53 protein-coding genes, 1 tRNA gene and 1 pseudogene (1 of these 55 running past the window's edge) are annotated in these 54,904 nt (G+C 61.9%); 31 read left to right on the forward strand and 24 right to left on the reverse strand.

Annotated elements, in window-relative coordinates:
- Positions 1 to 14, reverse strand: the 5' portion of a protein-coding gene (gene folD, locus ACQ4MM_RS19215) for a bifunctional methylenetetrahydrofolate dehydrogenase/methenyltetrahydrofolate cyclohydrolase FolD (RefSeq protein ID WP_431478849.1). The gene continues 832 nt to the left of window position 1, outside the view; only the first 14 of its 846 coding nucleotides appear in the window; its start codon is at positions 12 to 14; its stop codon lies off the left edge, out of view.
- Positions 15 to 103: 89 nt separating this feature from the next.
- On the opposite strand from folD, the gene ACQ4MM_RS19220 reads away from it, so the two are divergent.
- Positions 104 to 871 (forward strand): AAA family ATPase, encoded by a 768-nt coding sequence (locus ACQ4MM_RS19220; protein WP_431478850.1) that lies wholly within the window; start codon positions 104 to 106, stop codon positions 869 to 871.
- On the opposite strand, the gene ACQ4MM_RS19225 is transcribed toward ACQ4MM_RS19220, so the two are convergent.
- Positions 837 to 1,661 (reverse strand): DUF2071 domain-containing protein, encoded by an 825-nt coding sequence (locus ACQ4MM_RS19225; RefSeq protein WP_431478851.1) that lies wholly within the window; start codon positions 1,659 to 1,661, stop codon positions 837 to 839. The genes ACQ4MM_RS19220 and ACQ4MM_RS19225 overlap by 35 nt on opposite strands.
- Before the next feature lie 19 nt (positions 1,662 to 1,680).
- On the opposite strand from ACQ4MM_RS19225, the gene ACQ4MM_RS19230 reads away from it, so the two are divergent.
- Positions 1,681 to 2,580 carry a hypothetical protein gene (locus ACQ4MM_RS19230; RefSeq protein ID WP_431478852.1) on the forward strand — a complete coding sequence of 300 codons (900 nt, stop codon included), beginning with the start codon at positions 1,681 to 1,683 and terminating at the stop codon, positions 2,578 to 2,580.
- Here ACQ4MM_RS19230 and ACQ4MM_RS19235 read toward each other — a convergent pair.
- Positions 2,549 to 4,375 (reverse strand): putative bifunctional diguanylate cyclase/phosphodiesterase, encoded by a 1,827-nt coding sequence (locus ACQ4MM_RS19235; RefSeq protein WP_431478853.1) that lies wholly within the window; start codon positions 4,373 to 4,375, stop codon positions 2,549 to 2,551. The two genes, ACQ4MM_RS19230 and ACQ4MM_RS19235, sit on opposite strands and share 32 nt — an antisense overlap.
- 221 nt (positions 4,376 to 4,596) lie before the next feature.
- Between ACQ4MM_RS19235 and aceE the strand changes: the two genes are divergently transcribed.
- The 3 genes from aceE to lpdA are packed head-to-tail and all read left to right on the forward strand — an operon-like array spanning position 4,597 to position 10,765.
- Positions 4,597 to 7,293, forward strand: a complete 2,697-nt coding sequence (aceE, locus tag ACQ4MM_RS19240; RefSeq protein ID WP_431478854.1) for a pyruvate dehydrogenase (acetyl-transferring), homodimeric type — start codon at positions 4,597 to 4,599, stop codon at positions 7,291 to 7,293.
- 21 nt (positions 7,294 to 7,314) lie between these two features.
- The gene (aceF, locus tag ACQ4MM_RS19245) at positions 7,315 to 8,967 is read left to right on the forward strand and encodes a dihydrolipoyllysine-residue acetyltransferase (protein WP_431478855.1); all 1,653 of its coding nucleotides are present in this window, start codon (positions 7,315 to 7,317) and stop codon (positions 8,965 to 8,967) included.
- A gap of 10 nt (positions 8,968 to 8,977) precedes the next feature.
- Positions 8,978 to 10,765, forward strand: a complete 1,788-nt coding sequence (gene lpdA / locus ACQ4MM_RS19250) for a dihydrolipoyl dehydrogenase (protein WP_431478856.1) — start codon at positions 8,978 to 8,980, stop codon at positions 10,763 to 10,765.
- A gap of 60 nt (positions 10,766 to 10,825) precedes the next feature.
- On the opposite strand, the gene ACQ4MM_RS19255 is transcribed toward lpdA, so the two are convergent.
- The 4 genes from ACQ4MM_RS19255 to ACQ4MM_RS19270 all read right to left on the reverse strand — a co-directional run bounded on the left by ACQ4MM_RS19255 (position 10,826) and on the right by ACQ4MM_RS19270 (position 13,009).
- The gene (locus tag ACQ4MM_RS19255; protein WP_431478857.1) at positions 10,826 to 11,554 is read right to left on the reverse strand and encodes a transposase; all 729 of its coding nucleotides are present in this window, start codon (positions 11,552 to 11,554) and stop codon (positions 10,826 to 10,828) included.
- A 111-nt stretch (positions 11,555 to 11,665) separates the two neighbouring features.
- The gene (locus ACQ4MM_RS19260) at positions 11,666 to 11,980 is read right to left on the reverse strand and encodes a DUF3144 domain-containing protein (protein WP_090441874.1); all 315 of its coding nucleotides are present in this window, start codon (positions 11,978 to 11,980) and stop codon (positions 11,666 to 11,668) included.
- Positions 11,981 to 12,073: 93 nt separating this feature from the next.
- Complete coding sequence (locus ACQ4MM_RS19265) at positions 12,074 to 12,256, reverse strand: hypothetical protein (protein WP_431478858.1); 183 nt, start codon at positions 12,254 to 12,256, stop codon at positions 12,074 to 12,076.
- 108 nt (positions 12,257 to 12,364) lie between these two features.
- Positions 12,365 to 13,009, reverse strand: coding sequence for a TetR/AcrR family transcriptional regulator (locus tag ACQ4MM_RS19270; RefSeq protein WP_431478859.1), 645 nt, complete (start codon positions 13,007 to 13,009; stop codon positions 12,365 to 12,367).
- 152 nt (positions 13,010 to 13,161) lie between these two features.
- Between ACQ4MM_RS19270 and ACQ4MM_RS19275 the strand changes: the two genes are divergently transcribed.
- The 3 genes from ACQ4MM_RS19275 to ACQ4MM_RS19285 are packed head-to-tail and all read left to right on the forward strand — an operon-like array spanning position 13,162 to position 17,301.
- Complete coding sequence (locus ACQ4MM_RS19275) at positions 13,162 to 14,292, forward strand: HlyD family efflux transporter periplasmic adaptor subunit (RefSeq protein WP_431478860.1); 1,131 nt, start codon at positions 13,162 to 13,164, stop codon at positions 14,290 to 14,292.
- Positions 14,289 to 15,863 (forward strand): DHA2 family efflux MFS transporter permease subunit, encoded by a 1,575-nt coding sequence (locus tag ACQ4MM_RS19280; protein WP_431478861.1) that lies wholly within the window; start codon positions 14,289 to 14,291, stop codon positions 15,861 to 15,863. Before ACQ4MM_RS19275 ends, ACQ4MM_RS19280 begins: the two co-directional genes overlap by 4 nt.
- A 19-nt stretch (positions 15,864 to 15,882) precedes the next feature.
- Positions 15,883 to 17,301 (forward strand): efflux transporter outer membrane subunit, encoded by a 1,419-nt coding sequence (locus ACQ4MM_RS19285; RefSeq protein ID WP_431478862.1) that lies wholly within the window; start codon positions 15,883 to 15,885, stop codon positions 17,299 to 17,301.
- A 69-nt stretch (positions 17,302 to 17,370) separates the two neighbouring features.
- On the opposite strand, the gene ACQ4MM_RS19290 is transcribed toward ACQ4MM_RS19285, so the two are convergent.
- Positions 17,371 to 18,258, reverse strand: coding sequence for a LysR family transcriptional regulator (locus tag ACQ4MM_RS19290; protein WP_431478863.1), 888 nt, complete (start codon positions 18,256 to 18,258; stop codon positions 17,371 to 17,373).
- Positions 18,259 to 18,358: 100 nt separating this feature from the next.
- On the opposite strand from ACQ4MM_RS19290, the gene ACQ4MM_RS19295 reads away from it, so the two are divergent.
- The 6 genes from ACQ4MM_RS19295 (at position 18,359) to ACQ4MM_RS19320 (ending at position 24,303) form a co-directional block, all read left to right on the forward strand.
- Positions 18,359 to 18,961 carry a short chain dehydrogenase gene (locus ACQ4MM_RS19295; RefSeq protein ID WP_431478864.1) on the forward strand — a complete coding sequence of 201 codons (603 nt, stop codon included), beginning with the start codon at positions 18,359 to 18,361 and terminating at the stop codon, positions 18,959 to 18,961.
- Entirely contained in the window at positions 18,961 to 19,563 is a 603-nt protein-coding gene (locus ACQ4MM_RS19300; RefSeq protein WP_431478865.1) for a short chain dehydrogenase, read from the forward strand. Before ACQ4MM_RS19295 ends, ACQ4MM_RS19300 begins: the two co-directional genes overlap by 1 nt.
- A 49-nt stretch (positions 19,564 to 19,612) precedes the next feature.
- Positions 19,613 to 21,313 carry a dipeptidyl-peptidase 3 family protein gene (locus tag ACQ4MM_RS19305; protein WP_431478866.1) on the forward strand — a complete coding sequence of 567 codons (1,701 nt, stop codon included), beginning with the start codon at positions 19,613 to 19,615 and terminating at the stop codon, positions 21,311 to 21,313.
- Positions 21,314 to 21,415: 102 nt separating this feature from the next.
- Complete coding sequence (locus tag ACQ4MM_RS19310; protein ID WP_431478867.1) at positions 21,416 to 22,102, forward strand: hypothetical protein; 687 nt, start codon at positions 21,416 to 21,418, stop codon at positions 22,100 to 22,102.
- An 83-nt stretch (positions 22,103 to 22,185) separates the two neighbouring features.
- Entirely contained in the window at positions 22,186 to 22,917 is a 732-nt protein-coding gene (locus ACQ4MM_RS19315) for a BON domain-containing protein (protein WP_431478868.1), read from the forward strand.
- An 87-nt stretch (positions 22,918 to 23,004) separates the two neighbouring features.
- Positions 23,005 to 24,303, forward strand: a complete 1,299-nt coding sequence (locus ACQ4MM_RS19320; protein ID WP_431478869.1) for an MFS transporter — start codon at positions 23,005 to 23,007, stop codon at positions 24,301 to 24,303.
- 16 nt (positions 24,304 to 24,319) lie between these two features.
- On the opposite strand, the gene ACQ4MM_RS19325 is transcribed toward ACQ4MM_RS19320, so the two are convergent.
- Together ACQ4MM_RS19325 and ACQ4MM_RS19330 are read right to left on the reverse strand one after the other, a co-directional pair.
- Positions 24,320 to 24,703 carry an MAPEG family protein gene (locus ACQ4MM_RS19325; RefSeq protein WP_431478870.1) on the reverse strand — a complete coding sequence of 128 codons (384 nt, stop codon included), beginning with the start codon at positions 24,701 to 24,703 and terminating at the stop codon, positions 24,320 to 24,322.
- 12 nt (positions 24,704 to 24,715) lie between these two features.
- Positions 24,716 to 26,833: a prolyl oligopeptidase family serine peptidase gene (locus tag ACQ4MM_RS19330; RefSeq protein ID WP_431478871.1), complete on the reverse strand. Its 2,118-nt coding sequence runs from the start codon at positions 26,831 to 26,833 to the stop codon at positions 24,716 to 24,718.
- A gap of 112 nt (positions 26,834 to 26,945) precedes the next feature.
- Between ACQ4MM_RS19330 and ACQ4MM_RS19335 the strand changes: the two genes are divergently transcribed.
- Both ACQ4MM_RS19335 and ACQ4MM_RS19340 read left to right on the forward strand, forming a co-directional pair.
- Complete coding sequence (locus ACQ4MM_RS19335; RefSeq protein WP_431478872.1) at positions 26,946 to 27,272, forward strand: hypothetical protein; 327 nt, start codon at positions 26,946 to 26,948, stop codon at positions 27,270 to 27,272.
- Entirely contained in the window at positions 27,259 to 27,735 is a 477-nt protein-coding gene (locus ACQ4MM_RS19340; protein WP_431478873.1) for a hypothetical protein, read from the forward strand. Before ACQ4MM_RS19335 ends, ACQ4MM_RS19340 begins: the two co-directional genes overlap by 14 nt.
- On the opposite strand, the gene ACQ4MM_RS19345 is transcribed toward ACQ4MM_RS19340, so the two are convergent.
- On the reverse strand, positions 27,686 to 29,140 hold the full coding sequence (locus tag ACQ4MM_RS19345) for a cytochrome P450 (RefSeq protein ID WP_431478874.1): 1,455 nt from the start codon (positions 29,138 to 29,140) through the stop codon (positions 27,686 to 27,688). The two genes, ACQ4MM_RS19340 and ACQ4MM_RS19345, sit on opposite strands and share 50 nt — an antisense overlap.
- 27 nt (positions 29,141 to 29,167) lie before the next feature.
- On the opposite strand from ACQ4MM_RS19345, the gene ACQ4MM_RS19350 reads away from it, so the two are divergent.
- Positions 29,168 to 30,007 (forward strand): helix-turn-helix domain-containing protein, encoded by an 840-nt coding sequence (locus tag ACQ4MM_RS19350; RefSeq protein ID WP_431478875.1) that lies wholly within the window; start codon positions 29,168 to 29,170, stop codon positions 30,005 to 30,007.
- 33 nt (positions 30,008 to 30,040) lie between these two features.
- Positions 30,041 to 31,972, forward strand: coding sequence for a helicase-related protein (locus ACQ4MM_RS19355; protein WP_431478876.1), 1,932 nt, complete (start codon positions 30,041 to 30,043; stop codon positions 31,970 to 31,972).
- On the opposite strand, the gene ACQ4MM_RS19360 is transcribed toward ACQ4MM_RS19355, so the two are convergent.
- On the reverse strand, positions 31,969 to 33,330 hold the full coding sequence (locus ACQ4MM_RS19360; protein WP_431478877.1) for a sensor histidine kinase: 1,362 nt from the start codon (positions 33,328 to 33,330) through the stop codon (positions 31,969 to 31,971). The two genes, ACQ4MM_RS19355 and ACQ4MM_RS19360, sit on opposite strands and share 4 nt — an antisense overlap.
- Positions 33,327 to 33,980, reverse strand: coding sequence for a response regulator (locus tag ACQ4MM_RS19365; protein WP_431478878.1), 654 nt, complete (start codon positions 33,978 to 33,980; stop codon positions 33,327 to 33,329). Before ACQ4MM_RS19365 ends, ACQ4MM_RS19360 begins: the two co-directional genes overlap by 4 nt.
- 103 nt (positions 33,981 to 34,083) lie before the next feature.
- Between ACQ4MM_RS19365 and ACQ4MM_RS19370 the strand changes: the two genes are divergently transcribed.
- A complete protein-coding gene (locus ACQ4MM_RS19370) occupies positions 34,084 to 35,334 on the forward strand; it encodes a PQQ-binding-like beta-propeller repeat protein (protein WP_431478879.1) in 1,251 nt (416 codons plus the stop codon).
- 47 nt (positions 35,335 to 35,381) lie between these two features.
- Here the strand turns inward: ACQ4MM_RS19370 and ACQ4MM_RS19375 are convergent.
- The 4 genes and pseudogenes from ACQ4MM_RS19375 to ACQ4MM_RS19390 all read right to left on the reverse strand — a co-directional run bounded on the left by ACQ4MM_RS19375 (position 35,382) and on the right by ACQ4MM_RS19390 (position 38,690).
- A tRNA-Lys gene (locus ACQ4MM_RS19375) sits at positions 35,382 to 35,457 on the reverse strand.
- A gap of 58 nt (positions 35,458 to 35,515) precedes the next feature.
- A pseudogene (locus ACQ4MM_RS19380) lies at positions 35,516 to 37,278 on the reverse strand (GspE/PulE family protein).
- A gap of 8 nt (positions 37,279 to 37,286) precedes the next feature.
- The gene (locus ACQ4MM_RS19385) at positions 37,287 to 38,072 is read right to left on the reverse strand and encodes a spermidine synthase (RefSeq protein ID WP_431478880.1); all 786 of its coding nucleotides are present in this window, start codon (positions 38,070 to 38,072) and stop codon (positions 37,287 to 37,289) included.
- Between the two features lie 102 nt (positions 38,073 to 38,174).
- Positions 38,175 to 38,690: a glycine zipper 2TM domain-containing protein gene (locus ACQ4MM_RS19390; RefSeq protein ID WP_431478881.1), complete on the reverse strand. Its 516-nt coding sequence runs from the start codon at positions 38,688 to 38,690 to the stop codon at positions 38,175 to 38,177.
- A 308-nt stretch (positions 38,691 to 38,998) separates the two neighbouring features.
- Between ACQ4MM_RS19390 and ACQ4MM_RS19395 the strand changes: the two genes are divergently transcribed.
- From ACQ4MM_RS19395 to ACQ4MM_RS19420, 6 genes are all read left to right on the forward strand, one after another.
- Positions 38,999 to 39,397, forward strand: a complete 399-nt coding sequence (locus tag ACQ4MM_RS19395; protein ID WP_431478882.1) for a barstar family protein — start codon at positions 38,999 to 39,001, stop codon at positions 39,395 to 39,397.
- 80 nt (positions 39,398 to 39,477) lie between these two features.
- A complete protein-coding gene (gene purN, locus ACQ4MM_RS19400; protein ID WP_431479055.1) occupies positions 39,478 to 40,086 on the forward strand; it encodes a phosphoribosylglycinamide formyltransferase in 609 nt (202 codons plus the stop codon).
- A gap of 15 nt (positions 40,087 to 40,101) precedes the next feature.
- Positions 40,102 to 41,397 carry an RsmB/NOP family class I SAM-dependent RNA methyltransferase gene (locus ACQ4MM_RS19405; protein WP_431478883.1) on the forward strand — a complete coding sequence of 432 codons (1,296 nt, stop codon included), beginning with the start codon at positions 40,102 to 40,104 and terminating at the stop codon, positions 41,395 to 41,397.
- Between the two features lie 116 nt (positions 41,398 to 41,513).
- Entirely contained in the window at positions 41,514 to 42,779 is a 1,266-nt protein-coding gene (locus ACQ4MM_RS19410) for a mechanosensitive ion channel family protein (RefSeq protein ID WP_431478884.1), read from the forward strand.
- 92 nt (positions 42,780 to 42,871) lie between these two features.
- Positions 42,872 to 44,068, forward strand: coding sequence for a DesA family fatty acid desaturase (locus tag ACQ4MM_RS19415; RefSeq protein WP_431478885.1), 1,197 nt, complete (start codon positions 42,872 to 42,874; stop codon positions 44,066 to 44,068).
- A 182-nt stretch (positions 44,069 to 44,250) separates the two neighbouring features.
- Positions 44,251 to 44,733, forward strand: coding sequence for a hypothetical protein (locus tag ACQ4MM_RS19420; RefSeq protein ID WP_431478886.1), 483 nt, complete (start codon positions 44,251 to 44,253; stop codon positions 44,731 to 44,733).
- A gap of 45 nt (positions 44,734 to 44,778) precedes the next feature.
- On the opposite strand, the gene rpmG is transcribed toward ACQ4MM_RS19420, so the two are convergent.
- From rpmG to radC, 3 genes are all read right to left on the reverse strand, one after another.
- On the reverse strand, positions 44,779 to 44,949 hold the full coding sequence (rpmG, locus tag ACQ4MM_RS19425; RefSeq protein WP_028101815.1) for a 50S ribosomal protein L33: 171 nt from the start codon (positions 44,947 to 44,949) through the stop codon (positions 44,779 to 44,781).
- Positions 44,950 to 44,960: 11 nt separating this feature from the next.
- Positions 44,961 to 45,197 carry a 50S ribosomal protein L28 gene (gene rpmB / locus ACQ4MM_RS19430; protein WP_008451488.1) on the reverse strand — a complete coding sequence of 79 codons (237 nt, stop codon included), beginning with the start codon at positions 45,195 to 45,197 and terminating at the stop codon, positions 44,961 to 44,963.
- Between the two features lie 116 nt (positions 45,198 to 45,313).
- A complete protein-coding gene (gene radC / locus ACQ4MM_RS19435; RefSeq protein ID WP_431478887.1) occupies positions 45,314 to 45,988 on the reverse strand; it encodes a RadC family protein in 675 nt (224 codons plus the stop codon).
- 148 nt (positions 45,989 to 46,136) lie between these two features.
- On the opposite strand from radC, the gene ACQ4MM_RS19440 reads away from it, so the two are divergent.
- The 6 genes from ACQ4MM_RS19440 (at position 46,137) to ACQ4MM_RS19465 (ending at position 51,327) form a co-directional block, all read left to right on the forward strand.
- Positions 46,137 to 46,580, forward strand: coding sequence for an FKBP-type peptidyl-prolyl cis-trans isomerase (locus tag ACQ4MM_RS19440; protein ID WP_431478888.1), 444 nt, complete (start codon positions 46,137 to 46,139; stop codon positions 46,578 to 46,580).
- 5 nt (positions 46,581 to 46,585) lie between these two features.
- Positions 46,586 to 47,536 (forward strand): 4-hydroxy-3-methylbut-2-enyl diphosphate reductase, encoded by a 951-nt coding sequence (gene ispH, locus ACQ4MM_RS19445; RefSeq protein ID WP_431478889.1) that lies wholly within the window; start codon positions 46,586 to 46,588, stop codon positions 47,534 to 47,536.
- A gap of 132 nt (positions 47,537 to 47,668) precedes the next feature.
- Complete coding sequence (locus ACQ4MM_RS19450) at positions 47,669 to 48,598, forward strand: branched-chain amino acid ABC transporter permease (protein ID WP_431478890.1); 930 nt, start codon at positions 47,669 to 47,671, stop codon at positions 48,596 to 48,598.
- A 13-nt stretch (positions 48,599 to 48,611) separates the two neighbouring features.
- On the forward strand, positions 48,612 to 49,823 hold the full coding sequence (locus tag ACQ4MM_RS19455; RefSeq protein ID WP_431478891.1) for an ABC transporter permease subunit: 1,212 nt from the start codon (positions 48,612 to 48,614) through the stop codon (positions 49,821 to 49,823).
- An 11-nt stretch (positions 49,824 to 49,834) separates the two neighbouring features.
- Positions 49,835 to 50,605: an ABC transporter ATP-binding protein gene (locus tag ACQ4MM_RS19460; protein ID WP_431478892.1), complete on the forward strand. Its 771-nt coding sequence runs from the start codon at positions 49,835 to 49,837 to the stop codon at positions 50,603 to 50,605.
- The gene (locus tag ACQ4MM_RS19465; RefSeq protein ID WP_431478893.1) at positions 50,605 to 51,327 is read left to right on the forward strand and encodes an ABC transporter ATP-binding protein; all 723 of its coding nucleotides are present in this window, start codon (positions 50,605 to 50,607) and stop codon (positions 51,325 to 51,327) included. Before ACQ4MM_RS19460 ends, ACQ4MM_RS19465 begins: the two co-directional genes overlap by 1 nt.
- A 61-nt stretch (positions 51,328 to 51,388) precedes the next feature.
- On the opposite strand, the gene ACQ4MM_RS19470 is transcribed toward ACQ4MM_RS19465, so the two are convergent.
- From ACQ4MM_RS19470 to phaP, 4 genes are all read right to left on the reverse strand, one after another.
- A complete protein-coding gene (locus tag ACQ4MM_RS19470) occupies positions 51,389 to 52,342 on the reverse strand; it encodes a threo-3-hydroxy-L-aspartate ammonia-lyase (protein ID WP_431478894.1) in 954 nt (317 codons plus the stop codon).
- 12 nt (positions 52,343 to 52,354) lie between these two features.
- The gene (locus ACQ4MM_RS19475; protein WP_431478895.1) at positions 52,355 to 53,347 is read right to left on the reverse strand and encodes an ornithine cyclodeaminase family protein; all 993 of its coding nucleotides are present in this window, start codon (positions 53,345 to 53,347) and stop codon (positions 52,355 to 52,357) included.
- The gene (locus ACQ4MM_RS19480) at positions 53,337 to 53,969 is read right to left on the reverse strand and encodes a helix-turn-helix transcriptional regulator (RefSeq protein ID WP_431478896.1); all 633 of its coding nucleotides are present in this window, start codon (positions 53,967 to 53,969) and stop codon (positions 53,337 to 53,339) included. The genes ACQ4MM_RS19475 and ACQ4MM_RS19480 overlap by 11 nt, the downstream gene beginning before the upstream one ends.
- A gap of 169 nt (positions 53,970 to 54,138) precedes the next feature.
- Positions 54,139 to 54,696: a TIGR01841 family phasin gene (phaP, locus tag ACQ4MM_RS19485; RefSeq protein WP_431478897.1), complete on the reverse strand. Its 558-nt coding sequence runs from the start codon at positions 54,694 to 54,696 to the stop codon at positions 54,139 to 54,141.
- Positions 54,697 to 54,904: the final 208 nt, after the last annotated feature.

Below are 54,904 nucleotides of genomic sequence, written 5' to 3' on the forward strand. Positions count from 1 at the left end.
AGTTGTGCAGACATGATTGCATGGATTGGTGGAATGGAAAGTCGCCATTATAAATGGTGGCGGCCTTGTGCTGCACTGCACATGATTGTAAGCTTGCCAACAAATGATCTCTTACCAGTTCCTGCTTGATGTCCAGCTGCGTCCCGACAAGACGCCTGATTTCTCTGCCTACCCCTTCTGCCTGCCCGCCGTGCGTCACCTCGGCCGGCTCGAATTCGATCCGGCCGTGACCTTCATCGTCGGCGAAAACGGTTCGGGCAAGTCGACGTTGCTGGAGGGGCTGGCCGTTGCACTTGGCTTCAACGCAGAAGGCGGTAGCAAAAATTTCAACTTCAGCACCCGTGAGTCGCATTCGTGCTTGCACGAGTACTTGCGCGTCGCACGCGGCGTTCGCAAGCCGCGCGATGGCTATTTCCTCCGCGCGGAGAGCTACTTTAACCTCGCCACGGAAATTGAACGGCTGGATGAGGATGATTGTCAGATCAACTCGGATCCCATCATCAACTCCTACGGATACCGTTCGTTGCACGAACAGTCGCATGGCGAGTCCTTTCTCGCCCTGCTGGACAAGCGCTTCGGCGGCAAAGGCCTGTACATCCTCGACGAACCGGAAGCTGCGCTGTCGCCGCAACGCCAGTTGCGCGCCTTGAAACGCATCCACGAACTGGTGCAGGATGGCTCGCAATTCGTGATCGCGACCCATTCACCGGTCCTGATGGCCTACCCAGAGGCCTCAATCTTCGTCTGCACGCCCGACGGGCTGCGGCAGCGCGCCTATGAAGACACCGAACACTATGAAGTGATGTATGACTTCATGGCCAATCCGCGCGGCGCGATCAGGAAGCTGCTAGAGACTCCGAAAGAACCTTGAACCGGACGCGCGGCACGGCGAAGCAGAAGGGGGCACCTGTGCCATCACCCGCCATCGGGCAGGTTACCGATGCCGCTTCCAATGGCAGCACTTCATCGAGTGGAATAGGCAGGCTGATTTCGGATTCCGCCATGCGGCCCAGGCCCGGAACCTTGATCATGGCCATGTGCTGGCATGCGATGAAGGCGACCGCCTCGTCCCAATCAGCGAAGGCGTCCGCCAGGCTTGCTGGCAGCTCGCGCCGGGCGGATGCGCGGATACGTGCCTCCAGCAGCGGCGCGCTGCCTGCGCCGGGCTCGATGAGGGTGAGGTATTCCTCGCCATTGCGGGCGTGCACGAAGCGCCCCGGCAAATGGGTCGGCAGGATATCGCTGAAGATGCGCGTGCCGAGTGCGTGCAACGCGCTATCCATGATATTCCGCACGAAGTACACTTTGCCCGGCTCTTCCAGATAGAAGCGCCAGTTGCTTTGCAGCGGCGATGGCAGCAGCTTGCGCGCCGGTCCTGCCAGCGCCGGACCAAAATGCCCATGGCGATAGGTCAGGATGCTGAACGGCGTCAGGCCATTGCGCTGCCACAATCGCACTCCTGCCGGCACCATCGCCTGTGCGGTCGCCGCATCGATCATCCAGGTCAGGTAGACCACATCGCGCACATCGCTTTCCAGCGTCAGGAACGGCAGGCGGGAAAATACGGCGCGGCGGATGGAGGCGATGCGGCGAGAATTTGCAAGGCGAGCGAGCATGCGGCCGGCGAGGCCGGGTGTCGGATGGACATATTCGTTAGTCATATCGCGATATCATAGGCGAATGAAGATAAAGGAGACAATCACCCGCCTGGCCGCGCTGCTGCTCGCATGCGCCACGCTCGATGCGCGGGCGGTGGATGCCGTAATTTTCGACCGTGCCGCATCCTCCGCCGACCTGCGTCGCGAGTACTCAAAGGCACTGCTGCTGCAGGTAATGGAGCGCACAGTGCCTGAATTCGGGCCTTACACCATCGAATATGCCGACATCCACATGGAGCGTCCACGCTTGCTGGCGGCGCTCAAGGATGGAAAGCTGATCAACGTGACGGCCTATCCGGCCGACGCCAAATGGCTCAAGTCCCTGCGCGCGGTTCCGGTGCCGACCGATATGGGCCTGCAAAGCTGGCGCATCTCCCTGATTGACAGCAAGAACCAGGACCGCATGCGCAAACTGGTGCTGCCGGAAGGCCTCAAGGAAATGACTGCCGGTGTCGGCTCAGTGTGGGTCACACGCGCTTCGCTGCATGACAACGGTTTCCACTATGTCACCGGCAGCAATTACATCGGCCTGTTCGATATGCTGATTGCCGGCCGCTTCGACTATTTCCCGCGCGGGGTGAACGAAATCTTCCAGGAATACGACCTGCGCAAGCAAGCGTACCCGCAACTGGCGGTCGAAGACAGCGTCGTCCTGCACGACAATATCCCGTCGATGTTCTTTGTCTCGCCCAAGAATCCGCAGCTATATAAGCGTATCCGGGCCGGCATGGAAGCGCTGCTGAAGGACGGTACGCTGGAGCGCTTCGTGCTAGAACACCACCGCAGCTACCTGCAGCGCGCCAAGCTATGCAACCGTCGCCGTATCGACCTGCCGAACAAGGACATTGATCCTGCCATGCTGGCCCGCAAAGAGCTCTGGCTGGACCCGTTCAATCCGCGTCACGGATTTTGTCCGAAGTGAATGGCAGGGTGGGGCGGCGCAGCAGCATCTCGCGCGCCGCGGCTTCCGGTAAAGGACGGCTGAAGAAGTAGCCCTGGATTTCGTCGCAACCCTCGGCGACCAACAGCCGCAGCTGGTCCTCGCTCTCCACACCTTCTGCAATTGCCTTCAGGCCCAGGCTATGCGCCAGGCTGATGACGGCGGTGACGATGGCATGGTCTTCCGTATTGCTCGCCAGGCCCGAGGTAAAGCTCTTGTCGATTTTCAGCCGGTCGACCGGAAAGCGCTTCAGGTAGCTGAGATTGGAATAGCCGGTGCCAAAGTCGTCGATCGCCAAACTGATGCCGATTGCGCGCAAGCGCTGCATCAGGGCGATGGAGCCCATCGGGTCGCCCATCGACAGGCTTTCGGTCAGCTCCAGTTCCAGCAAACCCGGATCGATTCCGTGCCTGCCCAGGGCATCTGCCACGGTGGTGTCGAAGTCCTGCCGCGCAAATTGCGAGGCGGCGATATTGACCGCTACCGGCACCACCGGCACGCCCGCATCCTGCCATGCTCGCAAGGTGGCGCAAGTCTTTTCCAACACCCATTTGCCGATGTCGGCGATCAGGTTGCTTTCTTCCGCCACCGGGATGAATTCCATCGGCGGCACCAGGCCCAGTTCCGGCGACTGCCAGCGCAGCAATGCTTCCAGGCCGATAATGCCGCCGCTGCGCAGGTTCACCTGCGGCTGGAAGTGCAGTACGAATTCCTCGCGCTGCAGGGCGCGCAGCAAGCCTTGCTCGAGCGCCACCCGTGCGTCGAGCCGCCGCTGCATGTCCGGCGTGAAGAACTGCACGTTGCTGCAGCGCTGGCCTTTGCAGTGGTACATGGCGATATCGGCATGGCGCAGCAGTTCTTCAGCGTGCAAGCCATCGTCGGGATAGATGCTCAGGCCGATACTGCCGCTAATGATGTGCTGCTGGCCGGACAGCATGACCGGCTCCGCCAACTTATCGCTGATGCGCTCTGCCAGCACGGCCGGGGTCAACTGGCCCTGGGCGCTGTCCAGCAGCAGCACGAATTCGTCGCCGCCCAGGCGGGCCACGGTGTCGCTATCGCGCACGCAGGAGCGCAGCACGGAGGCGACGATGCGCAGCAATTCATCGCCGACCGCATGGCCGCGCGTGTCGTTGATCTGCTTGAACTTGTCCAGGTCGACGAAGGCCACCGCCAGCGAAGTACCGGCGCAGCGTGCCTGCTCGATCTCTTCGGCCAGGCGCTCGAGGAAATAGGCACGGTTGGCCAGCCCGGTCAGTTCGTCGTGCGTGGCGCGATGGCGGATCGCCACCTGCTGCAGGCGTTCGGTGACATCGTGCGCCGCGTGCATCACCGAATCGCGATTATTGAAGCGGATCGAACATCCAAAGAATTCCACGTCGACCGCTTTGCCGTCCAGCCGCAGCAGGCGCAGTTCGCTGCGCGGGCGCTGATGCACCTTGTCGAGCTCCATCGGGGTCCAGGCCTGGACGGCCGCGTGGAACTGCTCCGGCACGCGGTCCGCAGCCAGTGTGCCAAGCAATTGCTCGGGGCAGGTAGCACCGAACAGGCGCAAGGCGGCCTGGTTCAGGAAGGTGATGCGGCCTTCGCAATGAATCCAGATCGCATCGGGCGCCAACTCCACCAGGTTGCGGTAGCGCCGCTCGCTCTCCTGCAGGAACTGGTTTTTCTCATAGAGCTCACGGCTTTTCTGCTCGAGCAATGACTCCGCCTCCTTGCGCGCAGTGCGTTCACGCTGCAGGGTTCGGGCCGAAACGAGGTCAGGCGTGCTCTCCATGTTTTGAGTATATGTAGGAGATTTCCTGCCGACAATTAACCATTGAAACCATTTGTAGATCCGCAACGCATTTCGCAATATGAAATCAATTCCCGTAATTTGAAAAACACAGGATTCGCTGATAGAATCCTTCACACTTAGCCAAAGTCTTAGTAAATAATCACCAGCACCGTCCGGAGACATAAGGGTGGCGCGCCTTCAATCGATAGGAGACTAGTTACATGTCAGCTCAACTTGACCAGGTCACGGCACAAACCGCCAACGATCCTGATGCACAGGAAACCAAAGAATGGCTCGAGGCGTTGGAAGCCGTCCTGGAAAACGAAGGCCCTGAACGTGCCCACTACCTGATGGAGCGACTGGTCGACCTGGCCCGCCGCCGCGGCGCCGACATTCCGTTCTCCGCCAACACCGCCTACGTCAACACCATCCCCGCCCACAAAGAAGTCCACTGTCCAGGCAACCTGGAATACGAAGAGCGCCTGCGCTCGTGGATGCGCTGGAACGCGATGGCGATGGTGGTCAAGGCCAACCGCGCCGACGGCGACCTGGGTGGCCACCTGTCCTCGTTCGCCTCGCTGGCGAACATGCTGGGCATCGGCTTTAACCACTTCTGGAAAGCCGAGAGCGAAACCCACGGCGGCGACCTGCTGTACATCCAGGGCCACTCGTCCCCCGGCGTCTACGCGCGCGCCTTCCTGGAAGGCCGCCTGAGCGAAGAACAATTGCTGAATTTCCGTAAAGAGGTCGACGGCAAGGGCCTGTCGTCCTACCCGCACCCGAAGCTGATGCCGGAATTCTGGCAATTCCCGACCGTGTCGATGGGCCTGGGCCCGCTGATGGCGATCTACCAGGCGCGCTTCCTGAAGTACCTGCACGCACGCGGCATCGCCAATACCGAAGGCCGCAAGGTCTGGGCCTTCTGCGGCGACGGCGAGATGGACGAACCGGAATCGATGGGCGCGATCGGCATGGCTGCCCGCGAACAGCTGGACAACCTGAACATCGTGGTCAACTGTAACCTGCAGCGCCTGGACGGCCCGGTGCGCGGCAACGGCAAGATCATTCAAGAGCTGGAAGCGGACTTCCGCGGCGCCGGCTGGAATGTCATCAAAGTCATCTGGGGCCCGGGTTGGGACAACCTGCTGGCACAGGACAAGGACGGCATCCTGCAGAAGGTGATGATGGAAACCGTCGATGGCGAATACCAGAACTACAAGGCGAAAGACGGCGCCTATGTGCGCAAGCACTTCTTCGGCAAGCATCCGAAGCTGCTGGAAATGGTCGCCAACATGTCGGACGACGACATCTGGCGCCTGACCCGCGGTGGCCACGATCCGCACAAGATCTACGCTGCATTCAAACAGGCCAACGAATCGGTCGGCAAGCCAACCGTGCTGCTGGTGAAGACCGTCAAGGGCTTCGGCATGGGCAAGTCCGGCGAAGCGCGCAACACCGCGCACCAGACCAAGAAGCTGGACGACGAGGCAATCCGCGAAATGCGCGACCGCTTCAACATCCCGATCCCGGACGACCAGCTGAAGGACATCCCGTTCTTCAAGCCGTCCGACGACGCGCCTGAAATGAAATACCTGCACGAACGCCGCAAGGCGCTGGGCGGCTACCTGCCGTCGCGCCGCACCAAGGCCGACGAGCAACTGGTCGTGCCAAGCCTGGAAGCCTTCAAGGCAGTGACCGACCCGACCCCTGAAGGGCGCGAGATCTCCACCACCCAGGCCTATGTGCGTATCATCACCGCGCTGCTGCGCGACCAGTCGCTGGGCCAGCGCGTGGTGCCTATCCTGGTTGACGAGTCCCGTACCTTCGGTATGGAAGGCCTGTTCCGCCAGATCGGTATCTTCAACCAGCAAGGCCAGTTGTACGAGCCGGTCGACAAGGACCAGGTGATGTACTACCGCGAAGACAAGGCCGGCCAGATCCTGCAGGAAGGCATCAACGAAGCGGGCGGCATGAGCTCGTGGATCGCTGCGGCGACCTCGTATTCGAGCAACAACCGTGTGATGATCCCGTTCTTCACCTACTACTCGATGTTCGGCCTGCAGCGCGTTGGCGACCTGGCATGGGCAGCGGGCGATATGCGCGCACGCGGCTTCCTGATGGCCGGTACCGCCGGCCGCACCACGCTGAACGGCGAAGGCCTGCAGCACGAAGATGGCCACAGCCATATCGTTGCCGCCACCATCCCGAACTGCGTGCCGTACGACCCGACCTTCGGCCATGAACTGGCCGTGATCATCCAGGACGGCCTGCGCCGCATGGTGGGTGAGCAGGAAGACGTGTTCTACTACATCACCATCATGAACGAGAACTATGCCCACCCAGGCCTGAAGCCAGGCCAGGAAGAGGGCATCCTGAAGGGCATGTACCTGCTGCAAGAGGGCGACAAGTCCGCCAAGCAGCGCGTGCAGCTGGTCGGCTCGGGCACCATCCTGCGTGAATCCATCTTCGCGGCAGAACTGCTGAAGAACGACTGGAACATCGCCGCCGACGTGTGGTCCGCTCCTTCGCTGACCCTGGTAGCGCGCGATGGCGCCGATTGCGACCGCTGGAACATGGTCAACCCGACCAAGGAACAGCGCGTGCCTTACGTGACCGGCCTGCTGAAGGACACCACCGGCCCGATCGTCGCAACCACCGACTACATGCGTGCATTTGCCGACCAGATCCGTCCATATATGCCTGCCGGCCGCACCTACAAGGTGCTGGGCACCGATGGCTTTGGCCGTTCGGACAGCCGCGCCAAGCTGCGCGAGTTCTTCGAAGTGAACCGTTACTACATCACCGTGGCATCCCTGCGCGCCCTGGCGGACGAAGGCAAGATCGCGCTGTCGGTGGTGGAAGACGCCATCAAGAAGTACGGCATCAACCCGAACAAGCCAAATCCGGTGACCCAATAAATAGAAGACGGAGCAAACACTATGAGCATGGTTGAAGTGAAAGTCCCGGATATCGGCGACTTCAAGGAAGTCGAAGTCATCGAGCTGATGGTCAAGGTGGGCGACACGATCAAGGTTGATCAGTCGCTGGTGACCGTTGAATCGGACAAGGCATCGATGGAGATTCCTTCGTCGCAAGCCGGCGTCGTCAAGGAAATCAAAGTGAAGGTCGGCGACAAGGTTGCCGAAGGCTCGCTGCTGCTGGTCGTTGAAGCTTCCGGCGCTGCCGCTGCACCTGCAGCGGCACCTGCCTCAGCCGCTGCGCCGGCACCGGCCGCCCCAGCGCCTGCAGCTGCCGCCGCAGCGCCGGCGCCGGCCGCAGCCGCCGCCGGCCCGGTCGAGGTGAAGGTGCCGGACATCGGCGACTTCAAGGAAGTGGAAGTCATTGAAGTGCTGGTCAAGGTTGGCGACACCATCGCCAAGGACCAGTCCCTGGTGACCGTCGAATCCGACAAAGCCTCCATGGAAATCCCATCGTCGCACGCCGGCGTGGTGAAAGAAGTGAAGGTCAAGGTGGGTGACAAGGTTGCTGAAGGCTCCCTGGTGCTGATCGTCGACGCCGTCGGCGGGGCCGCAGCGTCCGCACCTGCTGCCGCCGCTCCGGCGCCGGCAACTGCTCCTGCCGCCGCTGCAGCCGCGGCCACTGCCGTCGCAGCGCCGGCAGCATCCTCCGCGCCATCCGCCCCTGCGGTGAACGGCAAACTGGCCCACGCCTCCCCATCCGTCCGCAAGTTCGCCCGCGAACTGGGCGTGGACGTGGCCCGCGTTGGCGGCACCGGCCCGAAAGGCCGCGTGACCCAGCAAGACGTGCAGAACTACGTTAAAGGCATCGTCTCCGGCGCAGTAGCATCGCCGGGCGCAGCACCCGCCGCCGCTGGTGGCGGTGCAGGCCTGAACCTGCTGGCGTGGCCATCGCTGGACTTCAGCAAATTCGGCGAAACCGAATTGTCCCCGCTGCCGCGCATCAAGAAGATCTCCGGCCCGAACCTGCACCGCAACTGGGTAATGATCCCGCATGTGACGCAGTTCGAAGACGCCGACATCACCGACCTGGAACAGTTCCGCGTCGACAGCAACAACGCCAACGCCAAGAACAAGGACGCCGTCAAGCTGACCATGCTGGCGTTCGTGATCAAGGCCTCCGTGACCGCGCTGAAGAAATTCCCGACCTTCAATTCGTCCCTGGACGAAAAGGGCGAGAACCTGATCCTGAAGAAGTACTACAACGTCGGCTTCGCCGCCGACACGCCGCAAGGCCTGGTGGTACCGGTGGTGAAGAACGCCGACCAGAAGTCCGTGACTCAGATCGCCAAGGAAATGGGCGAACTGTCGCTGGCAGCGCGCGAAGGCAAGCTGAAGCCGACCGACATGCAGGGCGCCTGCTTCACCATCTCCTCGCTGGGCGGCATCGGCGGCACTGCCTTCACCCCGATCGTGAACGCGCCGGAAGTGGCGATCCTTGGCCTCTCCAAATCCTCCATGAAGCCAGTATGGGACGGCAAGCAGTTCGTGCCGCGCCTGATGCTGCCGCTGTCGCTGTCCTACGACCACCGCGTGGTCGACGGCGCGTCCGGCGCGCGCTTCGCTGCATACCTGGCCGAAGTGCTGGCCGATATGCGCAAGATCCTGCTGTAAGGAGGCCGTGATGATCGAAGTTAAAGTACCGAACATCGGCGACTTCAAGGAAGTTGAAGTGATCGAACTGCTGGTCAAGGTTGGCGATACCGTCAAGGTCGACCAGTCCCTGGCCACCGTCGAATCCGACAAAGCCTCGATGGAAATTCCGTCGACCCATGCAGGCGTGATCAAGGAACTGAAGATCAAGGTTGGCGACAAGGTGAGCGAAGGATCCGCGCTGATGGTGGTCGAGGAAACCGCTGGCGCCGTTGCTGCTTCGCCGGCGGCTGTGGCTCCTGCCGCTGCCCCGGCGCCGGCCGCCGCTGCTCCTGCACCAGCAGCACCGCCGGTATCTGCGGTTGCGCCGCAAGCTGGCGGCTACGCCGGCCAGGTTGATATCACCTGCGACATGATGGTCCTGGGCGGCGGCCCTGGCGGCTACTCGGCGGCCTTCCGTTCCGCAGACCTGGGCATGAACACGGTCCTGATCGAGAAATACGCGACCCTGGGCGGCGTCTGCCTGAACGTCGGCTGCATCCCATCGAAAGCCCTGCTGCACCTGGCAGCGGTGGTGGACGAAACCAGCCACATGGCCAAGAACGGCGTCAGCTTTGCCAAGCCGACCATCGACATCGACCAGGTGCGCAGCTACAAGGACGGCGTCATCAAGAAGATGACCACCGGCCTTGCCGGCATGGCCAAGATGCGCAAGGTGAACGTAGTGCAGGGCGTAGGCCAGTTCCTGAGCCCAAACCACATCGAAGTCACCGCAGCCGACGGCAGCAAGAAAGTGGTCCAGTTCAAACAAGCCATCATCGCCGCAGGTTCCAGCGTGGTGAAGCTGCCATTCGTCCCTGAAGACAAACGCATCGTCGACAGCACCGGCGCGCTTGAACTGCGCTTCATGCCGAAGAAGATGCTGGTGATCGGCGGCGGCATCATCGGCCTGGAAATGGCCACCGTGTACAGCACCTTCGGCGCGCGCATCGACGTGGTCGAAATGATGGACGGCCTGATGCAAGGCGCCGACCGCGAAGCGGTCAAGGTCTGGCAGAAGTACAACGAAAAGCGCTTCGACCGCATCATGACCAAGACCAAGACCGTCGGCGTGGAAGCGCTGCCGGAAGGCATCAAGGTCTCCTTCGAAGCAGCCGAAGCCGGCGCCACCGCACCGGAGCCGCAGCTGTACGACATGGTGCTGGTAGCAGTCGGCCGCAGCCCGAACGGCAAGAAGCTTGCCGCCGACAAGGCCGGCGTGATCGTCACCGAGCGCGGTTTCATCAACGTCGACAACCAGATGCGCACCAACGTGCCGCACATCTTCGCCATCGGCGACATCGTCGGCCAGCCGATGCTCGCGCACAAAGCCGTGCACGAAGCGCACGTCGCAGCAGAAGCAGCCCACGGCGAGAAAGCCTACTTCGACGCCAAGATCATTCCATCGGTGGCCTACACCGATCCGGAAGTGGCATGGGCCGGCATTACCGAGGACGAAGCGAAAGCCAAGGGCATCAAGGTCGAGAAGGGCCACTTCCCATGGGCAGCCAGCGGCCGCGCCGTAGCAAACGGCCGGGACGAAGGCTTCACCAAGCTGCTGTTCGATGCTGAGACTCACCGCATCATCGGCGGCACCATCGTCGGCACCCACGCCGGCGACATGATTGGTGAAATTGCCCTGGCAATCGAAATGGGCGCCGACGGCATCGACATCGGCAAGACCATCCACCCGCACCCAACGTTAGGCGAATCGATCGGCATGGCCGCCGAAGCCTACGAAGGCGTCTGCACCGACCTGCCGCCGCCACGCAAGCGCTAAGCTTGCTCCAATAAAATGTCCACCTTGGGGTCAGGAACCAAGGTGGACATTTCCTCTTGTTCAACGCGCAGCTTCGGCTGCGCGGATTCTTTGTACCGTCTTCGTTGAAACCTTGAAGTGCTCTGCAATTTGAGTAGGGCTGTGCAGGCCTGCGCGCAAGGCTTCGGCGATGGCTTGCTGGCGCTCCGTTTTGTCATTCACGATAGGCAGGGGAGGTGGCTTCAATGGATTGTGCCCGCCGATCCCGGCGGATACGAAGTCACAGTAAGCCCGGATGCGCTCGGTAGCGGTTGTGCCGTGAAAACGTTCCCGTATGATTGACGTATCGAGCCAATCCGGCGCCGCAACCAGACCAGCCGTCGCCCGGTAGCTGCTCCAGCGCCAACGCGCTGCGTCAAGCACCAAGCCCGCCCGCACTGGATTCAATGCGATGTATCGAACCAGTTCCAGGAAATGTGACTCTTCTTCCAGTAGTACAGAATGGAAGCGGCCCTGAAACACATGCCCCGTTAGCCCGTGCAGCACGTTGAAGTTTTGCGAGTAGACGCAATTCAGGAAATGCATGCCTTCGGACAGGTTAGGCATCGGCGTTTCTAGCAGCAAATGGAAATGGTTCGGCATCTGGCAATAAGCATGGCAGATGAATCCGAAGCGGTCGGCGGTGCGGGCGACCAGGTCGTGCCAGGTCAGGTAGTCGTGATCGTCAAGATAGAATTTGGCCTTGCGATTGCCACGTGCGGTGACGTGGTAGAAGGCATCCGGGAGCAGGGGGCGTGGTGGTCGGCTCATTCACCGACGATAGCACCGCGACAATAAAGCGAACTGATTTAGATCAGGAGACGGCGGGGAGTTGGGGTGAAAGGAAAATGTCCACTTTCCTTCCTGACCCCAAGGTGGACATTACTTCTGGTTGCGGTACTGCTCGAAGTGCTGGCTGTAGTCGTTCCAGTTGTCGTCGAACATTTTGCTGAATTGGTCCATGAAGTAAGCCTTGGCTTCTTCTTTCTTGCCGTTGTAGGTTTCCAGGTCGCCTTGGGCGCGGGCTACCAGGAAGATGTTGTAGCGGGCGGCTGCGAACATCAGGCTGGCGCCGACCAGTTGTGGCGCGCCTTTGTTGCTGTTTTCGTGGGCGTTGGCCAGGGCAATGTAGGCGTCGATGTTCTCGAAGAATTTCTGGTCGTCGTTTTGCTGCTGTTGGGTTGCTTGTTCGCTCATGTTTACTACCAATAAGTTGATACTAGGGGTGGGCATCGTGACACAGGAAGCGCGTTGCTGCAATAAAAAACCGGGCTTTTGCCCGGTTTGTTGTTAGCTCGCTATGAAGCGCTCTGGGATTTCGATGCCGCCGCTATTGGCAGCTTCTGCATAGGCCTTTAGTTCATCGATCGCGGCATCCAGGTGCTCCTTGTTCGGGTTTGCCTGGAAACCCTTGATGCGCTCGTTAATCGTGGCGATTTGCCTGCTCCATTCGAGCCGGTTGACCTTGCTCATACAACCTCCCACCTTAATTATGTTCTTGAGGAGATCAGTATCCGGCAGCCAGCCGATGGCCCACCGTGCGCTAGCGCACATACGCTGTCGCGCACGCTTAAGCTGTACTTAACGCTTGACGACGCCGTGCAGGAACAGGTCGATGCCCTGCTCGATCTGCTCCGGCGTGGTGGCCACGCCGCAGCGCGACTCGAACAGGAAGCGGCGCAACTGGTCGCCCATCAGGCAGTTCATCAGGTGGATCGCCAGGCGCTCGGGCGTCGAATTCGTATCGAGTTGGGCCGCAATATCGGGGCGGGCGAAATAGCGCGCCAGCAGCTCGCGCGTCTGGCGCGGGCCGGCATCCCAGAAGGCTTCGGCCAGGTCCGGATTGGCGTGGGCTTCCGCCACCACGATCTGGTATAGCGCAGTCGCTTCCGGTGTGCTGACCAGGCGGTGGAACCGCAAGCCAAATTCCCGCAGCGTGTCGCGGATCGGGCGGTGCAGGGTTTCCATCCCGGCCGGGTCGAAGGCGCCGGCGCGGTAGCGCAGCAGGATGGCCTTCAGCAGGCCGGCCTTGCCACCGAATTTCACATAGATGGTGCGCACGGCAACCCGTGCTTCTTTGGCAATGGCTTCCAGGCTGACCTTGCCATAGCCCTTTTCGAGGATCAGCCGCGCGGCCGTATCCAGCAGGTCATTCAGGCGTGCTTCGGCCTCGGCGGCCTTGGGGCGGCCGGCTTTGACTGGCTCAGGAACTTGTTCAACAGACATGATTGGAAACCAAAAGTAAGGCCCGAAGGCTATCAGATAGCCCTCACTTTATGCCAATTAAAAATGAAATGCAATCGTTTCATTTCTTGACTTTGATCATTGATTGACGAATAATGCACACGACTCATTTCATTTTCAGGGAGCTTCCCACCATGTCCCAGCACAACCCAGCCGAACAAAAAGTGCTCAGCGCCGTACCAGAGGCCGCGCCTCCTGCCACTCCTGCCACTCCCGCAGCTACTCCGCCTAACCGTCGCGTGCTCGTGATCGCCGGCCTGATCGCCCTGGCAGCCCTGGCTGCTGGCGGTCGCATGTGGTACCGCAGCCATCATTACGTGGAAACGGAAAACGCCTACGTGGCAGGCCACGTGCACCCGGTTTCTTCCCGCATTTCGGGCGTGGTGACGAAAGTGCTGGTGGACGACAACCAGTTCGTGAAAGCCGGCGACGTGATCGCCGAACTCGATCCCTTCGACCAGCAGGTCAAGGTAGAACAGATCCACGCGCAGATCGCCAGCGTGCAGCAGCAGGTCCTGCAGGCCGACGCCCAGATCGCCCAGGTGAACGCGCAAGCCAGCGCCGCTTCCGCCCAGGTGGCGCAGGCACAAGCCAACCAGCTGCGCGCTTCGCAGGACGCCGAGCGTTACGGCCAGCTGTTCACCAGCCAGATGAAGGCCGTATCGAAAGCCGAACTGGATGCTGCCAACGCAGCCCGCGCCAGCGCTACTGCCGACGTGGCAGCACGCAAGGACAGCGCCGTGGCAGCGAAAGCGCAAATCGGATCCGCCACCTCGGCCCGTGAAGTGCTGAAGGCACAAGTCAAAGTACTGCAAGTGCAGCTGAAAGACGCGCAGCAGCAACTGGCATACAACCGCATCGTCGCTCCGGTCGAAGGCCGTGTCGGCAAGCGTTCCCTGGAAGTGGGCCAGCGCGTACAGCCTGGCCAGCAACTGGTGGCCCTGGTGCAGGACAATGTCTGGGTTACAGCCAACTTCAAGGAAACCCAACTCGCCGACATGCGTGTAGGCCAGGAAGTGAGCCTGAGCATCGACGCATTGCCAGGCAAGGAACTGGTTGGCCGTGTCGACTCCTTCTCGCCAGCCTCCGGCGCGCAGTTCGCACTGCTGCCGGCCGATAATGCCACCGGCAACTTCACCAAGATCGTGCAGCGCGTGCCGGTCAAGATCACCTTCAAGCCGGAAGACCTGAAAGCCTACGAAGGCCGCCTGGTGCCGGGCATGTCCGCCATCGCTGAAGTCAGCATCAAGTCGAACGCAAAATGAGTGCCCCAATGATGGTGCCGGAAGGTCCGGTATCCGGCCGCACCTGGATCGCCGTTGCTGCGGGCATGCTGGGCGCCTTCATGGCGGTGCTGGACATCCAGATCACCAACTCCTCGCTGCGCGACATCCTCGGTGCGCTGAACGCCACGCAGGAAGAGGGCTCCTGGATCTCGACCGCCTACCTGGTGGCCGAGATCATCGTGATCCCGTTGACGGCGCTGCTGACGCGTACCTTCGGCATGCGCGGCTACATGATGGGCACCACCGCGCTGTTCCTGGTGTTCTCGACCCTGTGCGGCGCGGCGTGGAACCTGCAAAGCATGATCCTGTTCCGCATGATGCAGGGCTTTACCGGCGGCGCGCTGATCCCGATGGCGATGACGCTGGTGATGGCCAAGCTGCCCGCCTCCAAGCGCGCGGCCGGCATGGCGATCTTCGGCTTGACCGCAACGCTGGCGCCTTCCATGGGTCCGACCCTGGGCGGCTACCTGAGCGAGCTGTATGGCTGGCCTTCGATCTTCTACATCAACTGGGTGCCCGGCCTGCTGCTGATCGCCGGCGTGGCATATGGCCTTGACCACGAAGAGCGCAAGCTCAGCGAGTTGTTCAACGCCGACTGGCTTGGTATTGCCTTCATGGCGATGGGCCTGGGCTGCCTGACCATCTTCCTGGAAGAGGGCAACAGCAAGGACTGGTTCGAATCGGGCTTCATCATTGCGTTTGCCGGCTTGTCGATCGTGGGTTTGCTGGGCTGGGTGTTGACCAGCGCGATGCGGCCGCAACCCTTCGTCAACCTGGGGCTGTTCGCGCAGCGGAATTTCCTTGTTGCGTCGGCGCTGGCCGCGGTGATGGGCATGGGCCTGTATGGCTCGTCCTTCCTGCTGCCGCTGTACCTGGGCCAGATCGCCGGCTATTCGCCGATGCAGATCGGCGAAGTGATCATGTGGGCCGGCTTGCCGCAGCTGTTCATCATGCCGTTTGCGGCCAAGCTGTCGATGAAGGTCGACAACCGTATCCTGTGCTCGATCGGCCTGGGACTGTTCGGCGTGTCCTGCATCATGAATGCCTACATGGACGCGACCACCGGCTACGACCAGCTGCTGCTGTCGCAGGTGGTGCGCGCACTGGGCCAGCCGTTTGTCATGCTGACGCTGTCGAACTTTGCGATGAATGGCATTGCGCCAAAAGACACTGCATCCGCATCGAGCCTGTTCAACATGATCCGTAACCTGGGCGGCTCGATCGGCATCGCCTTGCTGGCAACCCAGCTGACGCAGCGTGAACACTTCCACTCGGCCCGCCTGGGCGAGGCAGTGAACAGCTTCTCGGCCGCGACCCAGCTGCGCCTGGACCAGCTGACGCAATCGTTTATCGGCAAGGGCTTCGATCCGGTCACGGCATCGGACAAGGCGCTGAAGGCGGTGGACGGCATCGTGCGGCGCGAGTCCTTCGTGATGGCTTATAACGACGGCTTTTTGATCGTGGGCGCAATCCTGCTGTCCTGCATCCTGATCCTGTGGCTGTCCGACAAAGTGAAATCCCCTTCGGGTGGCGGCTCCGGCGCGCATTAAAAAGAATTGAGATAACAGTATGAACATCAAAATGATTGCAATGGCAGTTGGCGCAGCAGCGGTGCTGGCCGGTTGCGGCACCGTCGGCAGCGACTTCAAAGCGCCTGCCGGCATGCAAGAGCAGGCCTTCCGCCATGCGCCACAAGGCGCGAGCGGCGAAGCCCAACTGCCGGCGCAGTGGTGGACCGTGTTCAGCGACGACACGCTGAACCGGCTTGAACACCAGGCCCTGCGCGACAGCCCGACCGTCAAGGCGGCGGCGCAGCGCCTGTTCCAGGCCGAAGCGCAACTGGGGCTGGTGAAAGCCAGCCAGTTGCCATCCGTGACGCTCAGTACCGGCGTATCGAACTCGCGCACCTCGGCCAACACCTCGCAAGGTATCGCACTGGGCCACCGCTCTATCCACGGCAACAACTACTCGGTAGCGGCAGGCTTCTCGTATGAGCTGGACCTGTTTGGCCGCGTGCGCCGCGCCGTGGAGTCGGCCGACGCGCAAGCGCTGGCGGCCAGCCATGACCGCGACGGCGTGCTGTTGCTGCTGTCGTCGCAGATCGCCACCAGCTACTGGCAGTTGCGTGGCCTGGATGCCGAAATGGCGATCCTGCGCGGCGCACTTGCCACCCGCAAGGAGACCGAGGAACTGGTGAACGCCCGTTTCAACGCCGGCCTGTCGAACGAGTTGGACACCTCGCGTGCCCGCATCGAACGCGCCAACGCCGAAGCCGACCTGGAAGAAGTCCAACGCCAGCGCAACACGCTGGAACACGCGCTGGCGGTCCTGGTGGGCGCCTCGCCATCGTCGATGCAACTGGAGCCGGCAGCGGCTACCGAGATGCCCGCACCGCCGGTGATTCCAGCCGGCCTGCCGGCCAAGCTGCTGGCCAATCGTCCCGACCTGGCGGCCAGCGTCGCCACCCTGCGCGCGACCAATGCCAGCGTCGGTGTGGCGGAAGGCGCGTTCTACCCATCGGTCAGCCTGACCGGCAACTTCGGCTATGCCTCGGAAAGCCTGAGCGACATCTCCAAAGGCGGCTCGCGCGCATTCAGTTTCGGCCCGCTGGCATTATCGCTGCCGATCCTCGACGGCGGCCGCAACCAGTCCAACCTGACTGTCGCCAAGGCGCGCTACGAAGAAGCGGTAGCCAATCACGAAGGCAGGCTGCTGACCGCCTTGCGTGAAGTGGAAGACGCCCTGTCCGACGTGCAGCAACGCACGCAGCAAGGCAAGGTCCAGGCCACGTCCCGCGAAGCGGCGACCCGCGCCTACGACGTCGCCCGCGCCCGTTACGAGCGCGGCATCAGCACCTACCTCGACGTCACCGACGCCCAGCGCAGCGCCCTCGCCGCCGACCGCGCCGCCGTGCAAATCAACACCCAGCGCATGCTCGCAACAGTGAGCTTCGCCCGCGCCCTCGGCGGCGGCTGGCAAGCCCCTTAACGCATAAAAGTCGGGGTCAGCTCCGGCAATCGGACAAAATGTCCGATTGCCGGAGCTGACCCCGACTTTTTAATTGCAAGGGCCGAGGCGGGAGAGCATGAAGTCGATGAAGCTGGTCAACTTGGGTGTGGGCTGGCGGTCGCGGGGGTAGAGCAGGTGCATGGGGCGCGGGGTGGGCAGGTAGTCGTCCAGCACGCGCACCAGGCGGCCGGCGGCGATGTCTTGCGCCAGCGCTGTTTCGGCTTGCATGATCAGGCCGAAGCCTTTTAACGCTGCCTGCTTCAGCGCGAAGCTGTTGTTGGCGCGCAGGCGGCTTAATGGGATGTGGCGGCTGTCCTTGAGGCCTTTCAGGCGCCAGCGCGCTTGCGGCACCCAGCCGCTGAATTCCAGGCATTCGTGCTGCGCGAGGTCGGCCGGCTCTTGCGGCACGCCGCGCTGCGCTAGGTAGCCGGGCGAGCCGCAAATCACCACGCCATAGGGCCGCAGCGGGCGGGCCACCAGCGATGAATCTTCCAGCGTGCCGATGCGCACGGCGACGTCGAAACCTTCTTCTACCATGTCGATCATGCGGTCGTTCAGGCTCAGCTCCACGCTGACTTCGGGGAACATCTCCAGGTAGTCAGGGATCATGGGGCTGAGCCATTCCATCCCGAAAGACACCGCAGCCGTTATCTTCAACACGCCACGCGGCGCCAGTCGCATGGTTTCGGCCAGGCTTTCGGCGGCGCCGATCTGGGCCAGGATCGCGCGGCATTGCTCGGCGTACTGGCGGCCGATCTCGGTCAGCGACTGGCGCCGTGTCGTGCGCGTCAGCAGGGCGGCGCCGAGCTTTTGCTCCAGTTCGCGTACGTGCTTGCCGACCATCACGGCGGAAATGCCGAAACGTTCCGCCGCTGCGGTGAAACTGCCGGTGTCGACGGCGGCGACGAATACTTCCATGCTGCGTAGCTTGTCCATTGCGAACTATGAGTTTGTAATTATCTAAATGATAGCTCATTTATTCCTGCGGTGACGGAGCGCATACTGGCTTCACTTCGAAACCCAACAGGAGAATCACATGAAAAAGATCATCGTTATCGGCGCCTCGGGCACCATCGGCAAAGGCATCGTGGAACAACTGGGCTTGCGCCATGAAGTGATCAGCGTGGGCCGCAGCAGTGGCCAGTACCAGGTGAAGATCGAGGACCCCGCTTCGGTGCAGGCACTGTTCGAAAAAGTCGGCAAGGTGGATGGCGTGGTGGTGGCTGCCGGCGATGCGCATTTCGGCGCGTTGCAGGAAATGACCGCGGAGCAGTTCTACATCGGCCTCAACTCCAAGCTGATGGGCCAAGTGAATGTGGCGCTGGCTGCGCAGAAGTACCTGAATGATGGCGGTTCGATCACCTTGACCAGCGGCAGCCTGTCCGACAATCCGATCCGCTATGGCGTCAATGCCAGCACCGTCAATGCCGCCGTGGATGGTTTCGTCCTCGGCGCCGCCATCGAGCTGCCGTGCGGCCTGCGCATCAACTCCGTCAGCCCGACCCTGGTCAATGAGTCGGTCGAAACTTACGGCCCTTACTTCTATGGCGTTGAAACCGTGCCGGTGAAGCGTGTGGCGCTGGCCTACAGCCGCAGCGTGGAAGGCGCGGAAAACGGCAAAACCTACCGCGTGTGGTAATGCGTACGGTCCTGGTAATTGGCGGCACCGGCACCATCGGCAGCGCCGTGGTGCGGGAGCTGGGCAAGCGTCACCGCGTGATCACCGCTGGCCGCAGTAGCGGCGATCATCGGGTGGCAATCGAGGATGTCGCTTCCGTTCGGGCCCTGTTCGCAGAAACGGGCAGGGTGGATGACGTGGTGGTGGCGGCAGGCGCGCTGCACGTTGGCCCGCTTCAAGCGATGACGCACGACCAGTTCCGCATCGGCCTCGCGTCGAAGCTGATGGGGCAGGTGAACGTGGCCCTGGTGGCACAGCACGCGCTGAACGACGGTGGTTCGATCACCTTGACCAGCGGCGTCGATGCGCACAATCCGCTGCGTGGCTGCGCCAACACGGTAACGGTCAATAACGGCATCGAGGGCTTCGCCCGCGGCGCGGCGGTCGAGCTGCAGCGCGGCCTGCGCATCAACGTGGTGAATCCTTCGCTGCTGGAGGAGTCGGCGGAAAAATTCGACGCGCTGTTTCATGGTTTCGAACCCGTTCCGGCCAGCCGCGTGGCACGCGCATACAGCCGTTGCGTGGAAGGCGCAGATTCCGGAAAAACCTACCGCGCCTGGTAGACGCAGGCATACAATGTGGCCTTCCTTTTAACTGTAGAGAAAAGGCCACATGAAAAACCTCCTGACCCCGCTGGTGCTGGCGCTCGCCAGCGCCACCGCTGCCGCAGCTCCCGCCGACGTCGCCGAACTGCAGAAGATGACCAAGCGCTATGCGCCGGTGCAACTGAAGGCTGACACCTCGCACCTTTCCGCCGGCGACCGCCAGGCGATCAGGAAACTGATCGAGGCGGCGAAGATTGTCGACACCCTGCAACTGCGCCAGCGCTGGTCGGGCAACGAGGCCTTGTACGCTGCGCTGCAAAAGGACAGGTCCGCGCTGGGTAAGGCCCGCGCCGAATACTTCTGGCTGAACAAGGGCCCGTGGTCCATCCTCGACGATCACAAGTCCTTCCTGCCGGCGGATGTAGCGGGTATCAAGGTGCCGGAGCATAAGCCTGCCGCCGCCAATTTCTATCCGGAGGGTGCCAGCAAGGAAGAAGTGGAAGCCTGGATCAACGGCCTGCCTGCCGCACAGAAGCAGGACGCGCAGTGGTTCTTCACCACCATCCGCAAGGGCGATGACGGCAAGTTCAAGATCGTCAAATATTCGGACGAGTACAAGCCGGAGCTGGTGAAGCTGTCCAAGCTGCTGAAAGAAGCCTCTGCGGCCACCAGCAACGCATCGCTGAAGAAATTCCTCGACCTGCGCGCCGATGCCTTCCTGTCCAACGATTACCTGCCTTCCGACTTCGCCTGGATGGACCTGGACTCACCGGTCGACGTCACCATCGGCCCGTACGAAACCTATAACGACGAATTGTTCGGCTACAAGGCTGCCTTCGAAGCCTACGTAAACATCCGCGACGATAAGGAAACGCGCAAGCTGGACTTCTTCGCCAAGCATATGCAGGAGCTGGAAGACAACCTGCCGGTAGATCCGCAATACCGCAATCCGAAGGTGGGCGCCGTGGCGCCGATGGTGGTGGTGAACCAGGTGTATGGCGCGGGCGACGGCAATATGGGCGTGCAGACCGCCGCCTACAACCTGCCGAACGACGAGCGCATCATCAGCCAGCGCGGGTCCAAGCGCGTGATGCTGAAGAACGTGCAGGAGGAAAAATTCAAGGCAACGCTGACGCCGATCGCCAAGCTGGTGCTGCGTCCCGCGGACCAGAAGGACCTGGACTTCAATTCCTTCTTCACCCATATCCTGGCGCATGAAATCACGCACGGCCTGGGTCCGCACATCACCAAGGCTGGCGCCACCGAGTCCACTCCGCGCCAGGACCTGAAGGAAGCCTATTCCACAATCGAGGAAGCGAAAGCCGATATCACCGGCCTGTTCGCCCTGATGTACATGATGGAGAAGGGCCAGTTGAACGACACCCTGGGCCAGGGCGAGGTGGCGGAGCGCAAGCTGCACACCACCTTCCTGGCGTCGGCCTTCCGCACGCTGCACTTCGGCCTGACCGACTCGCATGCGCGCGGCATGGCGATCCAGGTCAACTACCTGCTGGACAAAGGCGGCTTCGTGTCGCACGGCGATGGCACCTTCTCGATCGACTTCAAGAAGATCAAGCAAGCGGTGACCGATCTTGACCGTGAATTCCTCACCATTGAAGCGACTGGCGATTATGCGCGTGCCAAGGACATGATGGCGAAGTACGTCGTCATCCGCCCCGACGTGCAGAAGGCGTTGGACAAGATGAAGAAAGTCCCGAACGACATCCGTCCATCTTTCCCGACTGCCAACTCCTTGCTGGCAAAATAATCTTGTCGACCAGCTCAGCCAATATTTTGTAACAGCGCAGAAACTCCGGTAACAGCTTGCCGCAAGGCATGTATAGTTGTAGCCAGTTACCGGAGTTCTGTCATGAAGCTGAGCCTGCCAATCCTGCTGTCTTTCTTTGCTGCCTCTGCTGGTGCTGCCCAGCTGACGGAAACCGAAACGCGCTGGCTGCAAGCCGGTTCTTCAGTGTTGGCCTACGCCAAACAGGAACTCAAACTCCCGATTGATATTGTGGTCCAGCCGCAAGCTGGCCCGAACGACGTGCCGCTGGCCATGGGCTTTGCCGATGGCCGCTGCAAGCTGGTGTTTTCCATGCGCGGCAATCCACAGGCTGAGGAAGTGTTGTCCGGTGTCCCTGCCGAGCAACAAAAGGTTTTGATCGAAGCGATGACAGCACACGAAGTCGGCCATTGCTGGCGCCAGGCGGAAGGTAGTTGGCACGCCTTGCCGGCGGGTTTTGTGGAAGCACCGCATGCGCAGCTCGACAATCCGGCGCTGCAGGCATTGTCGAAAGTAATGCGCGACACCCGCCGCGAAGAAGCCTTCTCCGACCTGGTGGCGCTGGCCTGGACGCAACGCTCCAACGCGGCGCAATACCCGCAGGTGCATGCCTGGCTGATGCAGGTGCGCCAGCCTGTCGAGCATGGATCGCACAATACGCGGGCTTGGTTGCAACTTGCTGCCAACGGCGCTGTGTTCTCCAGCGAACGTAACCCCTTCGAACAGGCACGCGTGCTGTGGGGGAAGGGCTTGCTTAAGGACGAGCAATAACCTAACTGTGTTCGGTCGCGCACAGAAAATAGTTCCCAGGAGGCGTTTAATCGCCATGCAAACCATCCTAAAGGGGACTAACCATGAAGAAAATTCTGTGTATCTCGCTGGCTGCCCTGTTCAGTACTTCGTTCGCTGTCGCGCAGGCTGCCGATAACGACGCCTATAAAGCGGCGAAGGAAAAGGCTGAATCCGACTACAAGGTTGCTAAAGACAATTGCAAGAGCTTGAAGGGCAATGCTGAAGATATCTGCAAGGATGAAGCCAAAGTTGCTGAAGCGCGCGCTGTCCTTGATGCGACCAGGCAGCACCAGAACACGGCCAAGGACGTGGACAAAGCCCAGCGCAAACTGGCCGATGCCGAGTATGACCTGGCCAAGGAACGTTGCGACGACATGAGCGGTTCGGCAAAGTCGGCCTGCAAGTCCGATGCAAAATCTTCCCACAAAACCGCACTGGCCAACGCCGGTACCACCAGCACCACGGCTGCCGTAGCGCACAACACGCGTGAAGCCGGCACCAACCTGGCCAATACTACGCGCGACGCCACTGCCGACACCCGTGCTGCGGCACGCGAGGCAACCGCCGACACGCGCACTGCGATGTCCGACACCATGATCACCACCAAGGTGAAGGCTGAATACGCAGCCGATCCACTGGTCAAGGCCATGGACGTTCACGTGGAAACCCAGAAGGGTATTGTCATGCTGAGCGGCTTCGTGCCATCGAAAGCGGAAGCTGATAAAGCGATCGAACTGGCCCGCAAGATCGAGGGCGTGCAGGAAGTGAAATCTTCCCTGCAGGTCAAGAAATAAGCGGCACCTTGCTTCGATGAAAAGCCGGCCGAGCGCCGGCTTTTCTTTTTCTTGCATTAATGACGATCATCATTTAACATGGTTCGCATGATCGCATATACCCTCTCCCAGCGGTTGCAACGCCGCGGCATCCACTACGCGTGGGTCATCGTTGCCTTGACCTTCCTGACCGGGCTGACGTCTTCGGCCGCACTCGGCCTGCCGGGCGCACTGCTGCAGCCGCTGAGCAAGGAATTCGGCTGGGGCGTCGACCAGATATCGTCGGCGCTGGCCGTGCGCTTTGCGCTGTTTGGCCTGATGGGGCCTTTCTCCGCAATCCTGATGGAGCGCTTCGGCTTGCGCAAAGTGGTGGTGACAGCGCTTGGCCTGGTCACGGCCGGCTCGCTGCTGGCGCTGGGGATGACGCAGTTCTGGCACCTGGTGCTGTTATGGGGCGTGATGCTGGGCGTGGGCTCGGGCATGACGGCGCTGGTCCTGAGCGCGGTGGTGTCCAATCGCTGGTTCGAAACGCGTCGCGGCCTGGTGGTCGGTTTGCTGACGGCCAGTTCGGCAACGGGGCAGTTGATCTTCCTGCCGGTCGGGGCATGGCTGGTGGAGCATTTTGGCTGGCGCATGGCAGTGGTGCCGGTACTGGTGGCGTGCGGCGTGATTGCAACCGCCGTGTTCTTCCTGATGCGCAATCGTCCTGCCGATGTGGGGCAGTTGCCGTTCGGTGCAACGCAGCCTGCAAGCGCGGCGGTGGCGCCGATGGCGATCGGCTTCGCAACCCCGTTCCGCATCTTGCGCGAAGTTTCGGGCAGCCCGGTGTTCTGGCTGCTGGCCGGCAGTTTCTTCATTTGCGGCCTGAGTACCAATGGCCTGATCCAGACCCACTTCATTTCCCTGTGCGGGGATGCCGGCCTGGGACCGGTGCCTGCCGCTTCGGTGCTGGCGATGATGGGTGCTTTTGACCTGATTGGCACCATCCTGTCCGGCTGGCTGTCGGACCGCTACGACAACCGCAAGCTGCTGTTCTGGTATTACAGCTTGCGCGGCCTGTCGCTGCTGTGGCTTCCTTATTCGGATTTCACGCTGTATGGCCTGTCGGTGTTTGCCATGTTCTATGGCCTGGACTGGATCGCTACCGTGCCGCCGACTGTGCGCCTGGTCGCTACCACCTTCGGAAAGGAGAAAGCCGGCATGGTGTTCGGCTGGATCTTCGCGGCCCACCAGCTGGGTGCTGCGGTTGCCGCGTTCGGGGCGGGGCAGGTGCGTACGCTGCTGCTTACTTACAATCCGGCCCTGTTCACCGCGGGCGCGGCCTGCCTGGTGGCCGGCTTGATGGTGCTGGCGATCCGGCTGCGGCCTGCCGCCGCAGCGGCCCCGGTCGCAGCCAGCGCTGCTTAAAGGAGCGGAACGGCGGTCAGGCTTGGGCCAGGATCGCCAGGCTGACGCCGATGCCGGCGAACCACACCAGCGTGCGCAGCGTGGCCAGGTTGCTGATGTAGATGATGCTGTAGGTCACGCGAATCAGGACGAAGGCCATCGCCAGGATGTCGATGCGGTCCTGGTTGGCATGCGCCTGCTGCGCGAGAATAACGGCTGCAATGAACAGCGGCAGTGCTTCAAAGCCGTTCAGGTGTGCGGCGTGGGCGCGTTTCATCCAGCCGGCCTGGCGGCCGGCCCAATCGCGCGGATCGGCGTTGTCGTAGCGGTCCTCGCCTGCGACTGAGGCGACTTTCGGCGTCAGTGCGACCATCATTGGCAGCAGGCAGGCCGCGGCGATACACCAGTTTGCAACCGTCATCGTTTACTTCTCCTATTGTTCAAGGTACTTGGCGAGCCAGCCGTGTACCTCGTTATAGAAGTAGCGGCTGTTCTCGCCTTTCAGGATCCAGTGGTTTTCGTCCGGGAATACTACCAGCTTGCTTGGCGTATTCAAACGCTGTTGTGCCGCGAAGTTCATCAGCGAGTTGTTGACCGGTACACGGTAATCCAGTTCGCCCACGGTAATCAGGATCGGCGTCTTGAAGCCAGTGCCTTTTTCGTGGTTGGCACCTTGCATGATCGGGCTTTGTTCGCGCCAGACCGGCAGGTTGCTCCATACCGGGCCGCCGCCATTGACTTCGCGGCCGTAGATGCTGTCGCTGGTACCCCATTGCATCACCAGGTCCATCTGGCCCGCGTGCGACACGATCGCCTTGTAGCGCGTGGTGGTGGCCTGCAGCCAGTTGGCCAGGTGGCCGCCGTAGCTTGCGCCGCCTGCCGCCAGCTTGCTGCTGTCGATGAACGGATACTTCTTGATCGCTTCGTCCACCGCCCAGTTGATTTCGTCGCCCGGGCCTTTCAGCGGATCGTACTGGATCGAGCGCGCGAATTCTTCGCCGTAGCCGGTGGAGCCCTTGTAGTCGGTCAGCAGCACCACATAGCCCGGCTTGGCCAGCAGGTGGTAGTTCCAGCGCAGCACGAACTGGTCGCGCCACATATTCGCCGCGCCGCCGTGGATCACCGCGAACAGAGGGTATTTCCTGTTCGGGTCAAAGCCGGCCGGCTTCACGATCATATTGTGGATCTGGCGGCCGTCCGGAGTCTTGTACCAGAAGTGCTCGGGTGCCTGCCAATCGATGGCTGCGGCTTTTTCCACGTTGAAGGAGGTCAGGCGCTTTGGCGTGCCGTTGAAGGAGTAGATTTCCGGCGGGTTGATGGCCGATTCCCATACGCCAACCAGCGCCTTGCCGCCCGCGTTCAGGGAGTTGAGCGAGCCGTTCGGCAGCGACGGTTCTTCGCGCTTGTCGCCGCCGGCGTAGTTCATCGAATTGACCTTTTCCAGGCCGGCATGCTCGAAGGAGTAGTAAATGCGCTTGCCATCGCCCGGCAGGGCGAAGCGCGAGATCGAACGGTCCAGGTCCTGGGTCAGGATCTTCGGCTGCGCATTGGTGAATGGCCAGGCGAAGCTTGCCAGTCGAGTCAGGTCGTAGACCTTGTTCGGTACTTCTTCTTCGGTCAGCGCGAGCAGGGTCTTGCCATCTGGGGAGAAGCGCAGGTCGTGGTAGCTGCGGCCGTCCCTGGTCAGCTGGGCCGGTTCGCCGCCGGCCAGCGCCACGCTGTAGATCTGGGTGAAGGTCGAGGCGCGCGCGGCCTGGTCACGGTTAGTGGAGACGGCGAATACCACGCCCTTGCCATCCGGCGACCAGACCGCGTTCACCGATTGGCCATCGTCGCCCTGGCTGCCGCCAAAGCCAGGCAGGTCGGCCAGCTTGCTGCCGGCCAGGATGTCGCGCGGCTTGGCGTCCGGCTGCGCATCCATCACGAACAGGCGCACCTTCTTGTCGTCCAGCCATTTGTCGAAGAAGCGCGGCGGGAAGGATTCGTAGGCGCGGGCGCTGTACTTGCGGTCCTTGCGCTCCTTGGCGACCTTCTTTACGGCTTCTTCATCGGCGGCGCCAGGGAAGATCTCGCTGACGAACAGGACCTGCTTGCCATCCGGGCTCCACTTCGGCATGCGTGCGCCCAGCGTCAGGCTGGTCATGCGCTGTGCTTCGCCGCCGTTGGCGACATCGATGCGATAGATCTGCGGCGCCTCGTCTCCTTCGCGCTTGGCGACGAACAGCAGGAAGCGGCTGTCCGGCGACCATGCATGCGCCGATTCTCCCCCCTTGCTGAAGGTCAGGCGGCGCGGCGCGCTATCGTCCACCAAGGATTTGATCCAGATGTCGGACCATTGTTCCTTGCTGTCGTAGGCGGGATCGGTGACCGAGAACACGGCCCATTTACCGTCCGGGCTAGGCTGCGGGGCGCCGACGCGCTTCATCAGCCACACGTCTTCGTGGGTGATGGCGTGCTTGGCTGGTTCGGCCGCGGCCGCCTGGGCCAGGCCGGCGCAGGCGCCAAGGATCAGCAGGGAAGTGAGCTTGGGGATGAGTTTGGTTGCAATCATTGGGCGGGCCTGGTTGATTCAATGGAGCAAAGATAGTGAGCAATCGGCTGGTCCATGTCAACGTGCTGTTACTTAGCTGATACAAAGGCCGTGCGTGGTAGACTCGCGGCCCATGAATTCCATCCTTGCCCTGAAGCTCTTCCTCGTGCCCTGGCTGATTTACGCTGTCACGCTGGCAGGCCGGCGCTGGGGGCCTGCCGTTGCCGGCTGGCTGTCGGCCTTTCCGATCGTTGCCGGGCCGATATTGCTGGCAATTTCGCTGGAACAGGGCGCGGGCTTTGCCGCCGCGGCGGCGCAAGGCACCCTGCTGGCCGTGCTGGCAATGATCGTCTTCAGCCTCACATATGCGTGGGCGTCCGGCCGGATGGGCGTTGCCGGCGCGATGCCGCTTGCGCTGGGCGCCTGGGGCACTGGCGGTGGCTGGTTTGCAAGCGCTTAGTCTGCCGCTGTCGCTTGCTGCGCTGGCGGTTGTGGCCGCGCTGCTGCTGGCTCCGCGCCTGTTCCCGTCGGCGCCGCATGCCCCGGCCACGGCGGGCGCCACGCGGGGTGTCCGCCGTGGCGGCGACCTGCCGTGGCGCATGCTGGCGGGGGCCGTGCTGGTGATGTCCGTCAGCGCAGCGGCCGCTGGCCTGGGCCCGCGCCTGAGCGGCTTCCTGGCCATGTTCCCGGTCATGGGCACGGTGCTGGTCGGCTTTACACACGTGCAGGCGGGCCGCGACAGCGCGGTGCAACTGCTGCGCGGCACGATGCTGGGCTACTTCGCCTTCGCCGCCTTCTGCGTGGCGATCTCGCTGCTGCTGCGTGCGCAGCCGGTGGCCGTGTCCTTCTGCTGCGCCTTTGTGTTCGCGCTGACTATCCAGCTGCTGGCGAAAGCCGCATCGTCAAGGCGCCAGGCGACATGACAAAGCCGTGGTATTCCTGGCTGTCGCCTTCGACTGAGACCAGCTCGAAGCGCCCCAGCAGGCAAGCCATGGCCACTTTGATTTCCAGCAGCGACAGGTAGCGCCCCGGACACAGGCGTGGCCCGGAGCCGAACGGCATCGCCAACTGGCGCGCGTTGCTGCCATCCAGCCAGCGCTGCGGGTCGAACTCCGCGGCATTGCGCAGCTTCGCCTCGGCCACGCTATCGTGCCGCAGCACGCACCACACCACGCTGTCCTTCGGTACCTGCACATCGCCCACCACGCAAGCACGGTTGGCCTGCAGCGGGATGAAAGGCGCCGGCGGCTTCAGGCGCATTGCTTCATGCGCGCAGGCGTCGATGTATTCCAGTTGGTCCATCTGCTCGATCGTGAAGCCTGCAGGATCGGGCGCCACGCGCCGTACTTCCTCCTGCGCGCGCTGCAGCGCGGCCGGATGGCGCGACAGCAGCCAGATCAGCCAGGACAAGGCGCTGGAGGTGGTGTCTTCGCCTGCCAGCAGCATGGTGCTGACATTGCCGACTACCGCGGCGTGGTCGATGCCGCTGCCTTCCTGGTCGGCCGCCGCCAGCATCGCTTCCAGCATATTCTGCGGTCGATCGGCGCGCGAAGGATCGTCCTGCATGCGCTGACGGGCCTTGGCGATGAAGCCGTTGCTTGCCTCGCGCATGGCCAGCACCGCCGCCTCCAGCTTGCGGTCGTAAGGCAGCTTGATATAGCGCCAGTAAGGAACCGGCAGCAGTGAGCGGCGCGCCGTACCATCCATGATCAGTTCAAGCTGCTGCTGCACCACGTCGTCGCCGTGCTCGATGGTGTTGACCTCTTCGCCGAAAGCCAGGCCGGCGATCACGTCCACCGTATAGCGCTTCAGGTCCGCATTCAGGGCGATGGGGCGGCCTTGCTGCGCTGCCTGTGCCCAGCGCGCCTGCAGCCGCGTGCCGACGCGTGCCAGCAAAGGGAAGTAGGCCTTGATCGCATGCGGTGCAAACGCCTGCATCACCATCTTGCGCTGGTTGCGCCAGACTGCACCCTCCGCCAGGAAGACACCGCGCTCGCCGCCCATTTCATCCGATACCTGGGCCGTGACATCGGGCCGCCTGAAGCCGTCGGGCCGGTCGCGCAATACGCCGTTGACCAGCGCCGCATCGGCAACCACCAGCGCCTGCGCGCGGCCTATGCTGATGCGGAACAGTGAACCATATTGCTGCGCCAGGGCTTCGACATCGGCATGCACTTTGTGCGGCCGCAGCTGCCAGGCATTGCCGAGCAAGGGCAGCCCCTTGGGTCCGGGCAGGTCGGAAAGTTGGCGCAGCGCGCCGGCAGTGGGGGCGGTCGTGGTATCCATGGTGGCCAGTATGCGCCGCGTGTCCGGCGCGGTCTTGAACATTTGCGACATCGCGCTACAATGATGCGCATGTTGCCAATTAGTAAATTCATCGCCCCGCGCCGTTCGCTCGCCTCCTGCCTGCGTGCGATTGTCGTGCGCAATACCGTCGGCTGCGAGCTGCCAGATGAGCAGCGCCTGAACCGCTATCCGGCGACAGGCTTCCCTGTGCTGTTCCTGCAGCTGGTGGGCGAGTCGGTGATGCTTGAGCCGCCGATGCCGGACATGCAGTGTCCTGAAGGTGGCGTGGTGCTGTCCGGCGCGTGGACCGGACCCACGGTTTCCGCCAATCCCGGGCCGACGCATTTCATGACAGTGCTGTTCTTCCCCGAAGCGCTGCATCGCCTGACGGGAATTGACATGAGCACCATCGTCGACCGCTTCCAGCCGCTGGACGCCTTGCTCGACAGCGATTGGCAGCAACTGGCGGCGCGCATGCTTGCCGCATCGGACGACGAAGCGCGGATTGCCTTGCTGGAGGAATTTCTTGAGCCGCGCTGGCGCGCCGCGCGCGATGACGGCAGCTTCGACGGCGCGGTAGGGGACTGGGTGCGCCGCCTGGAAGGACAGGCGGCCGCCGCAGGTATCGGCCGCAGCGTACGCATGGCCGAACGCCGCATCCGCGCATGGGCGGGCCAGCCGCTGCGCCGCCTGCGCCGCTCCTACCGCGCCGAGCAGACTTTCATCGCAGCGCGCGACGCCGCATTGAAAGGCAAGGTTTCGCTGGGTGACATGGCGCAACTGGGCGGCTACTCCGACCAGTCGCACATGAGCCGCGAAGCGCGCGAGATCAGCGGCCTGAGCCCTTCGGAGATCCTGCGCCGCGGCCTGGAAGACGAAACTTACTGGGTCTACCGCATCTGGAACTAGCAACGCAGCGCCATTCGTTATAATCGTCTCGCCATGACAGATTTTGACGACGACGAACAGTTGGTGACCGAGCTGGGCCTTGCGGCCCGCGGCATCGAACTGGCAAAGCAGGAAGGCCGCGTATTCCTGCGCTTCACAGGCTCTGTGGAGCTGGACGGCCTGCACATTCCCTACGACCTGGTGCCGCAGCAAGGCGTGCTGGCCAAGCCATCCAAATGGCGCAAGCTGGAGCGCGAAGGGCGCGCAGCCATATTGCTGGAGCGCGGCAGCGAAGCGGCGCAAACCGCACTGCATGCCGACGTTGTCGCCTTTGCCGCCGAACTGCGCGAAGAGTGCGACGATTACGGCATGCGGCCGATGGATTTCCTGCATGCGCTGCAAGACATGCAGACTTCCGAGCCGGCCGGCATCGTGTTCGACCGCGTGCGCCAGCGCCTGGAGCATGCGGTGGAGCGCCATCGCGAAGAGCGCCATGCCGAGCGTACGCGGCAAAGCATCAACCTGGCCGAATATCCGGATACCTTTGAGGTGGCGCGCCGCCTGCCGCGCAAGTTCATCGCCGTGCTTGGCCCGACCAACTCCGGCAAGACGCACAAGGCCATGGAGGCGCTTGCCAAGGCGCGCAGCGGCGTCTATCTCGCGCCACTGCGCCTGCTGGCGCTGGAGAACTACGAACGCCTGCAAGCCTCCGATCCCGACCTGAAGGTCAGCCTGGTGACGGGCGAAGAGCGCCGCATCGAAGAAGGCGCAACCCACGTCGCCAGCACGGTCGAAATGCTGGACACGCGCACCCCGGTCGATGTGGCGGTGATCGACGAGATCCAGATGCTGTCCGACCGCGACCGCGGCGCAGCCTGGACGGCCGCCGTCTGCGGCGCACCGGCACGCACGGTCTATCTGGTGGGTGCTGCCGAAGCGCGGCGCGCGGTGGAGGCACTGGCCGAGCGTCTGGAGTGCCCGATCGAAGTGCATATCCTGAAGCGCAAGGCGCCGCTGTCGATGGAGCCCTCCGCGGTGCGCAAGCTCAAAGGCCTGCGCAAGGGCGATGCCGTGATCGCCTTCTCGCGCCGCGAAGTGCTGATGTGGCGCGACATGGTGACCGAGGCCGGCCTGTCGGTCGCCACTGTGTATGGCAACCTGTCGCCGGAAGTGCGGCGCGCGCAGGCGCAGCGCTTCCGTGATGGCCATGCCGACGTGGTGGTGGGCACGGACGCCATCGCCATGGGCCTGAACCTGCCGATCCAGCGCGTGGTGATGACCACCACCGTCAAGTACAACGGCTACGAGGAAGAAGAGATACCGGCCGCCCTGGCGCGCCAGATTGCTGGCAGGGCGGGGCGCTACGGGGTGCACGAGGAAGGCCACGTGGCCGGCTACGACGACGAGACCCACGGCGTGATGCGTTCGCTGCTGAAGGAAAAGCTGCCGCCGCTGAAGGCTACCGGATTTGCCGTGGCGCCGACGCTGGAACACCTGCACCGAATCGCCGCGGTCACCGGCGAAGATTCGCTGGCACGGCTGCTCAAGCGCTTCGTTCACAATATCGACGTGCCGGATGGCTTTTTCTTCCCGCGCATCACGGAGGAACAGTTCGAACGCGCCGAATGGCTGGACACCTTGCCGCTGTCGGTGGCCGACAAGTTCATCTTGTCGCTGGTGCCGATTTCTTCCAAGGTGGTCATGCTGCAGAAAGCCTGGGAGCATTGGTGCGTCTCGCTGTCGCGCCAGCGCGTGATCCACCTGCACCCGGAACAGAATCCGCTGCGGTGGATGAACCTGCAGGAAGCGGAAGACGCCTGCCGCCTGTATTCGGCCTATGCCTGGCTGGGTTACCGCTTGCCGCAATTCTTTCCCGACGTGGCGCAGGCGCTGGATCTTTCGCGTTCCGCATCGGAGCGCGTGGACGGCATCCTGCAAGACCAGAACGCAGTCAACCGCCGCCGCCAGCCGAAACGCTTCCGTTAAGCCGGCGTGAATCGCACCTGCACCAGCAGGCCGCGCGCGCCATCGCCATCGTGCAGCGAAATGCGGGCGCCGTTGCGCTGGGCGGCGCGTTCCGCAATGGCCAGTCCAAGGCCGCTGCCGGGCTGCGTCTGGCCGGGAATGCGGTAGAAGCGCTCAAACACTTTGGCGCGCAGTTCCGGAATGATCCCCGGCCCCTCGTCGCAGATGGCCAGCACTGGGGCCTTGCCAGCCGATAGCGAAACGCGTACAGATCCATGCTGCGGCGAGTATTTGATGGCGTTGCCAACCAGGTTATCGAACAAGGCGACGACGCTCTCGCGGTGCAGTGCCAGCGCGCATTCGGCGGGTGCATCAAGTTCCAGTTCGACGTTGCGCTGCATCGCCAGCGGCGCCGCGTGCGCCAGCCGTTCGCGCAGCAGATGCACCAGGTCGAGTATTTGCGCAGCCCCGGCTTCGGCGTCCTGGCGTGCCCGTTCGAGTGCCAGCAGCTGATGCACGGTGTGCGTGGTCCGTGCGACGCCTTGCCGCAGGCCCTGGTCGGCCTCCTGCAGGCGTGAAGGATTGTCGCGATGGTTCAGGAGCAGGTGGGCATTGGCCTGGATTACCGACAACGGCGTCTTGAGTTCGTGGGCGGCATCGGTCAGGAATTCCTTGTCCCGCTCAACGCGCTCCGTCAGGCGTTGCATCAGCTGGTTGACCGATGCCGCCAACGGCGCCAGTTCACGGTAGCCTGACGGCGGCAGGGGATGCAGGGCGCTGCCGGAACTTTGCTCGATTGCCGCCACCATCGCCTGCAGCGGCTGCAAGCCGCGCCGCACGATGAACCATGCGGGCAGCAGCAGGAAGGGCAGGCTGTAAAGCAAGGGCGCCACATAATAGGCGGCACCGGAACCGGTCAGCAGCCAACTGGTGTCGTGCATGGCGTCGCGTCGTACCATCAGGCCGCTGGCCGCGTCGCGCTCCGTGTCTGTCGACCATTCGGCGCCGAGACTGGGCGTATCCGGGCCGGGGAGGGCGAGGCCGCCCGGCAGCCGGCCTTCGGATTGGTAGATGCGCTCGCCGTGCAGCCATACCTGCAGCATGGCTGGCTTGGGCCAGTATTCGACTTCACGCAGCATGTCGTAGCGCAGCTTTTCGACCTGCTGCGCGACCCGCATCACCTCGGCCGGATCGTGCGCCACCGAGCGCAGGTTGAGCAGGATCTGCCGCGCCCAGCCCCGGTTCTCGGCGGCTGTATGCCGTGCGTGCAGCACCTTGGTCTCATAGACGGCCAGGCCGACCACGCCAAGCCAGATCGCCAGCATCACCAGCAGGAAACCGCCCAGCAGGCGCCGGAACAGGGAGCGCTGCGATCTCATGGTGCGATCATGTAGCCGACGCCGCGCACCGTGCGCACGCGCTGGTCGCCTATTTTCCTGCGCAGGTTGGACATGTGCACGTCCAGTGACAGGCTGGCGTTGCCGGCCAGCGCGCGTTGTTCCAGTTCAGTGCGCGTTACTACGCGGTCGGGCGCTTGCATCAATGCGAGCAGCAGGGAGTATTCGGTGGGCGACAGCGCAAGCGGTTGCCCATCGCAGGTGGCACCCTTGCGCCGCTCGTCGAGCGTGAGTGCGCCAGAACTCCACAGCCCGCTGCTGGCCGAGGTGCCGTGCGTACGGCGCAAGACGGCGCGCAGCCGCGCCAGCAATTCCGCCATGTCGAACGGCTTGACGAGATAGTCGTCGGCGCCCTTGGCGAAGCCCGATAAACGGTCCTCCAGCGCATCGCGCGCCGTAATCAATACGACAGGCAACTGGTCGCCATTGCCGCGCAATTCATGCAGCAGCGCCATGCCGTCGCCGTCGGGCAGGCCGAGGTCCAGCACTGCGGCGGCAAAACTGTTTGGCAGCAGCAGGCGGCGCGCGTCGCATGCCATGCGCACCCAGACCGCATCAAAGCCGTCATCGAGCAGCACCGCTTGCAGTGCGCGGCCAAGTTCCAGGTCATCTTCTACGAGCAGGATTTTCATGGCCTCAGAGTGTAGCAGCATGGCTATCGCATCGCCTTTAGCAAGCCTGAAGGTTTGGCGCCGCCGGCCCCGATAGAATCGCCTGGTTCACCACGGAGACCTTATGCGAATTCTCAATACCTTGTTTGCGCTGGCGCTTGCCCTCTCGCTGGCCGCGCCGCCAGCCGATGCGGCGGCGCCCATGAAACTGGAGCACACCATCGAGCTGCGCGCGCAGACTGTTTCGAGCCCGGTCGTCGGGCTGGGTAAGCTGTATATCGGCGCCGAGGACGGCAACCTGTACGCGTACGATCTCGCCAGCCGCAAGCTCGCCTGGCTTTACCATGCCGGCGCCGGCATCGGATCCACGCCGGCAGTGGCTGACGGCACCGTGTACGCCCTGGCGCGCGACGGCCGCCTGCACGCGGTGGATGCACAGACCGGCGTGCGCCGCTGGGAGTTTGCCACACAGGGCGAAGCGCGCTTTGCTGCCTATGGCCTGTATGGCAGTGAGAAGGGAGCGGCGCCAAGCCGCGATCCATGGGATTTATGGCTATCGTCGCCGCTGGTTGCAGACGGCCGGGTGTACTTCGGCAGCTCCGACGAGCGGCTCTACGCGCTCGACGCCAGGACCGGCGCCGTGCAATGGGCATTCAAGAGCGGTGGGATGATCCACGCCGCGCCCGCGCTTGCGGGCAGAACCCTGGTGTTCGGCAGCTGGGACGGCGCCGTATATGCGCTCGACGCCGCCAGCGGCAAGCAGCTGTGGCGCTACCAGACCGAGACCGAGCAAAAGACCAGTACCCTGTTCGGCGTGCAGGCTGCGCCGCTGATCGATGGCGATACGGTATATATCGGCTCCCGCGATTCCTGGTTCTACGCGCTGGAGCTGACCAGCGGGAAGATGAAGTGGCGCTACAACGGCAAAGGTTCCTGGGTGATTTCCGGTGCAGTCGCCAATGACAAGGGCGTCTATTTCGGCACCTCCGACAGCAACCTGCTGGTTGGCCTCGACAAGCGCAGCGGACAGCCACTGTTCGAGCATGACACCAGGGTATGGACTTACGCCACGCCGGTGCTGGTGGGCGGCACCGTGTACGGCGCCAGCATGCGCGGCGAGCTGTTTGCGCTGGACGCAATGGCGGGCAAACCGCAGTGGTCGTGGCGCACGCCGGAAAGCCTGGCCGATGATTTCGGCCTGCTGGATGCCAAGAGCGGCAAGTTCGACGGCAAGCGCCTGTTCGAGGGCCCGCAGTCGATGCTGGCCTCGATCGAACTCGTGAAGCGGCTGGGCGCCTTCGTTTCGACGCCGGTCTGGCATGAGGGACAACTGATCGCCGCCACGGCCGATGGAAGGTTGCTGTTCTTCCGCTGACAGAAACAAAAAAGCCTCGTCCGAAGACGAGGCTTTCATGTTCATTCTGGTAGGCCGTGCGGGGCTCGAACCTGCGACCAACGGATTAAAAGTCCGCTGCTCTACCAACTGAGCTAACGACCCGAAGAGGCCGTATTATATACGAGGATTTTGGCGTTTGCAAAGCCCATTTTTTCTGCCGTTACGCCATGGCGGTCACTTTAAGCACTTCTTCCGCCGTGGTCACGCCTTCGCATACCTTGAAGGCGCCTGCAATGCGCAGCGGGATCATGCCTTCGGCCACCGCGTGCTTGCGCAGGGCGGTGATGTCGGTTTCTTCTTCCAGCATGGAGTTGAAGGATTCGCTGGTGGTCAGCAGCTCATAGATGCCGGTGCGGCCGCGGAAGCCGGTCTGGCGGCACTCCGGGCAGCCGACCGGGCGGAACACTTTCTCGGGCTTGGCGATGTCCCAGCCGCCGCTCAGGCCTTGCCAGATATCGTCCGCAAGTTCGCCGCCTTCTTCCTTGCAGTCCACGCACAGCGTGCGTACCAGGCGCTGCGCCATGATGCCGATCAGCGTCGCTTCCAGCATGTAGTAGGGCACGCCCAGTTCCAGCAAGCGCATCACGGCGGATGGCGCATCGTTGGTGTGCAGGGTGGACAGCACAAGGTGGCCGGTCAGCGCGGCCTGGATCGCCATTTCCGCGGTCTCCAGGTCGCGGATCTCACCGACCATGATGATGTCCGGGTCTTGCCGCATCAGCGCGCGCACGCCGTCGGCGAAGGTGAGGTCGATGCCAGGCTGCACCTGCATCTGGTTGAACGACGCCTCCACCATCTCGATCGGGTCTTCCACGGTGCAGACATTGACCTCCGGCGTCGCCAGGGTTTTCAGCGTGGTGTACAGCGTGGTGGTCTTGCCGGAGCCGGTAGGACCGGTGACGAGGATGATGCCGTGCGGGCGATTGGTCAGCGCATCCCAGCGTTTCGCATCGTCGATCGGGAAACCCAGTTCCGGCAGGGTCTTCACCACCACTTCCGGGTCGAAAATACGCATCACCAGCTTTTCGCCGAAGGCGGTCGGCAAGGTCGACAGGCGCAGTTCGATTTCCTGGCCGCCGCGGTGCGGGTCTTGATGCGGCCGTCCTGCGGGCGGCGCTTCTCGATCACGTCCATGCGGCCCAGCAGCTTGATACGCGCGGTCATCGCGATCATCACCACGGCGGGCACCTGGTAGACCTGGTGCAGCACGCCGTCGATACGGAAGCGGATGGTGCCGAGGTCGCGTTTCGGTTCGAGGTGGATATCCGATGCGCGCTGCTCGAAGGCGTACTGCCACAGCCAGTCGACGATATTGATCACGTGCTGGTCGTTGGCGTCGACCGTCTTGTTCATCTTGCCAAGTTCGACCAACTGCTCGAAGTTGTTGCGCAGCGCGACGTCCTGGCCGGTGTTCTTGTTGGCGTGCTTGATCGACTTGGCCAGCGAGAAGAACTGCGAGGTGTATTGCGAAATATCGAGCGGGTTCGACATCACGCGCTTGATGATGCGGCGCGAGACCTTGGCGATTTCCGCTTCCCACTCCAGTGCGAACGGATCGGCGGTGGCTACGGTCAGCGTATCCGGCGTAATCTCCACCGGCAGGATATTGAAGCGCGCCGCATAGCTGGCCGACATCACGTCCGCCACCTTGGTGAAGTCGATCTTCAGCGGATCGATGCGGTAGAACGGCAGCTTGGCGCGCTGCGCCAGCCACTCCGTCAGCACGTCCAGCGTCAGCAGCTTGCCGCTCTTGGCCGATACCAGCTTGCAGTGCGCCACCGCGCTCAGGGGATGCATGGCGCCGGGCGTGTTGCGCAGGATGCCCTGCGCCTGCGTATACAGTCCTTTGACTTCGGCTTTCTCGACCATTCCATCAGCCAGCAGCCAGGTGAAGATAATTTGAAGATCGAGTGCTTTTGCCATGTGTGACCTTATGCGAGTGCGGCTTTCAGTCCTTTTAGCCAGGACTTTGCGGGCAGTTTTGTTTCGGCGACGATGTGTGCGGCGCGATCGGCCAGCGCTGCCACGTCGATATTGCGGCGGGTTTTGAAGGCGATCGCCACCACGTTACCGTCGTGGACTTCCGGTAGCGACACCACTTGCGGGAAGGCGAATTTCATCGCTTTCAGGTTCTTGGCATAGCTTGGATGGTCGCCGAACAGATTGACGGTCATGATGCCATCGTCATTCAGGCAGGCGGCGCAGGCCTGGTAGAACTCTGCGGTGTCGAGCACCGGGCCGCGCGCAGTGGCGTCGTACAGGTCGACCTGCAGCGCGTCCAGCGTGCCGTGGTGATCCGGATTGGTGACGTAATCCATCGCATCCATCTCGAGCACGTTGAGGCGGCCGTCATTCTCGGGCAGCTTGAACATGGAATAGCAGATGCTGATCACCGAAGGGTTCAGTTCCACCGCAGTGACTTGCGCTTGCGGGAAGGACTTGTAGCTGAACTTGGTCAGCGCGCCGGTGCCCAGTCCCAGCTGGGCGATATGGCTTGGCGCCTCGTGCCACAGCATCCAGGCCATCATCTGCTGCGCGTATTCCAGTTCCGGCCAGTCCGGCTTGCGCAGGCGCATGGCGCCCTGCACCCATTCGGTGCCGAAATGCAGGTAGCGCACGCCGTCCAGCTCGGACAAGGTGACCGGCGCAAACTTGGGCTTGCGCGTCGCTGGACGCGAAGACTCTTCTTTTTCGATGGATTTACGTTTAATCAGCATAACGGCATTATCCCGCGTTATCTTGCTCACAAGCAAGCGTACAAATAAAAACTGCCGGCCATCGCTGGCCGGCAGTCCGGGGGGCTGGCGAGCTTCCCGGGCTTAATTATTCATCGGTTCAACATTTACCCGCAGGCGGATACGCTGGCCCGGGTCGTAGCTCATGAAATTGGTGTAGTTGCGACCGCGGTAATCGTACTCCACGTTGTAGCCGGTGGTGCGGGTTTCATACGCATCGACCATGCGGCACTGCTTCACGGCTTGCTCCTGCACCGCGCCTGGCTGCGCATTGGCGTTCTGGGTGCGGTCGCCGATCACCGCGCCGGCAATCGCGCCGGCCGCAGTGGCGGCGGTCTTGCCGTGCCCGCCGCCGACCTGGCTGCCGACCGCGGCACCCAGGATGCCGCCCAGGATGCTGCCGCCCACGCCGCGTTCCTGCGGCTGCTGCACCTGGACGTACTCGGTGCGGCATTCCTGGCGGGGACGGTTGATTTGCTCGGTCACCGGCGTCACGCGGGTGACCCGGCCGTAGTCCTCGAAATCAATGGCTTGCGCCTGTGCCAGCGGCAGGGTGCCGAGACTCAGTGCTGCGAAAAACAATTTAGTTTTGGCGTTCATTTTGTTTACCTCGTTCCTGTCTTTTTGGCAGTTCGCTTTGGTTTAATGGGAATTGCACGCCTAAATAGTAACGCCAAGGCTTGTATCCTTGGGGGAAGTAAGGCAACAAAATGTAACCCCATGCTTTTGGGTTAATATGGTAAGTTTTTAACAAAACTTGCGTTAGGACTCACTTTCGGGTTGATTCATAGAGTACAACACGTTACCCTTATGGCGTGGAATCAGATTGACAGGGAGAAACGAAAGCTCCGGCCCCGGCGCATTGACCCGCCTACGGCTTGTATTTGATAGGTCGATTTGAGGGAAAGATGAGTTTGTTGATAACTGTGCCGCCTAATTTAGTCCAGTCTATTCGCGCTTTCCGCGTGGCAGAGCTGCAGGACGAGGCAGCGCGCCTGGGGCAGCATTTCTTGTATGCACATTGCCATGCCGGCCTGACCAAGCAGCAAGTCCTGGGCATTATTGCCGAGTCTTTCCATATCCCTAAACCGCATGCCAAGAATTTCGACGCACTGCGCGAAACCCTGACCGAAACCATGGCCAAGGCCGGTGAGCAGGCCGGTTTCCTGGCCGTGCTCGAGCAGTTGCCAAACACGCAAAAATTTGACCGTGAAGCACGCGAGTGCCTGCTGGATGTGTTCCGCGATGCGGCTGATTTCTGGGCCGAGAAGAAAGTCCCGTTCCGCGTCTTTTACTCCTTCGAGTAGCCTTCATTCCCCACTTGCATAGCTTGCTGCAGGGCAGCATAATGTCGCGTTGGCTCGCCTGAGCAGGTACAATGGCGGCCATGAAAAACATCGTCATCCTCATTTCCGGACGCGGAAGCAATATGGAAGCGGTGGTCCGTGCAGCCCAGGCCGAACAGTGGCCAGCGCGCATCGCCGCCGTCATCAGCAATAAGGCGGACGCCAAGGGCCTCGAATTTGCGGCCCAGCACGGCATCCCGACCGCCGTAGTCAGCAACAAGGATTACCCTAGCCGCGAAGCATTTGATGCTGCGTTGCAGGAAGTCATTGACGGCTTCAAGCCCGATCTGGTGGTGCTGGCCGGTTTCATGCGCATCCTGACGCCGGGCTTTGTCAGCCACTACGAGAACCGCATGCTGAACATCCACCCGTCGCTGCTGCCGCTGTTCCCAGGATTGCATACGCACGAGCAGGCGCTGGCATCCGGCGAATCCACGCATGGCGCCACCGTGCACTTCGTGACCGCAGAGCTGGACCATGGCCCGCTGGTGGACCAGGTGTCGGTGCCGATCTTGCCGGGCGATACCGCCGATGGTTTGGCGGCGCGTGTACTGGAACAGGAATGGGTCATGTACCCGCGTGCTATCCGCTGGTTCGTCGAAGGCCGTTTGCAGGTCGAGGATGGCAAGGTCACGATTGACCGCAACTAATTAAGAAAGAACATCATGCGTTTGCCACCATATATCCTCACCAGCGCCGAGAACGTGCTGCGTGAAATCATGCGCTTTACCGCGCCCGCCGACACCACCTTGTCGTTCTTCTTCAAAGCGCACCCGAAGCTGGGAGGCCGCGAGCGCGGCGCCATCGCCGAAGCGGTGTACGCGGTATTGCGTAACAAAGCCTTCTTCAGCGACCGCGCGGAAGCCGGGGTGGCCGGAGGCGCTACCATGCGCCGCCTGGTGCTGCTGGGCATGGCCGATGCGGTCGGCATCGACGCGCTGCCGGGCCTGTCGGAAGACGAATCCGAATGGCTCAAGCGCCAGCTGGAAATCGACCGCTCGCTGCTGCACAAATCGATGCGTGCCAACATGCCGAAATGGCTGTTCGACAAGCTGTCCGCCCAGTACGGCGAAGAGGAAACCCTGGCCCTGGCCGATGCGCTGAACACCCCGGCGCCGCTGGACCTGCGCGTCAACGCCATGAAGAGCGACCGCGATGCGGTGATCGCTGAACTGGCGACTGCACCGATCGTCGCCGAGCCGACCCCGTTCTCGCCGCTCGGCCTGCGCCTGCGGAAAAAGCCGACGCTGCAAAACCTGCCGCTGTTCAAGTCCGGCGCCATCGAAGTGCAGGACGAAGGCAGCCAGCTGCTGGCCCAGATCCTCGGCGCCAAGCGTGGCGAGATGGTGGTCGACTTCTGCGCCGGTGCCGGCGGCAAGACGCTGGCGCTGGGCGCGCAGATGCGCAATACCGGCCGCCTGTACGCGTTTGACGTGTCCGAAAAGCGTTTGGCGAAACTGAAGCCGCGCCTGGCGCGCTCCGGCCTGTCGAACGTGCACCCGGTGGCCATCGCGCACGAACGGGACGCCAAGGTCAAGCGCCTTGCAGGTAAGATCGACCGCGTGCTGGTGGACGCGCCATGCTCCGGCATGGGCACGCTGCGCCGCAACCCGGACGTGAAATGGCGCCAGGATGAAAGCGCGATCGGCGAATTGCACGAGAAGCAGGTCTCGATCCTGGACGGCGCGGCGCGCCTGGTCAAGGGCGGCGGCCGCCTGGTGTATGCCACCTGCTCGCTGCTGGAAGAAGAGAACGACGCGGTCGCCAAGCAGTTCATCGAAACCCATCCGGATTTCGAGCTGGTGCCGATGTCCCAAGTGCTGGCGGAGCAGAAGATCGCCAACCTCGAGATGGGCGACTACCTCAAGCTGCTGCCGCACAAGCACCAGACCGACGGCTTCTTCGCCGCCGTGTTCGAACGCAAGCCAATGGCCAAGCCGGTCAAGGCTGACGAAGAGTAACAGCCGAGCCCGTGTCCCGTTTGGGGTGTGACCCCAAGGTGACCCCAAGGTGTGACACGGGCTGAACCATAGGAGTAAGTCGAACGATGCCGTTGGCGAATTTGCTGAATGATCTGTTGGGTGATCTGCGTGATCCGGGCCTGATGTGGCAGGTGGGCGCGATCGTGGTGTCCGTCTTGCTGGGTTGGACCTTGTCGCGTTTCCTGTGGCGCGGCGTGAAGGCGCGTACCGCAAACAATCATGTGGCGCGCTTTGGCGTGGAGAGCTTCGGCCGCGTGATCGGCCCGCTGGCGATCGTGGTGCTGCTGTGGACTTCGCAGAAGATGCTGGGCCGCTTCCACCTGCACACCAACCTGTTCAACTTGGCGTTGCCGATCTTCAGCTCGCTGGCGGTGATCCGCTTCGGCTTCTATCTGCTGCGCCGCGTGTTCGCGCGCGGCGGCGTGGTGGGCGAGGGCATGCAGAATTTCGAGAAGGCCTTCCAGCTCCTGGTGTGGCTGGCCTTTGTGCTGTACATCACCGGTTTCTACCAGGATGTGTTCGCCTTCCTCGACGATACGCTGATCCCGCTCGGCAAGCACAAGGTGTCGATCGCCACCATCTTGCAGGCGGCCGTCTCGGTGGTGGTGCTGCTGTTGCTGGCGATGTGGGCTGGGGCGGCGCTGGAAGAGCGCTTGATGAACCTGCATACCATGCACTCCAATCTGCGCGTGGTGATTGCGCGTATGGGGCGCGCCGTGCTGATCCTGGTTGCGGTGCTGGTCAGCCTGTCGCTGGTGGGCATCGACCTGACCGTGCTGTCGGTGTTCGGCGGCGCGCTGGGCGTCGGCCTCGGCTTGGGTTTGCAGAAGATCGCCAGCAATTATGTGTCGGGCTTCATCATCCTGCTCGATCGCAGCCTGACCATCGGCAATGTCATCACGGTCGACAAGTACAGCGGCCAGGTTACCCAGATCAATACCCGGTATACGGTGCTGCAGGGGACCGATGGCGTGGAAGCCATCGTGCCGAACGAGATGCTGGTGTCGGGGGCGGTGCAGAACTCTTCGCTGTCCAATCCGGCCGTGGTGATCGTCACCCGCGTGACGGTCGGCTACGAGAGCGACGTCGACTTCGTGCTCAAACTGATGGAAGACGCGGCCCTCTCGATCGAGCGTGTCATGAAAGACAAACCGCCTTCGGGCATGCTGCAAGCGTTCGGCGCCGACGGCCTGGAACTGGCGCTGGCGTTCTGGATCGCCGACCCTGAAAATGGCCGCGGCGGCGTGACCTCGGATGTCAATCGGGCAATCTGGAAGTCCTTGAAACAAAACGGAATTTCTGTACCGTTCCCGCAACGCGAGATCCGCCTGGTCGGCGCTCTGCCGGAGCCGTCTGCCTAAAAAATAATCAGTTCCTACGGGAAATCCTTCCGCTAATCACCTACGAATGCGCGTACAATTGCGTGTATTCGGAATCCTCATTTGGAGTTGTAATGGATTTAAGCGCAGTTCTCGATTTCATCAGCAATGGCGTGACCGGCCTCAGTGCCTGGGCAACGGTTGGCGTGACGCTGATCCTGACCCACATCACCATTGCCAGCGTGACGATCTTCCTGCATCGCCACCAGGCGCACCGTGCTTTGGAACTGCACGCGATCCCTTCGCACTTCTTCCGCTTCTGGCTGTGGTTGACCACCGGCCAGGTGACCAAGGAATGGGCTGCCATCCACCGCAAGCACCACGCCAAGTGCGATACCGAAGAAGATCCGCATAGCCCGGTTACCAAGGGCATCAAGAAAGTGTTCTGGGAAGGCGCCGAGCTGTACCGCGCTGAATCGAAGAACCAGGAAACCATGGAAAAGTATGGCCATGGCACGCCGGACGACTGGATCGAGCGCAACCTGTACAGCAAATTCAGCTGGCAAGGCGTGGCGCTGCTGCTGATCCTTGACTTCATCCTGTTCGGCGCCAAGGGTATTACCGTGTGGGCCGTGCAGATGCTGTGGATCCCGGTGACCGCCGCCGGCATCATCAATGGCATCGGCCACTGGTGGGGCTACCGCAACTACGACTGCGCCGATGCAGCCACCAACATCATCCCTTGGGGCATCATCATCGGCGGCGAAGAACTGCACAACAACCACCACACCTATGCGACTTCGGCCAAGCTGTCGTCCAAGTGGTATGAGTTCGACATCGGCTGGGGCTACATCCGCGCCATGGAAATGATTGGCATGGCGAAAGTGAAGAAGATGCCGCCGAAGCCTAAGTTCGACCCAGCCAAGGTGAAAGCCGACTTCGAAACCCTGCAATCCGTGATCGCCAACCGTTACGATGTCATGGCCAAGTACGCCAAGTCGGTCAAGCACGCCTGGAAAGAAGAACTGGCGCAACTGAAGGACAAGTCGCAGCTGGAATCGCGCTTCCCGAAATCTGCCCGCAAGCTGCTGCAGCGTGAGCCAGCCAAGCTGGAAGCTCCGCAAAAACAGCAGCTGGTGGAACTGTTCCAGCATTCGAAAGCCCTGGAAACCATGCACACGATGCGTGTTGAGCTGGGCATGCTGTGGGAGCGTTCGCACTTCAGCCGCGATGAGCTGGTGCAGAAGCTGCAAGACTGGTGCGAGCGCGCGGAAGCTTCCGGCATCAAGTCGCTGCAAGAGTTCTCGATGCGCCTGCGCAGCTATGCTTAAGCATCGTTGACCTGGTAATAAGACGGCCCTTCGGGGCCGTTTTGTTTTTGCGGGAAGGAATTCGATGTCGACGATGTGTTACCAAAATACCTCGATGGATGGGATGGCGCGCAATTCGTGTTGGCGTGGCTTCCTCCTTAGGAGTATGCTATTTCCATGAATCAACATTTGAGGAGATTGCAGTGAAATGGTGGATTTTTCCGCTGGCGATGATGCTGGCGGGCAGCGCCCAGGCCGGCGCAAGCTGGATCATCAAACCGGAAGGGTTGGGGCCTTACAAGGTCGGCGCCCGCTATGAGAACCTGGGCAAGACCTTTGGCGGCCTGGAGGCCGACAAGGACATCACCCTGGACAAGGTATGCCGCGTGGCACGTTCCAAGCGCTACCAGAATGTCGAAGTGACCTTTGTGAAAAAGGTGGTAGTCCGCGTTGACGTGGCAGGCGGCTTTGGCACCGAACGTGGCGTGCGCATCGGCGATCCGGCAATCAAGCTGCAGCGTGTGTATGGCGACGCAGTGAAGCCGCATCCGGAACATGCCGACTGGCTGATGGTGGAAACGGGCGACCGTGAGCTGGCCATCCGCTACATGATGCATGAGGGGAAGGTAGCGGCGATCCACGCCGGCAAGCGCCTCCAGCTGCAAACACTGGAAGGCTGCAAATAAAAAAAACCGCCCTGAGGGGCGGTTTTTTGTTCGAACCGAGATCGATTACTTGATCTTGGTTTCCTTGTACATCACGTGCTTACGTGCTTTAGGATCGAACTTCATGATTTCCATTTTGGAAGGCATGGTGCGCTTGTTCTTGGTCGTGGTGTAGAAGTGACCAGTACCAGCGGTCGATTCCAGCTTGATCTTGTCGCGGCCAGTTTTTGCCATGATTCAGCTCCCTATTAAACTTTCTCGCCACGTGCACGCATGTCGGCCAGGACGGCGTCGATGCCGACCTTGTCGATTACGCGCAGACCGGCGTTAGACAGACGCAGGGAGACCCAGCGGTTTTCAGATTCAACAAAAATACGACGGTTCTGCAGGTTAGGCAGGAAACGACGCTTGGTTTTGTTGTTTGCGTGGGAAACATTGTTGCCGACCATCGGCTTCTTCCCAGTTACTTGGCAAACACGTGCCATGGCACACTCCTTGAATTACTTCCGAATTGGAAAAACAAGAGTATATGGAAATTTCTCAAGATTTTCAAGCACTTGCGAAAAACAATTGTGTCAAACATTAACTCAAAATTTAACAATTAGATTTGCCCATGTTCGGCGAAGGAATGCACCTGGTGCCCGGCGACGACAAAGTGGTCCAGGATGCGTATGTCCACCAGGGCCAGCGCCTGTACCAGCGCCCGTGTCAGCAGCACATCCGACTCGCTGGGCGCGGGTGACCCGGACGGGTGGTTATGGGCCAGCATGACGGCGGCGGCGTTGCGCGCCAAGGCTTCCCTGACCACTTCGCGCGGATAAACGCTGGTATGGGTCAGCGTGCCGCGAAACAATTCGCAGGCTTCGATCAGGCGGTTTTTCACGTCCAGGAACAGGACGTGGAAGGATTCGTAGGGCTGGCCGGCCAGCGACAGGCGCAGGAAGTCCTTGACTGCGTGTGGCGAGGACAGCTCTGCGCCCGCTGTCATCTCTTCTGCGATCGCACGGCGTGCCAGCTCGATCACAGCCTGGAGCTGGGCGTATTTGGCGGCACCGAGCCCGGGCACGGCTGTGAAATCGGCGCGGCTGGCGTGGATCAGGGCGCGCAGCGAGCCGAAGCGCCCCAGCAGGTCGGTTGCCAGCGCCACCGCGTCTTTGCCGGGAATGCCTACCCGTAGGAAAATTGCCAATAATTCAGCATCGGACAGGGCATGCGGCCCCGCTTTTAACAATCGCTCGCGTGGGCGCAGTTGTTCCGGCCAGTCTGAAATTGCCATGGTCACCTCCGTCGCCCATTATCTGGCGCGAGCGGGAACGGCAATTTGCGCTGGGTCAGGTTTTATGCAGGGCAGGGAGGGGGCTGCCGCGCCGTGGCTTCGCCCGATGGCTTACAATAGCGTTTTGCCTGTCACCAGAGTTGTTTCCATGTCTAACGTTGTCACCGCTTCGGCTTACCTCACCCTGCATTACCGCCTCGCCTCCATGGATGGCACCAATATCGTTTCCACCTTCGAAGGCAACCCTGCCACGTTGATGCTGGGCCAGGGCCAGTTGGCGCCGAACCTGGAAGCGCTGCTGATCGGCCTGCCTGAGGGTACGCACAAGGTGTTCGAATTGGCAGCGGGCGAAGGCTTCGGCCCGCGCAACCCGGACCTGGTGCAAGCCGTGTCCCGTGCTACGCTGGAAGAAAATTCCGCCCCGGACAATGAATACAAGATCGGCGACCTGGTCGACTTCAACGCACCCAAAGGCGGCCGCTTCGCCGGCGTGTTGCGCGAACTGCGCGACGACGTTGCCATCTTCGACTTCAATCACCCGCTGGCTGGCCAGCCGGTGAAGTTTGAAGTGAACCTTATCTCTGTGCTGTAAAGAACATGGACAAAGAAATTCTCCTCGCCCAGCCGCGCGGTTTCTGTGCCGGCGTTGACCGCGCCATCGAGATCGTCGAACGCGCATTGCAGCAGTTCGGTGCGCCGATCTACGTGCGCCACGAAATCGTGCACAACGCCTATGTGGTGGAAGACCTGCGCGCCAAGGGCGCCATCTTCATTGAAGAGCTGGACGATGTCCCGGCCGGTAACACCCTGGTGTTTTCCGCGCACGGCGTGTCGAAAGCGGTGCGGGCCGAAGCGGAAGCGCGCGGCCTGTCGATCTTCGACGCCACTTGCCCGCTGGTGACCAAGGTGCACGTGGAAGTGGCCAAGATGCGCAAGCAGGGCTGCGAGATCATCATGATCGGCCACGATGGACACCCGGAAGTCGAAGGCACCATGGGCCAGACCGACGAGGGCATGTACCTGGTCGAAACGGTGGGCGACGTGGCCGGCTTGCAGGTCAAGAACCCTGAGCAAGTGGCCTATGTGTCGCAAACGACACTTTCCGTCGATGATACGGCACAAATCATCGAGGCCCTTAAGGCAAAATACCCGAATATTATTGAGCCGAAAAAAGGCGACATCTGCTACGCCACCACCAACCGCCAGGAAGCCGTGAAATTCATGGCGCCGCAGGTGGAAGTGGTGATCGTGGTCGGTTCGCCGAACAGCTCCAATTCGAACCGCCTGCGCGAAGTGGCGGAGAAGAAGGGCACCCCGGCGTATATGGTGGACAACGCTTCCCAGATCGATCCGGCCTGGCTGGAAGGCAAGCTGCGCTTCGGCGTCACGGCTGGCGCGTCGGCGCCGGAAGTGCTGGTGGACGCGGTCATCAACCGCCTGAAGGAACTGGGCGCGAAGAGCGTGCGGATCCTGGATGGCGTGGAAGAGGCGGTCACTTTCCCTCTGCCCAAAGGCCTTGAGGGCGGAAAAAACAACGGCATCCAGTAATAATTTGGTAAAACGCGGATTTTCCACGATTAGTTTTTCGGAAACCTCGCTATTATGGCGAACGCTTCCAAACGGCGGCACCACGAGGGCAACCTTGGGTGCCGTTTTTTATAGTTCTTAAGGGCATACTCGATGGATACTTTTATCCAACAAATTCTTAACGGCCTGGTGCTGGGCAGTATGTATGCGCTGGTCGCCCTCGGTTATACGATGGTGTACGGCGTGCTGAACCTGATTAACTTCGCGCATGGCGACGTGCTGATGATCGGCGCGATGATCGGACTCTCCATCCTGAATTTGTTGGGCGTGTATGCGCCGGACCTGCCGGGATACATGCAGCTTGGCATTGCCATCATCGGCGCCATCCCGGCCTGCATGATCGTAAACATCGTGATCGAACGCATTGCCTACCGCCGCCTGCGCAACGCACCCCGGCTCGCTCCCCTGATTACCGCCATCGGCGTTTCCTACCTGCTGCAGACGTTTGCCATGATGATCTGGGGGCGCAACCCGCTGCCATTCCCGCAACTGCTGCCAACCGAGCCAATCATGGTGGGCGGCGCCGTGATCACCGTGACCCAGGTGCTGCTGCTGGTGCTGGCTGCGGTTTCGATGTTCGGCCTGGTCATGCTGGTTGAGCGCACCCGCATGGGCCGCGCCATGCGCGCCGTAGCGGAGAATCCGCGCGTCGCCGGCTTGATGGGAGTGGATTCGAACAAGATCATCGTCGCCACCTTCGCAATCGGCGCGGCGCTGGCTGCAGTGGCCGGCGTGATGTGGGGCGCGAACTATGCCTCCATCCAGTTTGCGATGGGCTTCATGCCTGGCCTGAAAGCCTTCTGCGCCGCGGTGCTGGGCGGTATCGGCAATATCTACGGCGCCATGATCGGCGGTATCGTGCTGGGTATTATCGAAGCGCTGGGCGCCGGCTATATCGGCGAACTGACCGGTGGTTTCCTGGGCTCGCACTACCAGGACATCTTCGCCTTCATCGTTCTGATCCTGGTGCTGACGGTGCGTCCGTCCGGCATCATGGGCGAACGCGTGGCCGACCGCGCCTGATGGGGATGTGAATATGCTGACTTTCGACATTCAAAAAAATCCAAAGCAGGCCTACATCAGCATGGCGCTGCTGCTGGCCGCGTTGATTATCTTCCCGTTCGCGGCCGCGCCATTCGGCAATTCGTGGGTGCGTATCGCCGACCTGGCGCTGCTGTACATCATGCTGGCCGTGGGCCTGAATATTGTGGTGGGCTTTGCCGGCCTGCTGGACCTCGGCTACATCGCATTCTATGCAGTAGGCGCTTACATGACCGGCCTGCTGGCATCGCCGCAATTCGCGACCGTGCTGGAATCGCTGATCAATATGCATCCCGCCTTTGGCGAGGCGCTGGCAGCCTTGCTGGGCGAGGATATCCGCACCAACGGCATTCATTTGTCCGTATGGTTGATTGTGCCCCTGGCAGCAGCGCTGGCGGGCCTGTTTGGCGCGCTGCTCGGTGCCCCGACCCTGAAGCTGCGCGGCGACTACCTCGCGATCGTGACCCTGGGCTTCGGTGAGATCATCCGCATCTTCATGAACAACCTGAACGATCCGGTCAACATCACCAACGGCCCGCAGGGCATCAACCTGATCGACCCGATTCGCGTATTCGGCGTGAACCTGGCGGGCGAGCAAGGCTCGCGCGCCACGGTATTCATCGGCAGCTTCTCGATGCCTTCGGTGAATGCCTACTACTTCCTGTTCCTGGTGCTGACCATCGCAACCGTGTTCGTCACTTCGCGCCTGCAGCATTCCCGCCTGGGCCGCGCCTGGGTGGCGATCCGCGAAGACGAAATCGCGGCCAAGGCCATGGGCATCAATACCCGCAACGTGAAGCTGTTGGCGTTCTCCATGGGTGCCACGTTCGGCGGCGTGGCAGGCGCCATGTTCGCTTCCTTCCAGGGCTTTGTGTCGCCGGAATCGTTCTCGCTGACCGAGTCGATCGCTGTGCTGGCAATGGTGGTGCTGGGCGGCATTGGCCACATTCCAGGCGTGGTGCTGGGCGGCGCGCTGCTGGCGGCACTGCCGGAAATCCTGCGCCACGTGGTGGAGCCGCTGCAAATGAAATTGTTCGGCAAAGTGCTGATCGAATCCGAAGTGCTGCGCCAGTTGCTGTACGGCCTGGCCATGGTGGTGATCATGCTGACCCGTCCTGCGGGCTTGTGGCCATCGCCCAAGCATGAAGAGCGTCCCGATGCGGATGCCGACTCCAAGGGCCAGTCGACCGGCGTAATGGCTGCATGAGGTTAGTAGAGATGAGCGAACAAGTAATCCTGAATATCGAAGGCGTCAACAAACGCTTCGGCGGCCTGCAGGCGCTGACTGACGTGCGCATCACGATCAACAAGGGCCAGATTTACGGCCTGATCGGCCCGAACGGCGCCGGCAAGACCACATTCTTCAATGTGATCACCGGCTTGTACCAGCCGGATACCGGCACCTTCGAGCTGGCCGGCAAGCCTTACTCGCCGTCCGCCCCGCACGCGGTGGCCAAGGCCGGCATTGCCCGCACCTTCCAGAACATCCGCCTGTTCGGCGAAATGACCGCACTGGAAAACGTGATGGTGGGCCGCCATGTGCGCTCGCACCAGGGTGTGTTCGGTGCGGTGTTCCGCCACAAGGCAGCACGCGAAGAAGAAGCTGCAATCCGCAAGCGCGCGCAGGAACTGCTGGACTTCGTCGGCATCGGCCAGTTTGCCAGCCGCACTTCCAAATACCTTTCCTACGGCGACCAGCGCCGCCTCGAAATCGCCCGTGCACTGGCCACCGACCCGCAGCTGCTGGCGCTGGATGAACCGGCGGCCGGCATGAACGCGACCGAGAAGCTGGCGCTGCGCGAGCTGCTGGTCAAGATCAAGAACGAAGGCAAGACCGTGCTGCTGATCGAGCACGATGTGAAGCTGATGATGGGCCTGTGCGACCGCATCAGCGTGCTGGAATACGGCAAGCTGATTGCTGAAGGCTTGCCAGCCGAGATTCAAAGCAACAAAGCAGTGATTGAAGCCTATCTGGGAGGAGCGCACTGATGGGCGCCAATGTTCTGAAAGTTTCGGGCCTGAAGGTCGCATACGGCGGCATCAAGGCAGTCAAAGGCATCGACCTGGAAGTCAACGAAGGCGAACTGGTTACCCTGATCGGTGCCAACGGCGCCGGCAAGACCACTACGCTCAAGGCCATCACCGGCACCCTGCCGCCATGCAAGGTGGAGGGCACCGTATCGTATATGGGCCAGTCGCTGAAAGGCTCGCAGTCTTTCCACCTGGTGGAGAAGAAGCTGGCCATGGTGCCGGAAGGGCGTGGTGTGTTCACCCGCATGACCATCACCGAAAACCTGATGATGGGCGCCTACACCATGAACGACAAGGCAGCGATTGCTGCCGATATCGAGAAATGGTTCGGCGTGTTCCCGCGCCTGAAAGAGCGCGCCGCGCAGCTGGCAGGTACGCTGTCCGGCGGCGAGCAGCAGATGCTGGCAATGGCGCGCGCGCTGATGTGCCATCCGCACTTGCTGCTGCTGGATGAGCCTTCGATGGGCCTGTCGCCGATCATGGTTGAAAAGATCTTTGAAGTGATCCGCGACGTGCACCAGCAGGGCATCACCATCCTGCTGGTGGAGCAGAACGCCAAGCTGGCGCTGCAAGCAGCCAACCGCGGCTACGTCATGGAATCCGGCGCGGTCACCATGACCGGCATTGCGGAAGACATGCTGCACGACCCGCGCGTCAAGGCCGCCTACCTGGGCGAGTAATACTGTCGAGCCCGTGTCACACTTCGGGTGTGACCCCAAGGTGTGACACGGGCTCGGCCGTTTATGCGAGCAGGGCGGCGAAGCGCTCGATGTCGATGTTGCCGCCGCTGATCAGCACACCTACGCGCTTGCCTCGCAGCTCTTTCTTCATCTTGCGTGCTGCTGCGAAGCCAAGGCAGCCGGTCGGCTCGACCACAATCTTCATGCGCGAGGCGAAGAAGCGCATGGCGTCGACCAGTTCCGCATCGCTGACGGTCAAAATGTCGTCCACTTCGCGCTGGATGATAGGGAAGGTCAGCGTGCCCAGGTGCTGCGTCTGTGCGCCGTCGGCGATGGTCTTTGGCGTATCGATATGCACGATTGAACCGCTGCGGAACGATTGCTGGCCGTCGTCGCCGGCTTCCGGCTCCACCCCGTACAGCTTGCACTTCGGCGACAGCGCGCGGGTCGCCAGTGCGGAACCTGACAGCAGGCCGCCGCCGCCGAGGCAGACGAAGAAGTAATCCAGTTCGCCCACTTCCTCGAACAATTCTTTCGCTGCTGTGCCTTGGCCGGCAATCACGTCCGCATGGTCGTAAGGCGGGATCAGGGTCATGCCTTTTTCCTCGGCGAGCTGACGGCCGATGGCTTCGCGGTCTTCCTTGTAGCGGTCATACGTCACCACATTGCCGCCGTAGCCGCGCGTAGCGGCGATTTTCGATGCCGGTGCATCTTCAGGCATGATGATCGTGGCCGGGATGCCCAGCAGCTTTGCCGACAGTGCAATCGCCTGCGCGTGGTTGCCGGAGGAGAAAGCCACCACGCCGGCCTTGCGCTGCGCTTCGTTGAAGCGCGAGAGGGCGTTGAAGCCGCCACGGAACTTGAAGGCGCCCATGCGCTGCAAGTTCTCGGCCTTGAAGAAAATTTCCGCTCCCAGTTCTTCGTTGGCGGTGCGGGAGGTCAGCACTGGCGTGCGGTGGGCATGGCCTTCAATACGGTGGGCTGCGGCGACGATGTCTTCGTAAGTGATGCTCATGGTTCTCCTTGCTTACCAGGGCCAGGCGATATTCTGGCCGGTGTTGTTGGCGAGGGCGCGTTCGTACAGCATGCGCACGGTGGTGAGGTCCTGCAGGGCAATGCCCGTCATATCAAAAATCGTAATGTCGTCGGCTGCGCGTGGCGCCGTTCCCGCGCCGGCGGCAAGCAGCTCACCAAGTTCTGTGGCGGGCAGTTCGTGGGCCCACTGCAGTTCGCCGATGTGCCGTGCCTGCGGCAGGTCGTCGGCCCATAGGCGGGCGCGTTGCAGCAGGCCGGCCGGCAATTCGTGCTTGCCCTGCGTGTCTGCGCCGACGGCGTTGATGTGCGTTCCAGCGCGTACTGCATCGGCGCTGAACAGCATGCTGTGGCCTGGTGTAGCGGTGATGATCACGTCCGAAGCGGCAACCGCTGCATCGGCGGCGGCAGTGCGCGCGCCTCCCGCCAGCGCTACGTCGCAGCGCCCCGCGAACAGTGCTTCGAATGCAGGCGCCTGGCGGCCGTCAGAGGTCACATAGCGAACGCGCTTGAAGGAGGGCAGGGCGTGCAGCGCATATTCCACGTGGCCGCGTGCCTGCACGCCGGTGCCGAACACGCACAATTGTTCACTATCGGCGCGTGCCAATAGTTGAAGTCCGAGCGCGCCTGCAGCAGCGGTGCGCGCCGTGGTGACCGCGTTGCCGTCAGCGATGCACAGCGGACGGCCGGTGCGCGGATCGATCAGGATGATGGTGGCCTGGTGTGCGTCGCCGCCAGCTTCTCGATTGGCTGGCCAGAAGCCTGCGGCCTTGAACCCAAGCAGTTCCTGCGAAGGCACATCGCCCGACTTGATGCCGAAGACTGCGCTGCCGGGAAGCTCTTCGCGTACCAGGGGGAAGACGCGAGCCGTACGTGCGGCGTGCAGGACAAAGGCTTCGCGCACGGCTGCCCGCACATCGTCCGGCTGCAGCAGCGCGGCGACGGCCTCGCGATCCAGCATCAGCAGGTGGGCGTCGTTATTTTGCATAGTTGTAGACCGTGGCGCGGGATACGCCAAGGTGGGCGGCGATGATTTCCATCGAGCGCCGCATCTCCAGCAAACCTGCGTCGCCCAGTTCGCGCAGCAGGGCGCGGCGGTCATCCGCTTTGAGCGCGCGTGGTGTGCGGGAGAGGCGTGCGGCGAATTGTTCAATATGGGCGCGGATGGCGTCGGCGCCTGCTGCAGGGGCGAGTGATTCGATGACTGCACCGGTCGGATCGACATTGCTGAACTGGCCCAGCATGGCTTGAAGGCTGCGGAACAGGTTCAGGTCAACGTTCATGCAGAGTGCGGCGATGTACTGGCCTTCGCTGTCCTTGATGCCGACCGAGGTGCTCTTCGCAGGCCGTCCGTCGGGGAAAGTGTTCGGGTAGTTGGCCAGCACTTGCGGGAAGGCAGGATCGGCAATGCGTGCCAACCCCAGTTCTGTCGCCGGCTCGCCGACTTGGCGGCCGGACAGGTTGTTATGGATCGCCAGCACGGCATGTCCCGGATCCAGGAGGTCATGCAGCACCACTTCAGTGAAGGGCGCCAGCGTGCGGCCAAGCCCTTCGGCCACATGCTTCATCTGGTCCAGCAGGTGCTGCTGCTCGGGAGTTCGTTTCATCATTGAGACAGATTATCTCGTTTTAGATGAAATGTAAACTTGGAGGCAAAAAAAGCCCCGGACTTTCTGCCGGGGCTTGGGAAGGACACCCGCTGAGAGGAAACCACGGATGCCGAGGAGACCTGGTACAGCGTTGCTTCATGGCCAGCCGCTAGGGCTGGCCGGGTATTGATTACTGCTTCTTGGCGGCGGTGGTGGCCACAGTGGTGAACTGGTTCACAGCTGCATTCACGTTGGCTTCGAAAGTTTCGGCAGCGGCCTTGGCGCTCTTGGTGAACTGCTCGTAACCGGCGTTGGCGTTGTTCAAGGCAGACTTGAACAGGGCAACGGCGCTTTCGCTGCCGGCTGGGGCGTTCTTGCTTACTTCGTCAACCAGCGAGATCACCTTGCGGTTGGTCTCGGCGATCTGCGACTCAGCTGCTTTGCTGAATTCAGCGCCGGTGCCGGAAGCGATCGATGCCAGGTGACGGCTGTAGGCGATGGCTTTTTCGGCAACTGGCTGGGCCTGGGCAGCGGACAGGGTGAAGAACTCTTGCGGGTCCTTGGCCGACAGCAGCTGACGGGTTGCGGCCGACGATTCTTCCAGCGATGCCTTGGCAGCGGTGATGTTCAGATCGACGAACTTCTCAACGCCTTCGAAGGCTTTGTTGGTCAGCGAAGAAAAGAGTGCGAATTGGCTTTCGAAGTTAGCCTTGGTGGCATTAGAAAACTGCTCAGGAATCGCAAACATTGGGACTCTCCAAATAAGTGAATTAGTCGTTGGAACTTGCTGCTTCTACAACGGAAAACAACGTATTGTGCAACGCAACAAAGGCGATTATCCGGGTTCAGGAATCAAAGTCAAGCGGTTTTTGTGCATTGCACAAAGTAACTAACCTATTGTCAGTAAAGGGTTTCTGGCTAGAAAAATCATAGCTATTGCTGCCAAGCAGGGTATT

Origin of the sequence: Massilia eburnea (genome assembly GCF_050709955.1) — a bacterium.
GTDB lineage: Bacteria > Pseudomonadota > Gammaproteobacteria > Burkholderiales > Burkholderiaceae_D > Rugamonas > Rugamonas eburnea_A.

Excerpts from the sequence above, each read along its gene's own strand:
- ACQ4MM_RS19220 (WP_431478850.1), top strand. The coding sequence starts at position 104 with ATGATCTCTTACCAGTTCCTGCTTGATGTCCAGCTGCGTCCCGACAAG.
- ACQ4MM_RS19225 (WP_431478851.1), bottom strand. The coding sequence starts at position 1,661 with ATGACTAACGAATATGTCCATCCGACACCCGGCCTCGCCGGCCGCATG.
- ACQ4MM_RS19230 (WP_431478852.1), top strand. The coding sequence starts at position 1,681 with ATGAAGATAAAGGAGACAATCACCCGCCTGGCCGCGCTGCTGCTCGCA.
- ACQ4MM_RS19235 (WP_431478853.1), bottom strand. The coding sequence starts at position 4,375 with ATGGAGAGCACGCCTGACCTCGTTTCGGCCCGAACCCTGCAGCGTGAA.
- aceE (WP_431478854.1), top strand. The coding sequence starts at position 4,597 with ATGTCAGCTCAACTTGACCAGGTCACGGCACAAACCGCCAACGATCCT.
- aceF (WP_431478855.1), top strand. The coding sequence starts at position 7,315 with ATGAGCATGGTTGAAGTGAAAGTCCCGGATATCGGCGACTTCAAGGAA.
- lpdA (WP_431478856.1), top strand. The coding sequence starts at position 8,978 with ATGATCGAAGTTAAAGTACCGAACATCGGCGACTTCAAGGAAGTTGAA.
- ACQ4MM_RS19255 (WP_431478857.1), bottom strand. The coding sequence starts at position 11,554 with ATGAGCCGACCACCACGCCCCCTGCTCCCGGATGCCTTCTACCACGTC.
- ACQ4MM_RS19260 (WP_090441874.1), bottom strand. The coding sequence starts at position 11,980 with ATGAGCGAACAAGCAACCCAACAGCAGCAAAACGACGACCAGAAATTC.
- ACQ4MM_RS19265 (WP_431478858.1), bottom strand. The coding sequence starts at position 12,256 with ATGAGCAAGGTCAACCGGCTCGAATGGAGCAGGCAAATCGCCACGATT.
- ACQ4MM_RS19270 (WP_431478859.1), bottom strand. The coding sequence starts at position 13,009 with ATGTCTGTTGAACAAGTTCCTGAGCCAGTCAAAGCCGGCCGCCCCAAG.
- ACQ4MM_RS19275 (WP_431478860.1), top strand. The coding sequence starts at position 13,162 with ATGTCCCAGCACAACCCAGCCGAACAAAAAGTGCTCAGCGCCGTACCA.
- ACQ4MM_RS19280 (WP_431478861.1), top strand. The coding sequence starts at position 14,289 with ATGAGTGCCCCAATGATGGTGCCGGAAGGTCCGGTATCCGGCCGCACC.
- ACQ4MM_RS19285 (WP_431478862.1), top strand. The coding sequence starts at position 15,883 with ATGAACATCAAAATGATTGCAATGGCAGTTGGCGCAGCAGCGGTGCTG.
- ACQ4MM_RS19290 (WP_431478863.1), bottom strand. The coding sequence starts at position 18,258 with ATGGACAAGCTACGCAGCATGGAAGTATTCGTCGCCGCCGTCGACACC.
- ACQ4MM_RS19295 (WP_431478864.1), top strand. The coding sequence starts at position 18,359 with ATGAAAAAGATCATCGTTATCGGCGCCTCGGGCACCATCGGCAAAGGC.
- ACQ4MM_RS19300 (WP_431478865.1), top strand. The coding sequence starts at position 18,961 with ATGCGTACGGTCCTGGTAATTGGCGGCACCGGCACCATCGGCAGCGCC.
- ACQ4MM_RS19305 (WP_431478866.1), top strand. The coding sequence starts at position 19,613 with ATGAAAAACCTCCTGACCCCGCTGGTGCTGGCGCTCGCCAGCGCCACC.
- ACQ4MM_RS19310 (WP_431478867.1), top strand. The coding sequence starts at position 21,416 with ATGAAGCTGAGCCTGCCAATCCTGCTGTCTTTCTTTGCTGCCTCTGCT.
- ACQ4MM_RS19315 (WP_431478868.1), top strand. The coding sequence starts at position 22,186 with ATGAAGAAAATTCTGTGTATCTCGCTGGCTGCCCTGTTCAGTACTTCG.
- ACQ4MM_RS19320 (WP_431478869.1), top strand. The coding sequence starts at position 23,005 with ATGATCGCATATACCCTCTCCCAGCGGTTGCAACGCCGCGGCATCCAC.
- ACQ4MM_RS19325 (WP_431478870.1), bottom strand. The coding sequence starts at position 24,703 with ATGACGGTTGCAAACTGGTGTATCGCCGCGGCCTGCCTGCTGCCAATG.
- ACQ4MM_RS19330 (WP_431478871.1), bottom strand. The coding sequence starts at position 26,833 with ATGATTGCAACCAAACTCATCCCCAAGCTCACTTCCCTGCTGATCCTT.
- ACQ4MM_RS19335 (WP_431478872.1), top strand. The coding sequence starts at position 26,946 with ATGAATTCCATCCTTGCCCTGAAGCTCTTCCTCGTGCCCTGGCTGATT.
- ACQ4MM_RS19345 (WP_431478874.1), bottom strand. The coding sequence starts at position 29,140 with ATGTTCAAGACCGCGCCGGACACGCGGCGCATACTGGCCACCATGGAT.
- ACQ4MM_RS19350 (WP_431478875.1), top strand. The coding sequence starts at position 29,168 with ATGTTGCCAATTAGTAAATTCATCGCCCCGCGCCGTTCGCTCGCCTCC.
- ACQ4MM_RS19355 (WP_431478876.1), top strand. The coding sequence starts at position 30,041 with ATGACAGATTTTGACGACGACGAACAGTTGGTGACCGAGCTGGGCCTT.
- ACQ4MM_RS19360 (WP_431478877.1), bottom strand. The coding sequence starts at position 33,330 with ATGAGATCGCAGCGCTCCCTGTTCCGGCGCCTGCTGGGCGGTTTCCTG.
- ACQ4MM_RS19365 (WP_431478878.1), bottom strand. The coding sequence starts at position 33,980 with ATGAAAATCCTGCTCGTAGAAGATGACCTGGAACTTGGCCGCGCACTG.
- ACQ4MM_RS19370 (WP_431478879.1), top strand. The coding sequence starts at position 34,084 with ATGCGAATTCTCAATACCTTGTTTGCGCTGGCGCTTGCCCTCTCGCTG.
- ACQ4MM_RS19385 (WP_431478880.1), bottom strand. The coding sequence starts at position 38,072 with ATGCTGATTAAACGTAAATCCATCGAAAAAGAAGAGTCTTCGCGTCCA.
- ACQ4MM_RS19390 (WP_431478881.1), bottom strand. The coding sequence starts at position 38,690 with ATGAACGCCAAAACTAAATTGTTTTTCGCAGCACTGAGTCTCGGCACC.
- ACQ4MM_RS19395 (WP_431478882.1), top strand. The coding sequence starts at position 38,999 with ATGAGTTTGTTGATAACTGTGCCGCCTAATTTAGTCCAGTCTATTCGC.
- purN (WP_431479055.1), top strand. The coding sequence starts at position 39,478 with ATGAAAAACATCGTCATCCTCATTTCCGGACGCGGAAGCAATATGGAA.
- ACQ4MM_RS19405 (WP_431478883.1), top strand. The coding sequence starts at position 40,102 with ATGCGTTTGCCACCATATATCCTCACCAGCGCCGAGAACGTGCTGCGT.
- ACQ4MM_RS19415 (WP_431478885.1), top strand. The coding sequence starts at position 42,872 with ATGGATTTAAGCGCAGTTCTCGATTTCATCAGCAATGGCGTGACCGGC.
- rpmB (WP_008451488.1), bottom strand. The coding sequence starts at position 45,197 with ATGGCACGTGTTTGCCAAGTAACTGGGAAGAAGCCGATGGTCGGCAAC.
- radC (WP_431478887.1), bottom strand. The coding sequence starts at position 45,988 with ATGGCAATTTCAGACTGGCCGGAACAACTGCGCCCACGCGAGCGATTG.
- ACQ4MM_RS19440 (WP_431478888.1), top strand. The coding sequence starts at position 46,137 with ATGTCTAACGTTGTCACCGCTTCGGCTTACCTCACCCTGCATTACCGC.
- ispH (WP_431478889.1), top strand. The coding sequence starts at position 46,586 with ATGGACAAAGAAATTCTCCTCGCCCAGCCGCGCGGTTTCTGTGCCGGC.
- ACQ4MM_RS19450 (WP_431478890.1), top strand. The coding sequence starts at position 47,669 with ATGGATACTTTTATCCAACAAATTCTTAACGGCCTGGTGCTGGGCAGT.
- ACQ4MM_RS19455 (WP_431478891.1), top strand. The coding sequence starts at position 48,612 with ATGCTGACTTTCGACATTCAAAAAAATCCAAAGCAGGCCTACATCAGC.
- ACQ4MM_RS19460 (WP_431478892.1), top strand. The coding sequence starts at position 49,835 with ATGAGCGAACAAGTAATCCTGAATATCGAAGGCGTCAACAAACGCTTC.
- ACQ4MM_RS19465 (WP_431478893.1), top strand. The coding sequence starts at position 50,605 with ATGGGCGCCAATGTTCTGAAAGTTTCGGGCCTGAAGGTCGCATACGGC.
- ACQ4MM_RS19470 (WP_431478894.1), bottom strand. The coding sequence starts at position 52,342 with ATGAGCATCACTTACGAAGACATCGTCGCCGCAGCCCACCGTATTGAA.
- ACQ4MM_RS19475 (WP_431478895.1), bottom strand. The coding sequence starts at position 53,347 with ATGCAAAATAACGACGCCCACCTGCTGATGCTGGATCGCGAGGCCGTC.
- ACQ4MM_RS19480 (WP_431478896.1), bottom strand. The coding sequence starts at position 53,969 with ATGATGAAACGAACTCCCGAGCAGCAGCACCTGCTGGACCAGATGAAG.
- phaP (WP_431478897.1), bottom strand. The coding sequence starts at position 54,696 with ATGTTTGCGATTCCTGAGCAGTTTTCTAATGCCACCAAGGCTAACTTC.